Genomic DNA, 53,901 nt, shown 5'->3' with positions numbered 1-53,901 from the left:
CATCGAATACGCCATTCGCACCGCTTCGGGCGACGTGCATTGGGTGGAGGATTCTGGTCGCTGGTTCGCGTCGAGCGATGGCCGCCCGCTCCATGCCCACGGCGCGGTGCGCATCATCACCGAGAGCTACGAGACACGCCGCCGGCTGATCGAGGCGAGCGAGTTCGACCCGCTCACCGGCCAGCTGTCGCGTCATCGCTTCTGCGAGGTGCTGGAGGACGCGCTGCAGGACGCGGTGAAGGTGCGGGGCTCCATGGGCCTCATCATCGCCGCCATCGACAGTCTCGCCCACATCAACGAGGCCTATGGCTTCGACGTTGCCGACGAAATCATCGCGGCGGTGGGCAAGCGCATCCGCTCGCGCCTGCGCGGCGGCGACCTCCTCGGCCGCCTGTCGGGCAACAAGTTCGGCATTCTCATGCGGTCCTGCCAGCCGGAGGAGATGGAGACCGCCGCCGAGCGCATCCTCAACGCCGTGCGCGACGACGTCTTCCTCACCCGCGCCGGGCCGGTGGCGATCACGGTGACCCTTGGCGGCATCGTTGCCCCGCGCCATGCCGAGACGCTGGCCGCCATGATGGGCCGGGCACAGGAGGCGCTCGACGGGATCAAGGCGCGCCGCTGCGGCGCCTTCCAGATCTATGCCCCGAGCCTTGAGCGCGAGCGCGCCCGCCGCGAGAACCTGCGCATCACCGACGAGATCGTCTCGGCGCTGAACGACCGCCGGATCAGCCTCGCCTTCCAGCCGATCGTCACGGCGGGATCCGAGCGGCGCACCGCCTATTACGAGTGCCTGCTGCGCATCCGTCGGGCCGACGGCTCCCTGCTGCCGGCAAGCGCCGTGGTGCCGCTCGCCGAGAAACTCGGCCTCGTCCGCCTTGTCGATGCGCGGGTGCTGGAGCTCACGATGGCCGAGCTCATCGCAGCGCCCGACCTCCGGCTGTCGGTCAATGTCTCGCCGGCGACCACCATGGACCTCACCTGGCTGCGCGCGCTGGAGGCCTATCAGCGGACCCATCCGGGCGCGATCGAGCGGCTCATGGTGGAGATCACCGAGACCTCGGCCATCGCCGATGTCGAGGATACGCGCCGCTTCGTGGCGCGGGTGCAGAGCCTCGGCTGCCGTGTCGCCATCGACGATTTCGGTGCCGGCCACACCTCGTTCCGCAACCTCCGCAAGCTCGGCATCGATTGCGTGAAGATCGACGGCGCCTTCGTCGCAAGTTTCCAGTCGAGTGCCGACGATCGCCACTTCGTCCAGACGCTGCTGGATCTCGCGCGCCACATGCAGCTGACGACCATCGCCGAATGGGTGCCCAACGAGCAGGTCGCCCAGGTGCTGGCCGATCTCGGCTGCCACTATCTCCAGGGCGACCATACGGGCCCCGCCAGCGAGGATCGTCCCTGGGTCCCCGTGGCGCCGGCCCTGGCGAAGAGCGCCTGAGCCGGCTTCAGGCCGCGCTCACTTGCGCGAGAGGCTGTCGATCTTCTTCTGCATCGCCGCGAGCTGGCTCTTCAGCTCATCGAGATCGCCGGCGGCGGGCGCCGCTACCGGAGCCGGAACGGGATTCTCGCCGGCCGGCTTGGCATCGGTGACAGGCTCGCCATCCTCGCGCCGGGCGAAGGGCGAGAACATGGCGAAGGCCTTCTCGAACAGATCCATGTTGCGGCGGATATGCTGCTCGAAGGGGGCCACCAGCGGATTGACCCCGAGGGCCGAGGAGAGCTGATTGCGCAGCTTGTCCTGTTCGCGCGACAGCGTGTCGATGGACAGCTCCAGATAGCGCGGCACGAGCAGCTGCATGGAATCGCCATAGAAGCGGATCAGCTGGCGCAGGAACGAGACCGGCAGGAGGTTCTGCCCGTCCTTGTTCTCCTGCTCGAAGATGATCTGGGTCAGGACGGAACGGGTGATGTCGTCCCCCGTCTTGGCGTCATAGACGAGGAAGTCGTCGCCCGCCTTCACCATCGACGCGAGATCCTCCAGCGTCACGTAGGTGGAGGTCCCCGTGTTGTAGAGCCGGCGGTTCGCATATTTCTTGATGGTGACCGGATCTTTCTTGGCCATCGTTCCCCCTGGTCCCTTTCGGCGCCGTCTCCCCGCGACGCCATGAGACTGTCACGATAGGGGCATTTTGCAACTGCTGCCAAGCTTTTGTGCAATGCCGCTCCGCGTCTCGTCGCGGAAGCCTGCCGCATCAGCAAATGGGCGCGGTTGACAGGTGATCCCTGCCCCGCACAAGGTCAACCCCGACCCGGCCGGGCGAGGATCCGGCGCCATCCACCAGGAGGAATTCCATGTCCGAGGACGTCGTCATCGTCGGTGCCGCCCGTACGCCGGTCGGTTCGTTCAACGGGGCCCTGGCGTCTCTGCCGGCCCACGACCTCGGCGCCATCGCCATCAAGGAGGCGCTGTCGCGCGCCAAGGTCGATCCCGCTGACGTCGACGAGGTGGTGTTCGGCCAGATTCTCACGGCCGGTCAGGGCCAGAACGCCGCCCGCCAGGCAGCGATGAAGGCCGGCATCCCGGCCGAGAAGACCGCCTGGGCACTCAACCAGCTCTGCGGCTCGGGCCTGCGCACGGTGGCGGTCGGCATGCAGCAGATCGCCAATGGCGACGCCAAGATCATCGTCGCCGGCGGCCAGGAGAGCATGAGCCAGGCGCCGCACGTTGCACACCTGCGCAACGGTACCAAGATGGGCTCGCTCGAGATGGTCGACACCATGCTCAAGGACGGCCTGATCGACGCCTTCCACGGCTATCACATGGGCATCACCGCCGAGAACGTCGCGGAGAAGTGGCAGATCACCAAGGACGAGCAGGACCAGTTTGCCGTCGCCTCCCAGAACAAGGCCGAGGCCGCGAAGAAGGCCGGCCGGTTCAAGGACGAGATCGTCCCGGTGACGATCAGCACCCGCAAGGGCGACATCGTCGTGGACACCGACGAGTATATCCGCGATGGCGCGACCGTGGACGCCATGGGCAAGCTGAAGCCGGCCTTCAAGAAGGACGGCACGGTGACCGCCGGCAACGCCTCGGGCATCAATGACGGCGCCGCCGCCATCGTCCTGATGACGCGCTCGGAGGCGGAAAAGCGTGGCCTGAAGCCGCTCGCCACCATCCGCTCCTGGGCGACGGCCGGCGTCGATCCGGCGATCATGGGCACCGGCCCGATCCCGGCCTCGCGCAAGGCGCTGGAGAAGGCCGGCTGGTCGCCGAAGGACCTCGACCTGATCGAGGCCAACGAGGCCTTCGCCGCCCAGGCCATCGCGGTCAACAAGGACATGGGCTGGGATACGTCCAAGGTGAACGTCAATGGCGGCGCCATCGCCATCGGCCACCCGATCGGCGCCTCGGGCGCCCGCGTCCTCGTCACCCTGCTGCACGAAATGCAGAAGCGCGATGCCAAGAAGGGCCTCGCCACGCTCTGCATCGGTGGAGGCATGGGCGTCGCCATGTGCGTCGAGCGCTGAACGGACGTCCGGCCCATCTCTTGCCGGGCGCCGGGAACGGCGCATGGCGATACGCGCTTCGCCGGGAATGGCCGACATTCCCGGCGGGGGCTTCATCTCCCCCGCGATGAAGTGATGGTACAACCCGGCACACAAGATGCCGGGACACGAGAATCGTTTATCCAAGGGAACGCAGAGCGAGGAGTTTGAACATGGCGAGGGTGGCGTTGGTCACGGGAGGCACGCGCGGCATCGGTGCCGCCATTTCCCGGGCCCTGAAGGATGCCGGCTACAAGGTGGCGGCGAATTATGCCGGCAACGACGAGGCGGCGGCTAAGTTCAAGGGCGAGACGGGCATTCCGGTCTTCAAGTGGTCGGTCGCCGACCACGAGGCCTGCGCCGCCGGCATCCGCCAGGTCGAGGCCGAACTTGGGCCGGTGGACGTGCTTGTGAACAATGCGGGCATCACCCGCGACGGCATGTTCCACAAGATGACGCTGCAGCAGTGGCGCGAGGTCATCGACACCAATCTCACCGGCGTCTTCAACATGACCCATCCGGTCTGGAACGGCATGCGCGACCGCAAGTTCGGCCGCGTCATCACCATCTCCTCGATCAACGGGCAGAAGGGCCAGGCCGGGCAGGTGAACTACTCAGCGGCCAAGGCCGGCGACATCGGCTTCACCAAGGCTCTCGCCCAGGAAGGCGCGCGGGCCGGCATCACGGTCAACGTCATCTGCCCCGGCTATATCGGCACGGAAATGGTCGCGGCGATCGATCCCGAGGTGCTCAAGACCCGCATCCTGCCGCAGATCCCGGTCGGCCGCCTCGGCGAGCCGGAGGAGATCGCCCGCGCCGTGGTCTTTCTCGCCTCCGAGGAAGCCGGCTTCATCACGGGCTCGACCCTGACCGTCAACGGCGGCCAGTACTTCACCTGAGATGGCCCGGAAGCCGCCGTGCCAGGCGCGGCGGCTTCGCCTCAGTTAAAGGCGCTGGCGATCCTGGCGTAGAGGTTGTTCTGCACGCTGTCGCCCAGCGCGTAGACGATCAGGATAATGACACCGGCAATCCCGCTGGCCACCAGCGCATATTCGATGGCAGTGGCGCCGGAACGGTCCGACGCGAAACGGCGCGCCTGCTCGGTCATGCGGCGAAGGGTGCGAGCCATCCTGGCCTCTCCTGTCAGTCGCGTGCCTCACCCAAGAGTTCGGTGAGGAAGGGGATCAGCGGTTCGTCGGCCGCCGGCATCGGGTAGTCCCTGAGCCTGCCCGGCTTGACCCAGGCGAGCTGCTGGCCCTCAAGGCTCTGGACGGTCCCCTCCCAGCGCCGGCAGACCCACAGCGGCATGAACAGCTGGAAGGTCTCGTAGCGGTGGCTGGCGAAGGTCAGCGGCGCGAGGCAGGGTTCTTCGACACGGATGCCGAGCTCCTCGCGCAGCTCGCGGATCAGCGTCTCTTCCGGCCTCTCGCCCGGCTCGACCTTGCCGCCGGGAAATTCCCAGAGCCCTGCCATCGGCTTGCCTTCGGGCCTTTGCGCCAGCAGGACCCGGCCATCCGGATCGACGAGGGCGCAGGCGGCCACGAAGACGAGCTTCAACGACATGGCATTCCCGTTCTAACGGACAGAAGTTAACGCTTGCCGACGGCGATCCGTGAAACCGTGGGTCGCAATGCCACAGGTCAGGAGCGGTAATCGCCGTTGATGGCGACGTAGTCCTTGGTGAGATCACAGGTCATGACCCGCGCCGTGCCGCGGCCGAGGCCGAGATCGGCGGTGATGGTGATGACGTCCTTCTTCATCACCGCGCTCGCGGCGGCCTCGTCATAGGCCGGATCGCGCTCGCCGTCGCGAGCGACGCGAATGTCGCCGAAGAAGATCGACAGGCGATCGCGCTCGGCCGGTTCGCCGGCCTTGCCAACGGCCATGACCACGCGGCCCCAGTTGGCGTCCTCGCCGGCAACCGCCGTCTTCACCAGCGGCGAATCGGCGATGGATTTGGCGACGCGGAAGGCGGAGGCCGCCGAGACCGCGCCCTTCACGACGACATGGACCAGCTTGCGGGCGCCCTCGCCGTCGCGGGCGACCTGTTCGGCGAGATCGGCGAGCACGGCTTGAAGCGCCTTGCGGAAGGCGGCGAGGCGGCGGTCGCCCGCCTCGGTGATGCGGGGGGCGCCGCGCTTTTCGGCCGCGCCGGTGGCGAACAGCATCAGCGTGTCGGAGGTGGAGGTGTCGCTGTCGACGGTGACGGTGTTGAAGGTGGTCTTCACGCCCTTCGACAGCAGCGCCTGCAGGGCCGGGGCCGCGATGGGGGCGTCGGTGAAGACGAAGGACAACATGGTCGCCATGTCGGGGGCGATCATGCCGGCGCCCTTGGCCATGCCGTTGATGGTCACGGTCACACCACCGATCGTGGCGGTGGCGGTCGCCACCTTGGGGAAGGTGTCGGTGGTCATGATCGCCTTGGCGGCATCGAGCCAGCCCTCGGACTTGCCGGCGGCGAAGGTCTTGTCGAGAACAGCGTCATACTTGGTGGCGTCGAGGGGCTCGCCGATCACGCCGGTGGAGGCGAGGAAGACCTCGGACTGCTTGCAGCCAGCCGCCTTGGCGGCGATCTTCGCCGTCAGCGCCACGGCCTCGCGGCCCTTCTTGCCGGTGAAGGCATTGGCATTGCCGGAATTGACGACGAGAGCCCGGGCCTGGCCACCGGCCAGGTTCGCACGGCACCAGTCGACCGGTGCGGAGGGGCACTTGGACCGGGTGAAGACGCCGGCCACCGTCGTGCCCTTGGCGAGGCCCACGGCGAGGACATCGGTGCGCCCCTTGTAGCGGATACCGGCTTCGGCGGTGGCGAGGGTGACGCCGTCAATCGGCGGCAGGACCGGCACCGTCTTCGGCGCAAGGGGAGAGACGGGGGGCACGAACTTGGCCATGGCGGTTCCTCGGGGCTGCCGTTCTCTAGGCGTCGGCGGACGGCCAGCCCTTAGCCCAACGGCGCAACGGCGAAAAGACGCCATGCATGCATGGAGGTCCGGCCGATCAGGCGGCCGCGGAGTCCTCGCTGGGGAGCAGGGGCGGCGAGCCCTGCCGCAAACCGAAGCGGGCGAAAAGCGCCGGCAGGTCCTCCACCGGTGCCGGGCGTCCGAACAGATAACCCTGGGCCTGATCACAGCCCTCGGCCTGCAGAAGCGCGAGTTGCTCCTTGGTCTCCACGCCTTCGGCGGTGCTGGTGATGCCGAGACTGCCGCAGAGCCCCGTGACGGCCCGCACGATGGCGCCGCTCTCGCGGGCCGAAGCGAGGTCCTGGACGAACGAGCGATCGATCTTGACCTTGTCGAAGGGGAAGGTGCGCAGATAGCCGAGCGACGAATAGCCGGTGCCGAAATCGTCCATCGCGATGCAGCAGCCCAAGGACTTGAGGCGCAGCATCATGCTCATGGCCCCCTCGACGTCGGCCATCAGCGCGTTCTCGGTGATCTCCAGTTCAAGCAGGTTCGGCGCCAGGCCGGAAAGGCTTAGCGCCCGTTCCACGGCCAGCGGGAAATCACGGTCGGCAAGCTGCTTCGGCGAGACGTTGACGGCCACCTTGAGGCCATTTCCCCAGCGCGCCGCGTCCTCGCAGGCGCGCTCGAGCACCCAACGGCCGATCGGCACGATGAGACCGGTCTCCTCGGCCATCGGGATGAAATCCGCCGGCGAGACCATCCCACGTTCGGGGTGGCGCCAGCGCAGCAGGGCCTCGAAACCGACCAGCGCTCCCGAGGCGACGGCAACGATCGGCTGGTGGTTGAGCAGGAACTGCCCGTCTGCCAGGGCGCGGCGAAGGTCGCGCTCGAGGCGGTGACGCTCCTTCATCCGGGCGTCCATGGCCGGCTCGAAGAAGCAGAAGCGATCGCGGCCATCTTCCTTGGCGCGATCCAGTGCGAGGTCGGCATTCTTCAACGACTCCTCGGCTCCGGCCTCGTCGAGAAGCGCGATGCCGACACTGGCGGTCAAGGTCACGGTATGGGCGGCGGCCACCTCGATGGGTTCGGCCACGGCTGCCATGAGCCGCTCGGCGAGAAGGGAGGCGGCGAGCGGCTGGATACCGTCGGACTGAATGATCGCGAACTCATCGCCACCGAGACGGACCACGACATCGGCCTGCGCAACAGCCCCCTGGAGACGGCTGGCCACGGCCACAAGGACGGCGTCACCGGCGGAATGCCCGAGGGTGTCGTTCACCGCCTTGAAGCGGTCGAGCCCGATGCAAAGAACTGCAGCGCCCTTGCGCCCCTGGGCGCAGAGGGCCGCGAGGCGCTCGCGGAAGAAGGCGCGGTTGGCAAGACCGGTGAGGGCATCGTGGCTGGCCATGTGGACGACCTGCGCCTCAGCGGCCCGGAAGGCGTCGATGTCCTCAAGCAGACCGACCCACTCGAATCCCTCGCCGGTGGCGGCCGGGACTTTGGTCCCGCGGGCCCGGATCCACAGCCAGCTCCCGTTGGCGACACGGATCCGGTACTCGGCCTCATACGTGTCACCTTCGGTGATGGCCTGCCCCCAGACGCGCTTCACCATCGCCACGTCATCGGGGTGGACGCTGGCCAGCCAATTGTCCTTGGTGGGCGATTCGCTCCCGGTGAGTTCCTTCCAGCCGGTGATGGCAAACTGTCCATCGGCGCTGAGGCGCCAGAAGACGAGAGCGCCGGTGGTGGCAAGGAGATGCTGGCGACGTTCGCTCTCGGCGACGGAGCGTGCGGCCTCCGCCGCGGCCACGGCCCTGTCCCGCAGGGCAGCTTCAGACCGCTCCAGGGAGACGCGCAAGGCCTCGAATTCCGCGATATCAGAGCGCTCGGCGGTGCTGAGGGGCGGGCGCTCCTCCCCTGTCGCGATAAGGCGCGCGCGCGCCGCGATAGCCTTGACCGGCCGCAAGATCTTGCGGCCGAGCCAGGCCGCAGCCAGCAGCGCCATCGCGATGGCCGCAAGGGCAATCAGGCCCAGATTGATCAGGTGACCCGTTGCCCGCGCCTGGAAGGCGGCGAGCGGTTCGCCGACTGTCACGACCCACTCGGTCGTCTCCCGCAGCCGCTGGAACCCGAAGACATGGGGTACGCCTTCGATCGTCGTGGTGCGGAATGTGCCGCTGTCGAGACCCAGACGCCTACCCGCGCTCCAGCTGGGGGCCCTCACGCCGACGCTACCATCGGGGTCTATGCTCCGGGCGACGAACCGTCCCTGCGAATCCGTGACCGCGACCACGAGCGAGCTGGAAACTCCCTTGCCCCGTCGGATCAGCTGGACGAGCCGGCTGGGGGGCACCACGAGTGCGATGAGACGCGTCTCCTCGTCGGTTCGGGCGATGGCCACGGCGATGGCGATGTGCGGCGCGTTGGTGGACGGATCGACGAACAGGTCCGACACGGCGGGGCGTGCGCTCAGGACCGCCTGCCGCAGGACCGGAAGAGGCACACCCTGGGGGGAAAGGCCGTCACCTTCAGGCACGCGGCCGGTGGAGAAGACCTCCTCGATGAGCCGCCCACCGATCTGGCGTTCCGCCGCCAAAGCCCAGGGGTCGATGACGCCCGTCGCGGTGTGGTGTGGGACGACTGCGAGAGTATCGAGCAAGGTGATGCCACCCTTGAGCTCGGCCTCGACAACACGCGCCAGCGTCCGCGCGGTATCCACGAGACGAAGGGATTGCGCGGCCTCGAAGCCACGCGCCGCCTGAACGACGGCAATCGCGGCCGCGACCAGCGTCGGAACAAGTGCGAGAAGGACAAGACCGGCCAGATACCAGTTCAGGCCCCGTCCCGGCCTTGCCATTGCTTCGTCTTGAACACGGTGTCCTATCATCACGTCACAGCGATAACCTAGGGGAATGTTCGCACCTAGGCGTTACCAAAGCACAAACAATTTCACATGATTTCGCACATAAGGCACGTAAATTTGGACAGATTTTCGTGATCGCTGCGACGTTTCACGTTCTGGGGAACGGTCACGTCCCCGGCCTACCTTACGGAGCTTTCATGGGTGAGGTCTCCGGGATCGTGCTATGAGGCGGCATGAGCCTCATGGAAGCCATCCGCGAAGCCCTGTCCGCGCTGCGCGCCCACAAGCTGCGATCCGCCCTCACGATGCTGGGCATGGTGATTGGCGTCGCCGCTGTCATCGCCATGGTCGCCATCGGCGGCGGGGCACGGGAACGCGTGCTGTCCCAGGTGAAGTCGCTCGGCGCCAACCTGTTCATCGTGCTGCCGGGCAATGTCACCCAGGGCGGCGTCCGCCTCGGCCTCGGCGCCTCATCGTCGCTGACCGAGGATGATGCCCGCGCCATCGAGGCCGAGATTCCGGCGGTACAGGTCACGGCCCCCAACAGCCGCACCCGGACCCAGGTCGTCGCTGGCGGCAACAACTGGTTCACGGAAGTGGTCGGCGTCGACCTCGGCTGGTTCGAGGCGCGCGAATGGACGATTTCGTCGGGCCGCCTGTTCGAGCCGGAGGAGACAGCGCGCGGCGGACAGGTGGTGATCCTCGGCCAGACGGTCGCGCGCAACCTGTTCGGCGAGGGCGTCGATCCGATCGGCGAGACGGTGCGCATCCGCGCCGTGCCCTTCACCGTCATCGGCGTCATGGAGACCAAGGGCCAGTCGATGATGGGCCAGGACCAGGACGACACCAGCTTCGTGCCGCTGCCGACCCTGCGCCAGCGCCTCGTCGGCGTGAACCGCGCCAATGCCCGCGCCGTCGGCGTCATCCACGTCAAGGTGCGCGAGGGCGAGAGCATGACCCAGGCCGAGGACGACATGCGCCAACTCCTGCGCCAGCGTCATCGCCTCCAGCCCGGCCAGGAAGACGACTTCCAGATCCGCAACCTCACCGAGATCGCCAACACGGCGGCGGGGGCCGCCACGACCCTGTCGCTGCTGCTGGCCGCTGTCGCCGCCATCTCGCTGGCGGTCGGCGGCATCGGCATCATGAACATCATGCTGGTGAGCGTGACCGAACGGACCCGCGAGATCGGCCTGCGCCTCGCGGTCGGCGCCCGGCGGCGCGACGTCATGCGGCAGTTCCTCATCGAGGCGACGGCGCTCGCCGCCATCGGCGGCGTGGTCGGCATCATCGCCGGGCTCGGGGCGGCGCTCGGGGTCTCCGCCCGCTTCGGCTGGCCGCTGCTGGTCGAGCCGCAGTCGATCATTGGCGCGGTGCTGTTCTCCGGCCTCGTCGGCGTCTTCTTCGGCTGGTATCCGGCCCGGCGCGCGAGCCGGCTGGACCCGATCACAGCGCTGCGGACGGTCTGACGGACGATCAGAAGATGCGCCCGCGCGCCCGCCAGATGGCGGCGTTGAGTTCGCCGCCGAGGACGAAGATCGCCGCGGAGTAATAGAGGAAGACCAGCGCCACCATGACCGAGGCGAGGCCGGCATAGGTGTTGACGTAGTTCTGGGCGAAATGAGCGAGGTAGGAGCCGAAGATCGTGCCGCCGAGCAGCCAGAGCACGAGCGTCGCGACGATCCCGGGCAGGACATCGACAAAGCTACGGCGGCCCGCCGGCAACAGCAGGTGCACCACGGTGAGCGCGATGACGATGACCACCGAGGCGGCGGCGACGCGCAGGAACAACACCACCCAGCCGAAGGGCGCGAGCCAGGGGACGATGCGGACGGCCGTCGCCCAGATCAGCGGACCGAGCACGACCAGCACGGCGGTGACGAGCAGCGCGACCGCACCGATCAGCACATAGGCGATGGATTCGAGGCGGCAGAGATACCACCAGCGCGTCTCGCGCACCTCATAGGCGCGGTTGAGGCCCGCCCGCAGCGCCTCGACGCCGTTGGAGGCGAAGTAGACGGCGAGCAGGGCGCCGATGGTGAGGAGATCGGTGCGGGTCGTGGTCAGAACCGTCTCGATCTCGCGGGCGATGGGTCGGGCGACGACCTCGGGCCAGGCCTCGAGCAGGATGCGGGTCACCTCGTCGCTGTAGGGCCGCGCGCCGGCAAAGCTTGCCAGCGCCGTCACCAGGATCAGGAAGGGAAACAGCGACATCAGCCCGTTGAGGGCGATGTGGCTGGAAATGGCCCAGCCGTCATCCTCGAGGAAGTGCTCGAAGGCTTCCCACGCCACCCGGAATGGCATCAACATCGGTCATCCTTTCGTCGCGGGACATTTGGCACAGAATTGGCCGTGCACAAGAGCGCGCAATTGACGCTCGTTACCGCGGGTCCCATATGCCGGCGATGACACCGCAGCATTTCGACCAGCAACTCCTCGGGCGCCGCCGGGTTCGCGCCGCATCGGGGGAGCCGGCGGACTTTTTGTTGCGGCGCGTCGCGGAGGATCTCGCCGACCGCCTGACTCTGGTGCAGCGTCAGTTCTCCGCCATCGCTGATCTCGCCACGCCGACCGACGCGCTGCGGGAAGCGCTCGCCGCCCGCGGCCTTGCGCCTGTCGTCGCAACGGAAGCCGTGGAGACGCTGGCGCATCGCCGCGCGACGCCTGTCGTGGTCGCGGCGCCGGACATGCTGCCCTTTAGCGACGCGAGCCGCGACCTCGTCGTCTCCGCCCTCGGCCTGCAATTCGTCGACGACCTGCCGGGCGCCTTCGTGCAGGTGCGACGCGCCCTGAAGCCCGACGGACTGTTCCTTGCCGCGATGGCCGGAGGCGACACGCTCACCGAGCTGCGGCAGGCCTTCGCCGAGGCCGAGAGCGAGGTGGACGGGGGCCTGTCGCCCCGCGTCGCGCCTTTCGCCGACGTGCGCGACATCGGCGCGCTGTTGCAGCGGGCGGGCTTTGCGCTGCCCGTCACCGACACGGACCGCGTCGTCGTGCGCTACGGCGATGTCTTCGCGTTGATGCGCGACCTGCGGGCCATGGGGGCGACCAATCCGCTGCGCGATCGCCGCCGGGTGCCCTTGCGCCGCCGCACATTGCTGCGCATGGCGGAGATCTACCACGACCGCTTCGCCGATCCGGACGGGCGCATCCGCGCCACCTTCCAGATCATCACCCTGTCCGGCTGGGCGCCGCACGAGAGCCAGCAGAAGCCGCTGAAGCCCGGCTCGGCCAAGGCCCGCCTCGCCGACGCCTTGAAGGCCATCGAGATACCCGCCGGGGAGAAGCCGGGCGGCTGACCGTCCTGCGCAAGGCGGGCTCGACAGGCCCCGCGCCACCGCCCTAGTCTCCCGTTCCCTCTTCATTCCCGACCGAAGGCCCGCCTCCCATGGACATGACCGGCACGCAGCGCATCGAGGCCCCGCGCGAAGTGGTGTGGGCCGCGCTCAATGATCCCGACGTGCTGCGCCAGTGCATTCCCGGCTGCGAGAGCATGGAGCGCATCGGCGACAACGGCTTCTCGGCCAAGGCGGTGCTGAAGATCGGCCCGGTCAAGGCGAGCTTCACCGGACAGGTGACGCTCTCCGACATCGACCCGCCCAACGGCTATACCATTTCCGGCGAGGGCAATGGCGGCGTCGCCGGCATGGCCAAGGGCGGCGCGACAGTGAAGCTCACCGAGGAGAGCGAGGGCGTGACCCTGCTCACCTACGACGTGAAGAGCCAGATTTCCGGCAAGATTGCCCAGCTTGGCTCCCGCCTCATCGACGCCACGGCCAAGAAGCTCGCCGGCGAGTTCTTCGAGAGTTTCTCGAAGGTCGTGGCCCCGCCGGCCGAGGGCGAAGAGATGCCCGAGGCGAAGAAGAAGTGGTGGCAGTTCGGGAAGAAGTGAGGGAGCCCGTCGGGGTCGCGAGGTATCCCCTCGGGAACCTCTGACCGTCATTCCCGGGTAAGGCGGCGACGTTAGCGGCCCCCACCTCTCCCCGGCGGGGAGAGGTCGACGAGCGCAGCGAGGCGGGAGAGGGGAGAGACCTCTCTGGAACGCACCAGCCCCCTCTCCCGGCCTTCGGCCGACCTCTCCCCGCCGGGGAGAGGTGAGGTGGTGCCCTCGTCAATTACGCTCGCGAACCTCATCCGTCATGCCCGGGCTTGTCCCGGGCATCCACGAACTCTCTGCATCGTACGGTGTTCAAGTCGTGGATGGCCGGGACAAGCCCGGCCATGACGCGGAGAGGGTTGCGGGCGCCCGGTACAGGCAGGGCGCTCCCGCATGACAAGCGAAGACCCGCCGCCTCACTCCGCCCGCTTCTCGATCGCCTCCATGTCGGCATCCGACAGACCGAAATGGTGGCCGATCTCGTGGACGAGGACATGGGTGACGACGTCGCCCAGCGTTTCGTCATGCTCGGCCCAGTAGTCGAGGATGGGGCGGCGGTAGAGCCAGATCATGTTGGGCATGGCGCCGGAATGCTGCACCGACTGGAACGGCATGCCCGTGCCCTGGAACAGGCCGAGCAGGTCGAAGTCGGTCTCGGCTCCCATCTCCTGCAGAACCTCGTCGGTCGGGAAGTCCTCGACGCGGATGACGAGTCCCTTGCAGAGGGCGCGGAAATCCTCCGGCAGGCGCTCATAGGCCGCCGCGGCAATGGCCTCGAAGGCGTCGAGGTCGGGCGCCTTGAGCGCGCCAAGAGCTGCGTGATCCATCGTTCAGCGCCCGTAGGTGAGGTAGAGCCAGACAAGGCAGCCGATGGCGGCGACGACAGCGAGGATGCGACCGACGCGCTTGCCCCAGATCTCCGCGGGGTCATCGGATTCGCCCCTGGCCGTGAAGAAATCGCCGCTGCGCTGGAGCGCAGATTCCATCATCGGCGCGGAGTCGCGGTCGGCGCGATCGAGGATGCGGCGGGCTTCGTCCTGCCGGCGGGCATCCGGTGAACGGTCATCGGGCTGGCTCATGGGCCGGAGCCTAGCCCATCGCGGGGTGGCGGGTCATCCCGCCTCAAGGTCGCGGCGGTCGGCGCGCTCGCCGAAAGGGTTTGGTGACCATGATCGGCCATGATGCCGCCAAGACCGGATTTGTGCCTCGTCCCGGAGTTTGCGTGATGGTCCGCCGCCTTCCCCGCCTTTGTCTCGCCAGCCTTGCGATGGCGCTCTTGCTCCCCGCCGCTCCGGCCGCCGCCACGCCCTTCTGGGCCGGCTGGTTCGGCCAGGACCGCCCTGTCGTCTACCGGCCGATCGTGACGCCCAAGACCTATTACTTCGCGCCCGCCGGAACGGCCGAGGTACTGCCGCATCCCCACCATCGCCACAACCATCCGCACCGGCACGGGCACCCGCACCGGCCGCATCGCTGACCGGGCCTCAAGCTTCATCCAGCCCGACAATGGCGCGGGCGAAGTCGCGCGCCGCGAAGGGCTCGAGGTCATCAATGCCCTCGCCAACGCCGATGAAGTGAACGGGAAGGCCAGTCTTCGCCGCGACCGCGACGAGGATGCCGCCGCGGGCCGTGCCGTCGAGCTTGGTCATGACGATGCCGGTGACGCCGGCCGTGCGGCCAAAGGCCTCGACCTGGGTCAGGGCGTTCTGGCCGGTCGTCGCATCGAGGACGAGCAGCACGGCATGGGGCGCTGCGGCATCGACCTTGCGGATGACGCGCACCACCTTCTCCAGCTCGGCCATCAGCTCCGCCTTGTTCTGCAGGCGCCCGGCCGTGTCGAGGATGACCACGTCGGTCCCGGACTCCTGTGCCTGCTTCACCGTGTCGAAGGCGAGGCCGGCGGCATCAGACCCTTGCGGCCGCGTGACGACCGGGACGCCGGTCCGCTCGCCCCAGACCTTGAGCTGCTCGATGGCTGCGGCGCGGAACGTGTCGCCGGCGCCCAGCATGACCGATCGGCCCTCGGCGCGGAACTTGGCGGCGAGCTTGCCGATCGTGGTGGTCTTGCCGGCGCCGTTGACGCCGACGACCATGACGACGAAGGGTTTCGCGCCGTCGACCTCCAGCGGCTTGGCCACCGGCGCCAGAACGGCCTCGATCTCGGCGGCGAGCACGGCCCTCACCTCGTCCGGGGAAATGTCCTTGCCGAAGCGGCCCTTGGAAAGAGCGCCGGCGATGCGGCCCGCCGTCTCGACGCCGAGATCGGCCTGGATGAGCAGGTCCTCCAGTTCCTCCAGCGTGTCGCCGTCGAGCTTGCGCTTGGTGAAGAGGTCGGTGACCCCAGTGCCGAGCTTCGAGGAGGTGCGCGACAGGCCCTCGGTGAGGCGGCGCCACCAGCTCTTGCGCTCAGCCGGAGCGACAGTCTCCGGTACTGCCGGGGACGGCGCGCTCTCCTGACCGAACAGCCGCTGGAAGAAGCCGGGACGCTTCGGTTCGTCGGGCTTCGTCGGATCGGACATGATGGGGCGGCTTTCTGCAGGGCGGGCGGCGTGGCCCACCGCATTTAGGCCGCCGGGCGGGCGCTGGCTAGGGCTCGCACGACTGGCGGGCTGTGACATGGACCCCTATGGAAGGGACATGACGTCCGGAAGAGACATGAGTTCGGCCTCGCCCCATCCCGTGCCCGATGATCCGCTCGGGCTCATCCCGCGTCTGCTCCACCGCGACGCCAGCGTGCTGATCCTGAACAAGCCAGCTGGCCTGCCGGTCCACAAGGGTCCGGGCGGCGGGGTGACGCTATCGGACCAGCTCGACGTCCTTCGCTTCGGACTGCCGCGCGCGCCGGAACTGGCCCACAGGCTCGACAAGGATACGGCGGGCTGCCTCGTCCTCGGTCGCCACCGGCGGGCGCTTGAGCGGCTTGGGCAGATGTTCAAGCGCGGCGAGGTGACCAAGACCTACTGGGCCGTGGTCGAGGGCGGCCCCACGGAGGAGGCCGGCGAGATCGCCATGGCGATGAGCCCCCGCGATCCGAAGCGGGGGTGGTGGATGAAGGCCGATCCGAAGGGCCAGCCGGCGCTGACGCGGTTCCGGGTGCTCGGCCGTGGCGAGCGCCTGGCCTGGCTGGCGCTGGAGCCGGTGACCGGCCGCACCCACCAGCTGCGCCTGCATTGCGCCGAGAGCGGCTTCCCCATCCTCGGGGACACGATCTACGGCTCTGCCCCGCGCCACAACGGACCGGGCTTGCATCTTCTCGCCCGCTCGGTCGTACTGCCGTTTGATCCAAAGCGGCCCGCGATCACCGCCGAGGCCCCACCACCCCCCGCCATGACACAGGCGCTGGTCTGCTGCGGCTGGGCCGGATAGACGCATTTTTCAAAAAGTCCGGCCGCGCGCCTTTACGCTTGATTTCCGCTACGTCAACAGTGCATCGGACGAGCGGCGGGCTTGGCGCTAGATCGCTCAGCCGCGATAGTGGGGAAAAGGGGAGCACGCGATGGCAGCCCATTACGACAAGCGCGAAACGCGCGACGAGGCCGCTCGCGAGAAGGACCTGATGAAGCGGCTGCCGCAGGTCCTCACCGCCGTGGTGAAGATGCCGGCCTGGCGGCGCCACCTCGGCAAGATCGACCCCAGGTCGATCACCTCGCGCGCCGCGCTGGCGCACCTGCCCATTCAGCGGAAGTCGGAACTGCCGGGACTCCAGAAGGCAGCCCTGCCCTTCGGCGGCTTCGTGCCGGGGAAGCCCAGCGCCTTCGGCCGGCTGTTCATGTCGCCGGGACCCATCTTCGAGCCCGAGGCCATCGGCCAGGACGTCTGGCGCGTCGCGCGCGCCATGGCCGCCGCCGGCTTCAAGCGCGGCGACATCGTGCTCAACACGTTCTCCTATCACCTCACCCCCGGCGCCTGGTGTTTCGATTCCGGTGCGCGCGCCGTTGGCTGCGCCGTCATTCCGGCCGGCCCGGGCAACACGGATGCGCAGCTCGATCTGATCGAGGCCTATCGGCCGGGCGCCTATGCGGGCACGCCGGACTTCCTGAAGATCCTGCTGGACGCGGCCAAGGAGAAGGGGCGCGATGCCTCCTCCATCACGCGCGCGCTCGTGGGCGGCGCCGCCTTCCCGGCGAGCCTGCAGAAGGAGGTCGCGTCGCGCGGCGTCGATGCCTATCAGACCTATGCCATCGCTGAATGCGGCGTCATCGCCTACGAGACCGAGGCGCGCGAAGGCCTGGTGCTGAACGAGGACATCATCCTGGAAGTGGTGCGGCCCGGCACCGGCGATCCGGTCGCCCCAGGAGAGGTCGGCGAGGTGGTCATCACCGTGCTCGATCCGCACCATCCGCTCATCCGCTTCGCGGTCGGCGACCTGACTGCGATCCTGCCGGGCCAGTCGCCCTGCGGGCGCACCAATACCCGCATCAAGGGCTGGATGGGCCGCGCCGACCAGACCGCCAAGGTGAAGGGCATGTTCGTCCGGCCGGAACAGGTGGCCGAGGTGGTAAAGCGCCATTCCGAGATCGTTCGCGCCCGCCTCGTCATCAGCCGTGTCGACGAGACCGACGCCATGACGCTGAAGGTGGAGACGCGCACGCGGGCGGTGGAGTTCATCCATGCCGTGAGCGAAAGCGTCTCGGCGGTGATGAAGCTCAAGGGCGCGGTGGAGGCTGTGAAACCCGGCTCGCTGCCGAACGACGGCAAGGTCATCGAGGATACGCGGCCGGTCGGCTGAGGCGACCGCCCATCGCCGCCTCAGCGGAACATGGGGGCGTAGCGATCGCGATAGGCGATGACGAGCATCAGGCCGGTGACCACCAGGATCGCCGCCAGTGGCAGACCCTGCGGGTTCAGGAAGACGTGGAACAGCACGATCGTCGCCATGACGGGGGCGATGAGCGCGAGGCCGAAGGCCGGCGCGACGTTGAACAGCAGCGACAGGCCGCCGACGAGGTTCACCGTCTTGAGGAAGGGCCAGAAGAAGCCCGAGGCCTGCAGTCCCTGCTCGAACAGCATGCCGGCAGGCGAGACGGGCGGATGGATCAGGTGCTGGCCGGTGGCCATCGCCCAGAAGCCGTCGATGGCGCTGACGAGGAAGAGAAGCCCCAGAATGGTGCGGGGGGCATGGATGAAAAACAGGGCGGCCATCGAAACCTCGGATGCAATGCTGCGCGGTGCGCGGGAGGGGCGCTGTCTCTGCCCCCAAGGTTTCCCTTCCGCGTCACCACCGCCGCATCGGATGTTTCGTCAGGCCGCAGCCCTCAGACCCAGCCCTTCAGTTCGCGCTCGACGATGTCGGTGATGACGGTCATGCCGAGGTCGCTATCGTTGAGACAGGGGATGTAGGTGAACTTCTCGCCGCCATTCTCCTCGAAGATATGGCGGTTCTCGCCATCGAGTTCCTCGAGCGTCTCGAGGCAGTCGGCGGAGAAGGCCGGAGCGATGATGGCGAGCTTCTTCACGCCGCGCTTGGCAAGGTTCTCGACCGTCTCGTCGGTATAGGGCTTCAGCCACTCGTCCGGCCCGAAGCGCGACTGGAAGCTCATCACCATGCGCTCGGGCGAATAGCCGAGTTCCTCGCGCAGCAGGCGCCAGGTCTTGGCGCACTGGCAGTGATAGGGGTCGCCCTTCAGCAGATAGCTTTTCGGCATGCCGTGGAACGAGGTGACGATCACCTCCGGTTCGAAATCGAGGGTGGCAAGGTGGTTGCGCACCGACTGGGCCAGGGCCGCGATATAGGCCGGCTCGTCGTGATAGGGCGGGGCGATGCGGATGGTCGGCTGCCAGCGCATCTGCATCAGGGCGCGGAACAGGTGGTCATTGGCCGTCGCGGTCGTCGCGGCGGCGTATTGGGGATAGAGCGAGAAGGCGAGGATGCGGTCGCAGCCCTCGGCCATCAGCTTCTCCACGGCCGGCTTGATGGCGGGATTGCCGTAGCGCATGGCCCATTCGACATGGATATCCGGGCTGACCGAAGCGAGGTGGGCCGCGAGCTTCTCGGCCTGGTTCCGCGTGATGGTCTTGAGGAAGCTCTCGTCCTTCTCGGTGTTCCAGATCGTCGCGTAATCCTTGCCCTTCTTCTGGGGCCTCGTCTGCAGGATGATGAGGTTGAGGATCGGCCACCAGATGGCGCGCGGCGTCTCGATGACGCGACGGTCGGACAGGAACTCCTTCAGATAACGGCGCATCGACCAATAGTCGGTGCCGTCGGGCGTCCCGAGATTCATCAGGAGCACGCCGATCTTGCCGGCCTTTACGGGCACGTGGCCGGCGGGAAGTTTCATCTCGCGCATGGGATCTCGCGGCTGGGTGATCTCGCTGGGCGCGTGATACGCCCGAAACGGATGTGTGGGAAGCAGTTACGCCGCCGCGGGGCCGATGGATTTTGAAGTTTCAGGCACGGGCCCGGATGAGCGCCGTGCCGGCGAGGAGCAGGCCCGCCATGGCGCCGATCGTGCCGGCAGCGTTGAGGGCGAGAGCCGAGCCGACAGCGCGGGGCGCGAGAATGGCCGCGGCATAGCCGAACAGCACGGTGCCGAGCGCGATGGCGGCGGAGAGCGCCACCTGCGTCGACAGGCGCTGTGTCAGGAGCCGTGCGGTCGCCGCCGGGCAAACGATCATCGCGACCGCGAGAACGACGCCGACGGACTTGAAGGCGGCGGTGCAGGCGAGCGCCGTGGCGGTGAGGAGAGCGGCCTCCAGCAGGCCGACCGGCAGGCCGCTCGCGCGCGCGAAGACGGGATCGAAGGCGAGGAGGGCCAGTTCCTTGCGGAAGATCGCCAGGATGGCGACGACAAGCACCAGCACGAGCGCCAGTTCGAAGACCACCGGCGGCAGGGTCGCGACGGTCGCAAGCAGGCCACCATCGCCGCCCTCGGCCCCGACCCAGATCAGCCCTTCGAGATAGCCGGTGATGACGTGATGAACGTCAAAGCCGGTACGGGCGAGGCCCGACCATTCCAGCACCAGGACGCCGAAGGCGAAGAAGGTCGTAAAGACGACGCCGAGCGCGGTCCCCGGCTCGACCCGGCCGGCGCGCACGAGGAAGGCGACAAGGGCAGAAGCCGCAAAGGCGCTGGCGATGCCACCGATCAGCACGACGACGCTGCCGGCAACGCCCGCCAGCGCCACGGCGATGACCACACCGGGCACAATGGCATGGCTCAGCGCATCAGCCGCCATGGCGCGGCGGGTCAGCACCAGCAGGTTGCCAACCAGGGCGCAAGCCAGCGCCGACAGGCCGGCGGCAAGAAGCGGCACGAAATCGATGGTCCAGAACTCGCTCATGCCGCGCCCCCCGCGAGCAGACCGCGGGCGCGGCCAAAAAAGAGGCTGACGGTAAAGAACAGCGCCGCGACAAGGACGATGGCGGGACCGGTCGGCGTGTCGGTCAGGATGGCCGAGAGCGCCGCGCCGGCAAGCGCGGAGGCCGAGCCGATGGCGGCAGCGAGCACCACGACAACCCCGGCCCGGTCGCTCCAGAAGCGGGCGGCGGCCGGCGGGATGACGACGAGGGCGACGGCCAGGACGAAGCCGGCGATGGGCAGGGCCGCCACCACGACGCTGGCGCAGAGGAGCGCCACGAGCGCATCGAGCCGGGCGACGGGCAGACCGATGGTCGCGGCGAAATCCGGATCGAAGGCGACAGTGGAGAGCTCCTTGAGCACGAGCCCGATGACGGCGAGGACGAGGACGGCAAGGCCACCCATCAGCCAGGCTTCTCCGGGCAGCATGCCCGCCGCCGATCCGAAGAGAAGCTGCTCGAGGCCGGCCTGACTGCCGACGGAGAGCGTCTGAACCACCGACATGAGCGCCAGACCGAGGCCGAAACCACAGGCCAGCACAGCCGCCGTGGCGGTGTCGTGGCCGATGCGCGGGCGGCGTGCCAGCCACTCGATGGCGGCGAGGGAGAGGATGGCGGCAATCGCCGCGCCGCCCATGAGCCAGGCGGCCTCGCGCGGCGCGCGGCCGAGCAGGGCGGCGAGGAGAAAGGCTCCAGCAATGCCGGGCAAGGTGCCGTGGGCGACGGCATCGGAGACGAGCGCCTTGCGGCGGAGCATGGCGAAAGTGCCGGCGGCTCCCGCCGCGCAACCGAGCGCCGCGACGCCGACCATCACGACGACGGTGTTGAAGCCGAGGCCCGCCAGGAGATTCATGACCGGGCGGCCAGCGGCACGCCGTAGGCGCGCGCCAGGATCTCCGGGGTGAAAGCGCTCGCAACCGAACCGGCTGCGATGATCTTCCGGTTGAGCACGAGAACGTCGGAGAAGCGCTCCGCGACCGTGCCGAGGTCGTGGTGGACGCAGACGACGAGGCGGCCTTCGCGATCCAGCGCGTCGAAGACATCGAGGATGATGCTTTCGGACGCTGCGTCGACGCCGGCCAGCGGTTCGTCGAGGAAGAGGATGCGGGCGTCGCGAGCCAGGCCACGGGCGAGGAAGACGCGCTGCTGCTGGCCGCCCGACATCTGGCCGATCTGGCGGGAGGCGAGGTCGGCGAGGCCAACGCGGTCCAGCAGCGCCATGGCGCGGTCGCGGCGGGCGCGACCATAGCCGCGCAGCCAGCCAGCTTCGCGCACCATGCCCTGGAGAACGACATCGAGGGCGGTCGCTGGGAAATCCCAGTCCACCGAGGCGCGTTGCGGCACATAGGCCGTGGTTTCGCGCCGCTCCGCGACGGGGCGGCCGCCGATCGTGGCGCGGCCGGTGGAAGGGACGAGGCCCAGAATGGCCTTGAGCAGGGTCGACTTGCCGGCGCCGTTCGGCCCGACAATGGCGGTCAGGCCGCTCGCCGGTGCGGCCCAGGTGATGTCTTCCAGCGCCGGGACGCCGCGATAGGCGACGGACAGGCCCTCGACGGCGAGACGATCGTCGAGACCGGCGGCGGTGGCAGGAGGCGTGATGGCGAGCATGTCCAAGATCCCCCGAGCCTATCAGCCGGTGAGCCGGCCGGACATGCCCTTTTCGGGAGCGGTGCCGCCGAGCGCGCGGGCGATGGCGGTGACGTTGTGGTCGATCATGCCGAGATAGGTGCCCTCATAGGTGCCGGGCTTGCCCATGGCATCGGAGAACAGTTCGGCGCCGATGGTGACGCGGTGGCCGCGACGGGCCGCGCCCTCGATCACGGCGCGGATGTTGCGGTCGGAGACGGAGCTCTCGACAAAGACGGCGGGGATCCTGCGACTGACGATCAGGTCCACGGTCGCCTCGATGGCGCGCAGGCCCGCTTCGCTCTCGGTCGACAGTCCCTGGATGCCATGGACCTCGAGGCCATAGGCACGGGCGAGATAGCTGAACGCGTCATGGGCCGTGACCAGCATCCGCCGCTCCGGCGCGACCGACGCCAGGACCTGGCCGGCATAGGTGGCCAGCGCCTCGAGCTTCGCGACGGTCGGGGAAAGATCGGGCGTCACCTTGCGGCGCCCCTGGATATCGGCGGCGGCGAGGGCTTCGGAGACGGCGCGCACCACGGTGATCCAGAGCTTCGGGTCCATCCAGACATGCGGGTCGGGCTTGTCGGCGACCTCCTCGTCCTTCAGCAGCTGGTCCTTCGGGATGGACTCGGCGGCCATGACCGGGGCGCGGCGGCGGGCGATCTGGCGGAAGGTCTCGCGGAACTGCGCCTCCAGGCCGAGACCATGGGCGATCACCATGTCGGCCTGGGTCAGCTTGACGATGTCGGCGCGGGTCGGGCGGTAGAGATGCGGATCGACGCCCTCGCCCATCAGCGCCTCGACACGGACCTGGTCGCCGGCGAGCATCCGCACGGCATCGGCGAGCATCGCGGTGGTGGTGACGATGGACAGGCGCGTGGGCGCGGCCTGGGCCAGGGCGTCACGGGCGCTGATGCCGGGCGCCAGCGCCGCAAGGGCGGCGGAGGCGAAGAGGCTGCGACGGGTCAGGGACTGCATGGCATCACCTCGGCGGGGCGATCACGCACCGCTGTTGCAACTCATTTGCAAAGAGAGTGGGGCGGCGAGGGCCTTCTGTCAAGATTGCGAAGCATTCGCAAAAACACGGCGGTTCGAAACACCGCCGCGGCCGTGACGCAATCGCGAGGCAACATCCCGATGATGGAGTGCGAGGATCCCCCTGGCGCGCCAGCCTCTCTCCCTGACGGAGTCCCTCCTGATGTTCCCGTTCGTCGGCAGCGACATCGCCCTGATCGGCATCGTCGTCCTCGTCGTCCTGTTCCTCTTCGCCGGCATCAAGACGGTGCCGCAGGGCTACCAATGGACGGTCGAACGCTTCGGCCGCTACACGCGTACCCTGACCCCCGGCCTCCAACTCATCATCCCGTTCATCGACCGCATCGGCCAGAAGGTGAACGTGATGGAGCAGATGCTCGACGTGCAGAGCCAGGAGGTCATCACCAAGGACAATGCCAAGGTCACAGTGGACGGCATCATGTTCTTCCAGGTGCTCGACCCCGCCCGCGCCTCCTACGAGGTGACGCGGCTCGACGCCTCGCTGATGAACCTCGCCATGACGAATATCCGCACGGTGATGGGCTCGATGGACCTCGACGCCCTCTTGTCGAACCGCGACGCCATCAACGAGAGCCTCTTGCGGGTGGTGGACCAGGCCGCCTCGCCCTGGGGCGTGAAGGTCACCCGCATCGAGATCAAGGACATTGCCCCGCCGAACGACCTGGTCGCCGCCATGGGCCGGCAGATGAAGGCCGAGCGCGAGAAGCGCGCGGTGATCCTCGAGGCCGAGGGCCAGCGGCAGTCGGAGATCCTGCGTGCCGAGGGCGAGAAGCAGTCGCAGATCCTCGAGGCCGAAGGCCGGCGCGAAGCGGCCTTCCGCGACGCCGAGGCGCGCGAGCGCCTGGCGCAGGCCGAGGCCAAGGCAACGGAGATGCTGTCGGCGGCGATTGCCGGCGGCAACGCGCTGTCGGTGAACTACTTCATCGCAGAGAAATATCTGAAGGCGCTGGAATCGCTTGCCACCTCGCCCAACCAGAAGACGCTGATCCTGCCTGCCGAGACGACGCAGATCCTCGGCTCGCTGGCCGGCATCGGCGAGATCGCCAAGGCGGCCTTCGGCCCGGACGCCGTGGCCCGTCCGCCCGCCCGCGGCGGTTCAGTTCCGAGCACGGGGGGCTGAGATGATCGTCGCGACCCTCGCCTCCTGGGGCGCCTGGAGCTGGATCGTCGCCGCCGCCGTGCTCATGGCGGCGGAAATCCTCGTTCCGGGCTACGTGCTCATCTGGCTGGGCGGCGCCGCGGCGCTGACCGGCCTGCTGTTCCTCGTGGTTCCGGCGCCATGGCAGGTGCAGTTCGCCGTCTTCGCCGTGCTGGCGCTCTTCAGCCTCTATGGCTGGTTCAAGGTCGCGCGGGCGAGCAGCGAAGCGCCCAGCGACCGGCCGGACCTCAACCGCCGGTCGGAGGCTCTCGTCGGGCGTGAATTCGTGCTGGAGGAGCCGATCCAAGCTGGCCGCGGCCGCATCCGGCTCGCCGATTCCGTCTGGGTGGTGACCGGCCCGGATCTTGCGGCCGGACGCCGTGTCCGGGTGGCCGCGCTCGATGGCGCAACGCTGGTGGTCGAGGCGGCCTGAACCGCCTCGGACCCTGCGCATCAGGCCTGCGGCGGCCAGGGCGTCTCGGCGACGGGGGTCAGCGGCCCCTTGCCGTCGGCAAAGGCGACGAGATTGTCGACGACCAGTTGCGCCATGGCGTTGCGGGTGTGGACCGAGGCCGAGCCGACATGGGGGAAGAGCACCACGTGGTCCATGCCGATGAGCTCGGCCGGCACGCGCGGCTCGTCCTCGAAGACGTCGAGGCCTGCGGAGAGAATGGTCTTGGCCTTGAGCGCCTCGATCAGCGCCGGCTCGTCCACGACGGAGCCGCGGCCGACATTGATCAGGATGCCGTCGGGACCGAGCGCCTTGAGCACCTCGGCATTGACGATGCGATGGGTCGACGCACCGCCAGGCGCGACGATGAGCAGGACATTGACGTCCTTGGCCATGTCGACCAGCGAGGGATAGTAGCGATAGGCCACGTCCTTCTGCTCGGTGCGGCCATGGTAGACGACCGGCACGCCGAAGGCCTCGAGCCGCTTGGCGATGGCCTTGCCGATGCGGCCGAGGCCGAGGATGCCGACCTTGCGGTCGCGCAGCGTTCCGGTCAGCGGATAGGGCTTCTCGAGCCACTTGCCGGCGCGCAGATAACGGTCGGTCTGCGGGAACTGGCGCACCGTGCAGAGCAGCAGGCCGAGGGCGGTGTCGGCCACCTCCTCGTTGAGGACATCGGGCGTGTTGGTGACGACGATGCCATTCTTGCCAGCCCAGGCGGCGTCCACGTGGTCGTAGCCAACGCCGAAGGACGAGACGATCTTGAGGCCGGGGAAGCGGCCCATGAGGGCGGGGTCGCAGGGCACGTGGCTGCCGGAGGCGATGGCGGAGACGCTGGGGGCGAGCTGGCGCAGCATCGCCTCCTTGTCCTCGGCCAGCCACAGCTTGTGGACCGTGAAGCGCTGAGCCAGCTGGTCCTGGATCATCTGCATCATCGGACCGGTCATCAGCAGATCGGGCTTCGTCATCGTCGTCTCCTCGGGGGCGGCGCCGGTGAGACTGGCAATCACACGCCAGTTTTCAACCGATTGAATTTCAACCGTCCGCCCCTGTGATGTCACTTGATTTCGGTTTTTTCGACATGCCACACTGACTGCGAGAAACAGCCAGATGCCGCGCCGGCCCCACGGGACCGGATCGCAGAGCCCGGGTCAAGGGCCAGCGGCGCGAGGCAGGGGCCACGGCCCGGGGAGGAATGTGTATGGCATCCGTCGAGATCCGCGACGTGCGCAAGTCATTCGGCGCGACGGCGATCATCCATGGGGTGACGGTTCCCATCGCCGACGGTGAATTCGTGGTGCTGGTCGGCCCGTCCGGCTGCGGCAAGTCGACGCTTCTGCGCATGATCGCAGGCCTCGAGAATATCACGGGCGGCGAAATCGCCATCGGCAACCGCGTGGTGAACAATGTCCCGCCGAAGGAGCGGGACATCGCCATGGTGTTCCAGAACTACGCGCTCTATCCGCACATGACGGTGGCGGCGAATATGGGCTTCTCCCTGAAGCTCCGGAACGCGCCACAGGCCGAGATCGACGCCAAGGTGCAGCGTGCGGCCGAGATCCTCAACCTCACGGCCCTGCTCGACCGCTTCCCCCGTCAGCTCTCCGGCGGCCAGCGCCAGCGCGTCGCCATGGGCCGCGCCATCGTCCGCGACCCGCAGGTCTTCCTCTTCGACGAGCCGTTGTCGAACCTCGACGCCAAGCTGCGCGTCGCCATGCGCACGGAAATCAAGGAGCTGCATCAGCGGCTGAAGACGACGACCGTCTACGTGACGCACGACCAGATCGAGGCCATGACCATGGCCGACAAGATCGTGGTGATGCATGACGGCATCGTCGAGCAGATGGGCGCGCCGCTCGACCTCTATGACAATCCCGCCAACATGTTCGTGGCCGGCTTCATCGGCTCGCCGGCCATGAATTTCCTGCGCGGCACCATCGACGGCCAGAGCTTCGTGCTCGAAGGCGGCGCACGCCTGCCGCTCGGCAAGGCGCCGGCCGCCTCCTCCGGCCAGGCGGCGGTCTATGGCATCCGCCCCGAGCACTTCCTCATCGACAATGAAGCCGGTGCAGAGGCCGAGGTCGTGGTGGTGGAGCCAACGGGTTCGGAGATCCAGGTGGTCGCCAAGCTGAACGGCCAGGAGGTGATCGCGGTGTTCCGCGAGCGGCATGACTTCAAGCCCGGCGACCGCATCCGCCTCGGCACCGATCGCCGCGTGACGCATCTGTTCGACGCCCAGAGCGGCAAGACACTGCCGCGCCACTGAGCGCCGTCCCAGCATGACCAACAGCGGGGTGAACCCGCATCACAACAAGCCGGCAAAGCCCACGCACAAGAGGGGCTCCGGAATCCTGATCGGGAGGATCAATCCATGACTGTGTTCAATCGTCGTACGCTGATGAAGGGCGCGGCCGCAGCCGGCGTCCTCGGTGGCTCCGGCCTGACCGACTGGGCGAAGGCCTGGGCGCAGGCCTCGCCCTTCCGCCCCGAGCAGGGCGCGACCCTCAACCTGTTGCGCTGGCGCCGCTTCGTCGAGGCGGAAGACGCCCAGTTCAACCGCATGGTCGCGGCCTTCACCCAGGCGACGGGCGTCCGCGTCAACGTCTCCTCGGAGAGCTTCGACGACGTGCAGCCGAAGGCCTCCGTGGCCGCCAATACCGGCACCGGCCCGGACCTCATCTGGTCGCTCTATTCGGTGCCGCATCTCTTCCCGCAGAGGTGCATCGACGTCTCCGACGTCGCCGACTATCTCGGCAAGAAGTATGGCGGCTGGGTGCCGTTGGCCGAAGCCTATGGCAAGGCCGGTGGCAAGTGGATCTCGATCCCGGTCGCGGTCAATGGCGGCTACATCAACTACCGCATCTCGCAGGTGAAGGCCGCGGGCTTCAATGAGGTCCCGCAGGACACCAAGGGCTTCCTCGAGCTCTGCAAGGCGCTGAAGGCCAAGGGCACACCCTCGGGCTTCCCGCTCGGCCGTGCCACCGGCGACGGCAATGCCTTCGCCCACTGGCTGCTGTGGTCGCATGGCGCGGCTCAGGTGGACGAGCAGGAGCGCATCACCATCAACTCGGCCGAGACCCGCGCGGCGCTGCGTTACGCCAAGGAGCTGTGGGACACCTTCATCCCCGGCACGGCGGCGTGGAACGACTCCAACAACAACCGCGCCTTCCTCTCCGGCGAAATCTCGCTCACCGCGAACGGCATCTCCATCTACGCCGCCGCCAAGGCGTCGCAGGACCCCAAGCAGCGTGAGATCGCTGCGGACATGGACCATGCCTTCTGGCCGATCGGCCCGATCGGCAAGCCGGCGGAGATCCAGCTGGCCTTCCCGATGTTCGGCATGACCTATTCGCGCTTCCCGAACGCCTGCAAGGCCTTCATGGCCTTCATCCTCGAGGCGGAGAACTTCAATCCGTGGCTCGAGGCGGCACAGGGCTATCTGACGCACGTCCTCAATGCCTACGACTCGAACCCCGTCTGGACCGCGGACCCGAAGAACCGGGTGTTCCGCGAGTCCGCGAAGCGCTCCTTCCCGGCCGGCTACAAGGGCCCGATCAACGAGAAGGCGGCGACAGCCATCGCCGACTTCATCGTCGTCGACCTCTTCGCCAATTTCTGCACCGGCAAGGAGGATCTGGAAGGGTCGATCCGCGTCGCCGAGCGGCAGCTGCGCCGCATCTATCGCTGACGCCAACCGGCGGCTCTGCCGCCGGCTCCCTTCCGCCGGGGCCCCTCACGGGCTCCGGCGGCCCAGCTTCCGGAGTTCCCCATGGCCGATGCCGCCATTGCCCGCACCAACGCCGCCCCTGGCGAGCCTTCGACGTGGGAACGGCTCAAGGTGAACCGCAACTGGCTCGGCCTGTGGTTCATGCTGCCGGCCATGGCCTTCCTCGTGCTCTTCCTCGTCTATCCGCTGGGCAAGGGCCTGTGGATGAGCTTCACCGATGCGCGCATCGGCCGCGAGGGGCGCTTTGTCGGGCTTGAGAACTTCGAATGGCTGATCGAGGACCGCGACTTCGTCCGCGCCCTGATCTTCACCATCGTCTTCACCTTCGTCGCCTCCGTGGTGAAGTTTGCCATCGGGCTCTATCTCGCCCTGCTGCTCAACAACAACCTGCCGTTCAAGGCCTTCATCCGCTCGGTGGTGCTGATCCCCTTCATCGTGCCGACCGTGCTTTCGGCGGTCGCCTTCTGGTGGATCTTCGACACCCAGTTCTCGGTCATCACCTGGGGTCTGGTGAAGATGGGGCTGCTCGATCGCGGCTCGCCGATCAACTGGATGGGCGACCCCTTCATGGCGCAATGCGTCGTCATCTTCGCCAATATCTGGCGTGGCATTCCCTTCATCGCCATCACGCTGCTCGCCGGCCTGCAGACCGTGTCGCCCTCGCTCTACGAGGCCGCGACGCTCGACGGCGCCACCAAGTGGCAGAACTTCCGCTATGTGACCTATCCGCTGCTCACCCCGATCATCGCGGTGGTCATGACCTTCTCGGTGCTCTTCACCTTCACCGACTTCCAGCTGATCTGGGCCATGACACGCGGCGGACCGGTCAACGCCACGCACCTGATGGCGACGCTGTCCTACCAGCGCGGCATCCTCGGCGGGAACCTCGGCGAGGGCGCGGCCATCGCCATCTCCATGGTGCCGTTCCTGCTCGCCGCCATCCTGTTCTCGTGGTTCGGCCTGCAGCGCCGCAAGTGGCAGCAGGGAGAGAACAATGACTGATCACCGCCCTTCGACCGCCCCGACACACACCCCCGCCGCCGGAGCCGCGTCATGACCGCCACGACCTCCGCCCCGAAGGCCATGCCGGCCCCGTCCGTCGCCAAGGACGACCATTCCGAGGGCATGAGCTACCTCGAAAGCCTGCCGCGCAAGACGGTGACGGTCTACATCCCGCTCATCATCATCATGGTGGTGCTGCTGTTCCCGTTCTACTGGATGTTCATCACCGCCATCAAACCGGACCAGGACCTGCTCGACCTGCACGGCGGCAACCCCCTCTGGGTGGCCGAGCCGACGTTCCGGCACTTCTACAAGCTGCTGTTCGAGTCGAACTATCCGACCTGGCTGTGGAACACGATGCTGGTGGCGGTCTGCGCCACCTTCCTCTCGATCGTCGCCTCGGTGCTGGCCGCCTATGCGATCACCCGCATCCGCTACAAGGGGGCGCAGACGGTCGGCGGCCTGATCTTCCTCGCCTATCTCGTGCCGCCGTCGATCCTCTTCATCCCGCTGTCGACCATCATCCACGTCTACGGCCTGTTCGACACGCCCTTCGCGCTGATCCTGACCTATCCGACCATCCTCATCCCGTTCTGCACCTGGCTGCTGATGGGCTATTTCAAGACCATTCCCTATGAGCTGGAGGAGTGCGCCCTGATCGACGGCGCCAGCCGCTGGCAGATCATGGTCAAGATCATCATCCCGCTGGCGGTCCCGGGCTTGATCTCGGCCTTCATCTTCGCCTTCACGCTGTGCTGGAACGAGTTCATCTACGCGCTGACCTTCATCTCCTCGAACCCCAACAAGACGGTGCCGACCGCCATCGTCTCGGAGTTCGTGGACGGCGACGTGTTCCGCTGGGGCTCGCTGATGGCCGGCGCGCTGGTCGGCTCGCTGCCCCTCGTCATCCTCTACGCCTTCTTCGTCGAGCACTACGTCTCGGCCATGACCGGCGCCGTGAAGGAGTGATCCCGGCGCGGGCGGCAGCCTTGCCGGAAACGGACTGGATGTCCGGCGCCACGCCGGGCATCAGGCGGGAGTGATCCTCACCGCCACGCCACAGGACCCTCGCCCCATGACCACGATCTGTTTCGCCGGCCTCGGCGCCATGGGCCGCCCGATGGCGGCGAACCTCGTCAAGGCCGGCCATACCGTCCGCGGCACCGACGTGAACCCGGCGGCGCTGGACTGGCTGAAGCAGCATGGCGGCACGCCCTTCGCGTCCGCCAGGGAGGCCGCCGGCGGCGCCGAGATGCTGGTGCTGATGGTCGTCAATGCCGACCAGGCGGAAGCCGTGCTCTTCGAGGCTGGTGCGCTCGACGCCCTGTCTCCCAACGCCATTGTCGTACTCTGCGCCACCTGCGCCCCCGCTCGCGCCGCCGCGATCGGGGCAAAGGTGGAGGCCACCCAGCGCCGCTTCATCGACGCGCCGGTCTCCGGCGGCGTGGTGGGGGCGGAGGCCGGCACGCTGACCATCATGGCCTCCGGGCCGAAGGCCGTGCTGGACGCCGCCGAGCCTGTCCTGAAGGTCATGGGCTCGCGGCTCTTCCGGGTGGGCGAGAAGGCCGGTGACGGCGCCATGGTGAAAACCATCAACCAGCTGCTCTGCGGCGTGCACATCGCCGCGGCAGCCGAAGCCCTGGCGCTCGGCGAGCGCGCCGGGCTCGACACCAAGGTGCTGCTGGACATCTACGGCTCCAGCGCGGCGGGCAGCTGGATGCTCAACAATCGTGGGCCGCGAATGCTGATGGAGGACCCGCCGGTGACCTCCGCGGTCGACATCTTCGTCAAGGACCTCGGCATCGTGCTGGATGCCGGCCACCAGACGAAGGCGCCGCTCTTCCTCGCCGCGGCGGCGCACCAGCTGTTCCTCGCCGCCTCGGGCATGGGCCTTGGCAAGGCGGACGACGCGCTGGTGATCGAGGCCTATCGCGCCATGGCGCCCAAGAAGGAGGGATAGCCCGGGGGCTGATCTCAGACCTCCTCTGCCTCGTCCTCCTCGTCGGCCGCGTCCTCGGTATGGGGCCGCAGCGTCTTCTCGACACGGCGCAGCAGCTTGCGGAGACGGCGCGCCTCCTTGGCGTCCATGTCCGCCAGCATCTCGTCCTCGGCGGCGAACCAGAGGTCGTCGATGGCGGCGGCCTTGTCCCTGCCAGCCTCGGTCAGTCCGACCTGGACGAGCCGGCCATCGGCACCGCCGGCGGTGCGGCGCTCGACGAGCCCCTGTGCCGCGAGGCGGCCGATGGTCTTGGAGGCGGTGGGCGGGCGCACCTTCAGTGCCGCAGCGAGTTCACCCATCATCATGTCGCCGCTGTCGGCGAGGATCTTCAGCACCTGCTCCTGGCCGGGATAGAGGCCGAGGATGGTGAGCTTGCGGGCCACCAGCGCCCGGTGGAGGCGGGCGGCGTGCTGGAGATGCGCGCCGATCGTCTTGCGGTAGGGCTCGTGCCCGCCCTTGGGATCATCCTTCTGCCGGCTCATCGCGTCCCCCTCCCAGGACGACACGTCCCGGCCGGCCGCCGTTGCGCAGCCGGCGCATCATTTGCGGATATTGATGACAAGACCGTGACGGCCCCGAGCCGGCTCACCACCGTGAGAAACAATCGTAAACCCGTGTCCTGAAGGTTGCCCGTGATCCATCGGTTGAGCGGTTCATGTCGTAATGGGCGAGGTAATCGACGGGCGCCTTGAAACCGGTGACCGCCCGCAGCACGCGCGTGCAGAAACGGCGCGGCGGATCGCCCATGAGGAAGGCCCGCCAGCGGGTCGCGCCGTAACTGGTGACCACGCCGACGCGCCGGATGTTGGTGAGAATGCCGCGGGTGCGGCCATCGACCAGGCCGAAGGAGACCCCGGGGAGAAACACCCGGTCCAGATAGCCCTTGAGCAGGGCCGGGAAGCCGAAGTTCCAGACAGGGAAGACCAGCACCAGCGCCTCGGCCTCACGCAGCCGGCGAACGTCGTCCGCGACCGGCTCGGTGTTGTGCGCGAGGTCGTGGTAGCCGAGGCGCTCCTGCCGGCTCAGCACCGGCTGGAAATCTTCCGCGTAGAGATCGCAGTCATCGACCTCGTGGCCGGCCGCGCGCAGGCTGGCGACGACGGTCTCGTGCAGCGCTGCGCCGTAGCTCGCCGGACTGGGGTGGCAATAGAGGACGAGGATGCGCATCGGCCCGCGTCACTCGCCCGCAGCCGCCAGTCCCTTGAACAGGAAGGTGCCACCCGCCTTGTAGTCGTAGTTCGGGTCCTCCCAGGCGATCATCTTGCCGGGATTGAGCAGGCCCTGCGGGTCGGCCTCCTTCTTGAAGGCGAGTTGCACCTCGTCGGTCTGCTTCATGCCGCCTTCCTCCAGCGTGTAGCGATGGGGATTGAAGATCGGCGCACCCATGTCCTCGTGGATCCTCATGATTTCCTCCAGCCGCTCCTCCGTGGTGAAACGGATCATGGGCAGGCCGAAGCAGGTCACCTTGCCGTCGAAGCGGACGAATTCGAGGTGGCTGATGAGTTCGTCGCCAAAGCGTTCCTCCAGCTTGGCCGAGAGTTCCACCTGGTTGGGGAACGGGTAGAGCACCTGCAGATAGGTGATCGCCGGATCGACGCGCAAAGCCCGCAGCGTCGTGTGGTTCCAGGTCAGTTCGAAACCCGGGGGCAGCTTGCGGCGCTCGTCATCGGCGAGCGCGTCGGAGCGCAGGAGGAGCTCCGCCTTGTCCTTGGTGGCGAGGTTCAGCGCCGCATCGACAGCGAAATCGGCGATGACGGCGATGACCACATGCTTGCCCGCCGGCATGTAATCCTGATGGCGCAGGAAATAGGTCTGCGGCGCGGGAGCGGCGACCACCGCGATGTTCTTCTTGGCGATGCCGTCCGCCTCGCCGAGGAGGTTGGCGAAGGCAGCGGCGCGCTCGAAGGTGTCGAAGCCAAAGAAGAGGTCCACCCAGGGATAGGCAGGCCCCAGCGGCATCTCCACCTCGGTGATGACACCATTGGTGCCATAGGCATGGGCCACCTTGGCAAGGTCGTCGCCCGTCAGGTCCAGCACGCGCGGGCTCGCCTCCATGGTGACGACCTTGAGCCGGATCACATTGCCGGCGTCGCGCAATCCGCCCCAGGTGATGGAGCCGACGCCGCCCGAGCCACCGGCGATGAAGCCGCCCACCGACGCGGTCGCGTAGGTGGAGGGATGCATGCGGATTTCCTGCGCCTGCGGCCGGGCCACCTTGTCGATATCCGCGATGATGGCGCCGGCCTCGGCGACGAAACGGCCGGGCTGGATGGTCAGCACCTTGTTCAGGCCGGAGAGGTCGAGAACGATGCCCCCCGACAGCGGCATGGCCTGACCGTAATTGCCGGTGCCGGTGCCGCGCGGCGTCACGGGGATGCCGAGTTCGTGGGCGGCCGCCAGGACGCGCACCACCTCCTGCTCGCTCACCGGCGAGACGATGATGTCGCCGGTGACGTGATCGAGCTGGCGCTTCAGCGTCGGCGAATACCAGTAGAAGTCGCGGCTCTTCTGGCGAACGAGGTTGGCGTTGTCCTCGGTCTTGATGCCGGCGAGCTTCGCCTTGAGGCCGTCGATGTCGTAGCGCGGGCGGGCGGCGGCGTCGGTCATGAGAGATCAGCTCCAGAGCCTGTCGAGGTCGCGGTAGTCGGGCAATGTCGTATCGATGGCGCGGCCGTTCCGGATCACCGTGCGGTCCGATTGCGGTCGCGACAGCAGTTCCGTCCAGCTGCGGCCGCGGAAGACGACGAGATCGGCCGGGCTGCCCGGACCGATGCGGCCGCGGCCGGCGAAGCCGCAGACCTCGGCAGGCGTCGCCGTGGCGGCGCGCGGCCAGTCGCCGACGGGATGGTCGAAATGCAGGATGCGCGTCGCCTCGCGATAGGTCTCGAGCATGTCGAGGTCACCATAGGCGTAGAAGGGGTCGCGGGTATTGTCGCTCGCCACCATGACGGGGATGCCGAGGGCGCGCATCTCGTGCAGGAGGGTGACGCCGCGGCGACGCGGGGTGCGGCCGGCGACGCGGTCCTGGAGGTACATGTTGCACATGGGCAGCGACACCACGGCGAGGCCCGCCTCGGCCACGCGGTCGAGGGTGCGGCGTACCTCGTCGTCGTCCTGCGCCGAGAGCGAGCAGCAATGGCCGACGACAATGCGGCCGAGGCCGGCCTCGCTCCAGCGGTGGCGGATGGCGGCTTCGGCGATGAGGCGCAGCGAATGGGCGCCCGGATCCATGGTCTCATCGACATGGAAGTCGAGCGGCAGGCCGGCCTCGCGCGCGGCCCGGAAGATCGCCTCGAGACCGGGCGCGAGATTCGGCGACATGTAGGTGACGCAGCCGAGGCCGCCGCCATGGCGCTTCAGGGCCGCCACCATCTGGTCGAGGTAGCCGGCCTCGACCGCGACATCGATGCCGCAGAGCGAGGAGGCCTGCAGGTCGATGCGGCCGCGCCATTCCTCGCGCAGCTCCGCGAAGACCGGCCAGGAAATGTCGATCTGGGCGGGGATGGAATCGATATGGGTGCGGATCGCCGCCGTGCCGTGGGCATAGGCTGCCTTCAGCGCGAAACTCATGCGGGCGCGCACGTCCTCCGCCGTCCAATGGGCGGCGCGGTCAGCGCCGACCGCCGCCAGCGCGCCGGGAAAGGTACCGTCCGGGTTGGAGGCGCGGGGCCAGATATGGCCCTTGTCGAGATGGGTGTGGGCGTCGACGAAACAGGGGAAGACCATGGCGCCATCCAGCACGACCGGGATGACGCCCGGCTCGGCCGCCACGGTGCCGGCCGCATCGACCGCCGCCACGACGCCATCGACCACCAGCACGTCGGCACGCACGAGGTCATCCCGCTGCGGCAACGTCGCCGGCCCGTCGACCAGCGCTGCCGGCAGCGTCGCGCCCTGCAACCTGAACCGCCGCGCCTCGGGCAGCGCGAGAAAGCCGGACCCCATCGTGACCTCCTGCGGCCCGATCAGCGGGCCCGCAACGGGATTACCGAGACGGCCCGTCCCCGTCAAAGCGGCAGTGGCGCGGCCTGTTCCGGACGCCGATCAAAAAAGTCGGCAAAGGCCATTGCAATCATCAGCGTGGTTTGGCATAGAGCGGCCCTCCCCTGGCGCCCAGGCGCTGGTGGGTACCCGGATGCGGGAGTAGCTCAGGGGTAGAGCACAACCTTGCCAAGGTTGGGGTCGAGGGTTCGAATCCCTTCTCCCGCTCCAATTTTCTGCAAGACAGCGTCGTTTGTGGCGAGGAGTGTCGCATGACCTTCGGTTCGGTGAAATCGATCATGCGCGCCGTGGATGCCGACTTCGTCCGTGTCGATGGCGCCTCCGAGACCGCGCGCTTCTTCGTCCCCCAGGGCGAGCGCCGCATCGAGGTTTCCACCCGCGGCGTCACCGTGACGCGCCGCATCGCCAAGCCCCGCTCGCGCATCCGCCGCTTCGTGCGCGTGAGCTGAGGCGGGCGGCCGCGGCCGCCCCTCCCGTTCCCGACAATCCGCGTTTGCCAGCGAATGGCTGCTGCCATGCGGCCGCGCTTGCGCGTGTCGGCTGTGTGATGTGACAACCGCGCATCCACGCTTCACAGGCCCGCCGTGTCCACTGCTTCCGTCCTGATCCGCCCGGCCAGCGCCGGCGACATTCCCGCCATCACCGCGATCTATGCGCCCAATGTCGCCAACGGCGTGGCGTCGTTCGAATATGACCCGCCGGACGAGGCGGAGATGGCGAGGCGCCAGGCGGCCATCCTCGCCGGCGGCTATCCCTATCTCGTCGCCACCATCGACGGGGTTGTCGTCGCCTACGCCTATGCCAGCGCCTATCGGACACGGCCGGGTTACCGGTTCACGGTGGAGAACTCGGTCTATGTCTCGCCGGTCGCTCAGGGGAAAGGCGTCGGCAAGGCGCTGGTGAACCGCCTCGTCGACGACTGCGCCGCGCTCGGCTACCGGCAGATGATCGCCGTCATCGGCAATCTCGGCAATCACGGCTCGATCGCCCTGCACAGGGCCTGCGGTTTCACGGTGGCCGGCGTGCTGCCCTCCATCGGCTGGAAGCATGGCCGCTGGATCGACAGCGTGCTGATGCAGCGCGCGCTTGGCGACGGCGACGGTTCACCCGCCGCCTGAGCTCAGACCAGCGCCGCCACTGCCAGGGTCGCGGAAACGGCGCCGGAGAGGCCAAGCCGCAGGCGGCCGTACCATTCGGGCGCGACGGTGCGGCAGGCGAGGCCGTAATCGTAGAGGCCGAGCAGCACGAAGGCGCCGGTCAGCAACCACAGGGCCGCGCCCGGCGCGAAGATGAGCGCAGCCCAGCCGACGAGTGGCGGGACGACCGAGAGCACAAAATCGCGCAGGGCGATGGGCTGGTCGGCATAGTTCATGGCGATTCCCCAGCGAATGCCGCCGAGGAAGGAGAGGATGGCCAGGGCATAGAGGACGAGGGCCTGGCGGATGGCACCGGGACCACCGAGAACCGGCAGACTCGCGCCGAAGGCAAGGGCACCGGCCAGAACGACGAAAGGCACGAGCCCGGCGAGCCCCAGCCAGAGCGTCACCGGCGGCATGGTGTCCGGTCGTTCCATCAGTCATCCCCCTTGGGCGCGTGACGCGCGCGAATCCAGAGCAGACTATACGCGCCTCTTCGCCGTTCGGCTCACCGGGGGAGCGGCGAGATGGCGTGATGCCGGCGGCGCGGGTCTTGCTATGCTGGGTGCCCCACCAGCCGAGACCTCCCCATGCGCGCAGCCCGCCCCCTGATCGGCAGCCTCGACCACTGGCCCGACCTGTCGACCCTCGCTGCCGCGGTGCGGGGCGGTCGTTCCTCGGCGAAGACCGAGACGGCAAAGGCGCTCGACGCCATCGCACGGCTCAACCCGACGCTCAACGCCATGACCAGCGTCGACCCGTCCGATGCACTCGCCCGCGCCGCGGCGGTGGACCGCCGCATCGCCGATGGCGAGATCATGCCGCTGGCGGGCGTACCGGTGGCGATCAAGGACAATATCTGGGTCAAGGGGCGAAGGATCACCCAGGGTTCGAAACTGTTCCGCGACTTCGTGGCGCCGGAAGACGCCGTCGCGGTGCGCCGGCTCGAACAGGCGGGTGCCGTCATCGTCGGCATTGCCGCGACGTCCGAATTCGCTGCCAAGGGCCAGACCACGACTCCGCTCCACGGCGCCACGCGCAACCCCTGGAACCCCGCACTGACCCCCGGCGGCTCCTCCGGCGGCCCGGTTGCGGCCGTTGCGAGCGGCATGGTGCCGCTGGCGCTGGGCACCGATGCCGGTGGCTCCAGCCGGCGTCCACCAGCCCATACGGGGCTTGTCGGATTCAAGCCCTCCTTCGGCGCGATACCCTACGGACCCGGTTTCGAGGAACCCTTCTTCGGCATTTCCTGCCATTGCCCCATCGCCCGGACCGTATCCGACGCGGCGCTTGCCTTCGCCGTGCTGGCGGGGCCCGATCCGCTCGACCCCCATGCCGTGCCGGTGGACACCCGCGAGGACGCGCCGACGCGGCTGACCATCGCCGTCTCGCCGCGCTGGGGCCTCGATGTGCCGGTGGAGCCGGCCGTCGCCCACCGGATGGAGGAGGTCGTCCAGCGCCTGCGCAAGGCCGGGCTGACCATCGTCGAGCGCGACCCCGAATGGCCGCAGGGGGCCGCCGAGAGCGGGCTCGGCGCCATCCAGCAGGCCGGGCTTGCGGCCCTGCATGGCGCGGCCTGGAAGGCACATCCGGAGCTCATCGACCCTGACCTCGGCGCACAGATCGAGGCTGGCCTCGCGCTCCCGGCGACCGCCGTCGCCGGGGCGCTGCTGTTGTCGGAACAGGTGGCGGCGGCCGCGGCGCGCTTCTTCGCCGGCGGCATCGATGCGGCGATCGGGCCAACGACGCCCTGCGCGGCCTGGCCTGTCGAAAAGCTCGGCCCGGACACCATCGCCGGGGTACCCGTCGGTCCTCGCGGCCATGCGGTCTTCACGCCGCTGTTCAACCACGCGCGGCAGCCCGCCATCTCGGTGCCCTGCGGGGTCGACCCCGCGGGCCTGCCGCTCGGCCTGCAAATCGTCATGCCCCGCGGACAGGACCGCCGCCTCCTGGCGCTGGCCACTGAGGTTGAAGCCATCCTGGCCTCGCCCGGCTAGATGATTATTGCATACAAAATGAAGTCTTTGCCCATTATTTAGGCACTCTCACCGCACGGCGGCATTCCGTGGCAAGCCGACGCTGCGGCATGGGTCTTGCTGACCTCGCGCCGACAGCCGGGTGCGCTTCCCGGCCAACGCGAGGACCTGCGCATGACCCGCTTCACCAAGGACGGCATCGACCGCCGCATTCTCCTTGCCGGCCTTGGGGCCGGCGCCATCGGTACGCTCTCGGCTCCCTCGGTCCTGCGGGCGCAGACGCGTGAGATCGTTGTGGGCGGCGCGGCGAGCCACAAGCCCTGGGTCGATGCCCACGTCGCCCCGATCTTCGAGCGCAAGTACAACGCCAAGCTCACCTTCGAGGGCACCCGTTCGCTGGTGAACCTCGAGAAGATGCAGAAGAACAAGGACCGGCCCTATCTGTCGGTCGTGCAGATGGACGATCCGGTGATGATCCTCGCGGTGCGAGAGCAGCTGCTCGAGCCGATCACCGCGGCGAAGGCGCCCAACGTCGCCAAGCTGAAGCCGGGCACGATCCACATGGAGGGCCAGTGGGCGAACTACCTGCAGCCCTGGCAGGGCATCGCCTACAACACCAACGTGCTGAAGGAGCCGCCGGCCTCCTGGAACGATGCCTATGACCCGAAGTTCAAGGGCCGCATCATCATCCCCTCGCTGCAGAACACGGAGGGCTTGCCCAACCTGTTCATGGCCTCGCACCTCGCCACCGGCAAGCCGATGGCCGAGGCGGCCCGCGACACCGAGAACGGCTTCAAGAAGCTCGTCTCGCTGAAGCCCAACCTGCTCACCGTCTACAACCAGATGCCGCAGGCTTTCAGCCTTCTGGAGCAGGGCGAGGCGCACATGATCGTCGGCGCGCTCTCCTCCTTCGCCTTGCAGCGCCGGCTCGACGGCGCGCCCATCGGCCTCGCCGCCCCGAAGGAAGGCATCTTCCCGGTGCCGTCGGGCATCGCCGTGGTGAAGGGCGGCCCGAACCAGGACCTCGCCTTCGCCTATGTGAACGAGCTGCTCGGCGCCGAGATCCAGGCCAAGATCGCCCCGCCGACCTTCGCGCTGCCGACCAATGTCGACGTGCCGCCCCCGCCCGGCATGCCCACGGGCGTCGCCATCCACACGATCGACTGGGGTTTCGTCGCCGACAACCGCAACGACTGGGTGCGGCGCTGGGACCGCGAGATGTCGATGTGAGCATGACGGGGGCGGTGCGCCGCCCCCGGCCGCAGCCATGACCGAGACCGCATCCCCTGCCTTCCTCGACGTCCGCAAGGCCGCCAAGTCCTTCGGCCCCACGACCGTGCTCGACGGCGTCGACCTTGCCGTCGCGCGCGGCGAGTTCGTGTCGCTGCTCGGCCCTTCCGGCTGCGGCAAGACCACGCTGCTGCGCATCGTGGCAGGCCTGCTCTCATCCGATAGCGGCGCCGTCGTCCTCGACGGCGTCGATATCTCGAGCAAACCGCCGCACCATCGCGACGTCGGCGTGGTGTTCCAGAGCTACGCGCTCTTTCCCCACCTGACGGTGGCCGAGAACGTCGCCTTCGGCCTCGAGGCCCGCGGCGCGCCGAAAGACGAGATCCGCGCGACCGTCGCGCGCTTCCTGAACCTCATCCACATGGAGGCGCTCGCCGACCGCTCGGTGCGGGCGCTCTCGGGTGGCCAGCAGCAGCGCGTGGCGGTGGCGCGCGCTCTCGCCGTGAAGCCCAAGCTGATGCTTCTCGACGAGCCCTTCTCGGCGCTCGACCGCAAGCTGCGCGAGACCATGCAGATCGAGCTGAAGCGGCTGCTGCGCGAGGTCGGCACGACGGCGATCTTCGTCACCCACGACCAGGACGAGGCGCTGATGATGTCCGACCGGATCGCGGTGATGAACCGCGGCCGGATCGAGCAGCTCGCCGACCCCGCCACCATCTACAAGCGCCCGGCGACGCCCTTCGCCCTGGAATTCGTCGGCCTGTCGACACGGCTCGCCGGCACGGTGGTGGACAGTACGACTGAGGGCGAGGTTCTCATCGACACCGCCCATGGCCGCATCCGCGCTCCCGGCCGATTCGTCGCGGGTAGCCCGGTCCTGGCGGCGGTCCGGCCGGAGCTGATGGCTTTCGGCGAAAATGGCGCCGAGAACACCATTCGAGCGAGACTGTCGGACGTCGTGTTCCAGGGCTCGCGCATTCATGCGCATTTCGATGCGCCGGAGACGCTGCCGATCCAGATCGAGAGCGTCGAGGGGATTCCCGGTGGCGCCATACCGGGGGCGGAAATGGCGCTGTCCTGGCGCGTCGCCGACACGCTGCTCTATCCGGCGCCGGCGCCATGAGTGCATCCGCAGCCACACCCGCGCCGGCGGGCGGGCAGAAGGACCGCGTCGCCTGGCTCGCCGTTCCGGCGGTCGGCTACCTCGCCATCGTCTATGCCCTGCCGCTGGTCTTCCTGCTGGCGCGCAGCGTCACGGGACCGGAGGGCTTCACGCTCTCCCTCTTCATCCAGTTCTTCTCCGATCCCTATTCGTGGCGGGTCATCTGGAACACGCTGCGCATCGCGCTCCTGACGACGCTCGTCTGCCTCGTCATCGGCTTTCCCGTCGCCATCGCCATGGCGCGGGCCAAGGGCCTCATGCAGGTGGCGCTGCTGGTGGCGATCATCCTGCCGCTCTCGATCGGCGTGGTGGTGAAGGCCTTCGCCTGGCAGATCGTGCTGAGGCGCGACGGCGTCGTCTCGCAGTTCCTCGTCGGCACCGGCATCTGGAGCGAGCCGCAGCGGCTGCTCTTCACCGAATCCGGCCTCGTCCTCGGCGCGGCCAATGTCTTCCTCCCCTTCATGATCCTGCCGATCTATTCGGTGGTGAAGCTCATCGACCCGCGCCTGTCGGAAGCCGGCGCGACGCTGGGGGCGAGCCCGTTCTACCGCTTCCGCCGCATCTTCCTGCCGCTGACCATGCCGGGCCTCGTCTCCGGCATCGCCTTCGTCTTCTCGATGTCCGTGTCGATGTTCGTCATCCCGAGCCTGCTCATCGGCGACCGCTTCCAGATGCTGGCGACGCTCACCGGCCGGTCGTTCCTCCTGATGCGCAACGAGGCGCTGGGCTCCACGACGGCCGTCGTGCTGCTGGTCCTCGCCGTCTCCATCGTCGTCGCCTCGTCGTGGCTCGCGAAGCGCCTTGGAGGCTCACAATGACCGCCACCGAACGCATCGCCTCCGCTCTCGTCTGGGTCTTCGCGATCTTCGCCATCATCTTCCTGCTGACGCCGCTGGTGGTGACGGTGGCCGTGTCCTTCGGATCTTCGGCGGTCTTCACCCTGCCGCCACCGGCCTGGTCGATGCGCTGGTACAACCAGTTGCCGGGCACGCGCGGCCTGTGGCCGGCGCTCGCCACCTCCGTGCAGATCGCGGCGCTGTCGACGCTCATTTCGCTGGTGCTCGGCACGCTCTGCGCCATCGCTCTGGTGCGTGGCCGCTTCCCGGGGCGCGATTCCATCGCCACGTTCCTCGTGTCGCCGCTGATGCTGCCCGGCCTCGTGGTCGGCATCGCCATGCTGCAGGGCTTCAAGGCGGTGGGGCTGCGCGAGGCCTGGCCGAGCCTGCTCGTCGCCCACGTGGTCATCACCATGCCCTATGTGGTGCGCACCGTTCTCGCCGCGCTCAGCCTCTTCGATTTCACGCTGATCGACGCCGCGCGCACGCTCGGCTGTTCCTATGGCAAGGCGCTGCGCAAGGTGATGGTCCCGGCGCTGGCACCGGCCTTCCTGACCTCGGCCATGTTCGCCTTCCTCGCCTCAATGGACAATTATCCGATCTCCATCTTCTTCACCGATGCCTGGACCAAGACGCTGCCGATCCAGATGCTACAGTTCGTGGAGGAGCGCCCGGATCCGGTCATCGCCGCGATCTCGACGGGGCTCATCCTGCTGGCGGTGATCGCGCTCATCATCGGCGACAGGCTGGTGGGTCTGAGGCGCCTCGCGGATTTCTGACATGTCCCTCGCCGCCCCGCCCGTCACCGACCGCGACTTCCGCGGCTACGGCGCCTCGCCGCCCGCCATTCGCTGGCCGAACGAGGCGCGTCTCGCCGTCTCCATCGTCGTCAATATTGAGGAGGGCGCGGAGCTGTCGCTCGGTGCCGGGGACGAGGCCAACGAGTTCATCTACGAGGCCGTGGAGCGCATCGAGGGCTCGCGCGACCTCTGCATGGAGAGCCATTACGAATATGGCACCCGTCGCGGCTGGCCGCGCATCCGCAAGGCCCTCGCCGATCGCGGCATCGCCACGACGCTGAACGCCTGCGGCCGCGCCATTGCCCTCTCGCCCTGGCTGGCGCAGGAGGCCGTGGCGGACGGCCACGAGGTCTCCTGCCACGGCTGGCGCTGGGAGAAGCACGTCAACATGCCCGAGGCGACCGAGCGCGCGGCGATCGGCAAGAGCGTCGCCGCCATCGCGGCGGCCGCCGGCACGCCGCCGGTCGGCTGGCACACCCGCTCCGCGACCTCGGTGAACACGCGGCGGCTGCTCGTCGAGCAGGGCGGCTTCCTCTACGATTCCAATGCCTACAACGACGACATGCCGTTCATGCACGCCCAAGGCGACCGCGACCTCGTCATTCTGCCCTACGCCTTCGACACCAACGACATGCGTTTCCAGCCGGGGGGCGGCTTCATCCAGGCCGACGATTTCGCCCGCTACTGCATCGGCGCCTTCGACCGGCTGATGGCGGAGGGGGCCGACGAGCCACGCATGCTCTCGATCGGCCTGCACCTCCGCATCATCGGTCGGCCCGGCCGTATCGGCGGGCTCGAGCGGCTCCTCGACCACATGGCGGCAACGCCCGGCGTCTGGTTCGCGCGGCGCGATGCCATCGCCCATCACTGGCGGGCAGGCCTTGGCCTCGAGCCCTGGCAGCCCCGCCCCGCCCTCTCCGCCTTCGGGGCCTGACCCATGCGCATCCTCGTCGCCAATCCCAACACGACCGAGGCCGTCACCGCGCGACTCATGGCGGCTGCGGCTGCGGTGAAGGCGCCGGCGACGGAGCTGGTGCCGATGACCGCGCCGCGCGGCGTGCCCTACATCGCTACCCGCGCCGATGCGGTGATCGGCTCGGCCGTCGCGCTGGAAATGCTGGCCGAACGCCACCGCGACGTGGACGCGGCGATCATCGCCGCCTTCGGCGATCCCGGCCTTGGCGGCGCGCGCGAACTCTTCGACATTCCCGTCGTCGGCATGGCCGAGGCGGCGATGCTCACCGCCTGCATGCTCGGCCGCACGTTCGCCATCGTCACCTTCTCCGGCGGGCTCGTGCCCTGGTACAACGAGTGCCTCGACTGGAACGGCTTGCGCGGCCGCTGCGCCGGCATCTTCGCGCTCCAGGGCGCCTTCGCCTCCATCGCCGACGTGCAGGAGGAGAAGGAGGAGGCGCTGGTGGCGCTCGCCAACCGAGTGGTGGCGGAGGCCGGCGCCGATGTGGTCATCCTCGCCGGTGCGCCGCTCTCGGGCCTTGCCCAGAGCGTCCGCGACCGCGTGCCGGTGCCGCTGGTCGATGGCATCCAGGCGGCGGTGAAACAGGTCGAGGCGCTGGTGGCGCTCCGGCCCGCCAAGGCGACCGAGGGCACGTTCCGCCGGCCTGCCGCCAAGACCTGCACCGGCATACCCGAGGCCTTGCGGGCGCGCTTCGAGCGGCGTGACGGGTGAAGCGGCGATCCGGCTCCGGCGTGGTGGCGTAGCTCCTTTTAAAGGAGCATCCCATGGCCGCGCGAGCGATCGACCGCAGGATATTTGCCGGCTTGCTGGCCGCGGCCCTCGTGTCGCCCGCTGTCCCGGCCATGGCCGACGAGGCGCGCGCCTGGGCCGTGCTGGCCTCAGGCGGCATCGTCCTGTTCCGCCATGCCAATGCGCCGGGCGGTGGCGATCCGCCGGGCATGCGGATCGGCGACTGCGCCAGCCAGCGCAATCTCGACGCCGCGGGACGGGAGCAGGCTCGCCGCATCGGCCTCGCCTTCACGACACGCGGCATCTCGGTGGGCAGCGTGCTCACCTCGCAATGGTGCCGGACGCGGGACACCGCGGCGCTGGCCTTTCCCGGTCGGGCGACCGACGCACCGGCCTTCAACTCGTTCTTCTCGGACCGGGGACGGGGCGACGCCCAGACGGCGGCGGCACGGGAGATTCTTGCCGGTTGGAGTGGCCCTGGCGCACTGGTCGCGGTCACCCATCAGGTGAACATCACCGCGTTGACCGGCATCTTTCCCGCCTCGGGCGAGGGCATCGTGCTGGAGCGGCGCGGCGGTAGCTTCGCGGTGGCGGGGCGGATCAGGCCCTGACGCGGCGGCGCTGCCAACGGGCGACAGCCCGGGAGAGGAACGGACGCACGGGCAGGAAGCCGCGATAGGCGAGTTCGAGCAGGGGCGTCACGCCGGGAAGGCGACCGAGCCTGGCGACCCAGCGCCAGGCCGGCACCGCGCCCCAGAGCGTGACGAAGGCCGCCGCGCCGGAGCGCAGCGTGCCGTCCGCCTCGCGGACATGGAAGCGGGCCATGGCGGCCTCGGGCGTCAGCCGCGGGTCGAGCGGCGCATCGGGCGAGGCCACGTCGACGAAGCACAGCCGGCCCTCGCCGTCCTGGCGACGGTAGAGATCGATCTCGGCCCGGCAGAGGGGGCAGGAGCCGTCGTAGAAGACGGTCGGCCCGGGCTCGGCAGGCCGGTCGCTGGATATCCTGTCGTCCGGCATCGGGAACCTCATGGCACTGTTCTGATTACGCGGATTGCGGCTCGCCGGTTCTCATGGACTGCGGCTGCCGGTCGCGACACCATTGGCGCCATGGTCCATCGGGGCCATCGAGCCGTATCCGAGCCACACCCCAGCGGCCGCAAGGCCTGACCCCGGACCCTCATCCCATGATCCAACGTCTCGTCGTAGCCTACTTTGTCACCCTCCTCGCCTTCATCCTCATCGACGTGCCCTATCTCATGGCCTTCGGCGTGCCGATGTTCCGCGCCGTGCTCGGCGACGTACTGCTGCAGGATGCCCGGCTGCTGCCGGCCGCGCTGTTCTACCTGCTCTTCCCCGCCGGCATCGTGCATTTCGCCATCCGTCCGGCGCTGGCCGACGGTTCGCTGGCCACTGCTGCCGGCAATGGCGCGGCTTTCGGCTTCTTCGCCTACATAACCTATGAATTGACCAACCACGCGACGATGCGGCTTTGGAGCTGGGGCCTGGTCATCACCGACACCGCCTGGGGCACGGTGCTGACCGGCGCTTCCGCCGTCATCGGCCTGCTGGCGGCGCGACGCTTGTCGGCCCGGGCGCCGGGCTGAGGGCGGGTCCCCGCAGCCGTCGGGCGAGGAAAGCCATCACGCACGTCAGGCCGGTGACGCTGAAGGCGTTGATGCGCTGAAGCGTCGCCGTCTCTTCTGCGCTGATGGCAACGAGCCCCTCGAAGCCCACCAGCCGCACCAGCGCCATCAACAGGACGATGGCCGCCACTGTCGCGCCGAGACCGACGAGACGCTCGCGCCCCGCCAGCGTCAGCAGCGGCAGGACGAGGCAGGGCAGGTAGAAGAGTTCGACACCGGAGGCCGGGCCGAGCGCGGCCGTGCAGAGCGCGGTGTTGCCGATGCCGGCGACCATGAGCGCCGCGGCCCCGCGGGCCTCACCCTGGCGCAGGAGGTAGGGCACGGCGGCGAAGATCGGCCCGGACAGCCAGGACAGCAGCGACGGCCAGGCCCGCCCGCCGAGCAGCAGGTAGAGATAGAGCGGATAGAAGGGCTGGTTCGACACGATGATGAAGGACACCGAGGCGGCGATGGAGCCGCGCGGGGTCGGCGCGTCGAAATAGGCCCAGAGGCGGCGAAGGGCGTCCATCGTGGCGGCCAGCATCGGCGTGATCTCCCGCACGAAACGGAGTGTCTACGCGCAATGGGCGCCGGGAGATCTCTCGAGATGGGATTCGCGCTGTTCCGACGCTACATCATGCCGGCGGACAGCATCTTCGCGGCGCGAATGATCGCATCGACCAGCGCGTCGGGATCGATTCCCAGATCGCCTGCCGGCTCGATCAGCGTTGGCAGCCCTTCCAGCATCGAGACAACAAGGGTTGCCGTGAGGAGCGCCTTGGCAGGTGGCAGCCCGGGAGAGTCGGCCATCAAGGCGTCGCGCATGATGTCGAGATAGGATCGAAAGAACAGCAGAATGGCGTTTCTCGCCGCGTCATCATGGCTGGCGCGGCCCTCGATCATCGCCATCACGCCGTGGTTATCCCAGTGTGCCGTTTCCATCGCTGCGAACCGGACAAGGCTGGCGAAGTGCTCGCCCTCGGCGCTCACGGCGAGGACAGTTTCGATCCGCTCGCGATATGAGGCGACCGTCTGACGCACGAAGGCCTCTAGCAGCGCGGCCTTGTTGGGATAGTGATACTGGAGCGCCGCGAGGGACAGTCCCAGACGCTTGGCGACATCGCGCATCGAGACATCATCGAGCCCCTTCTCCTGCGCCAGGCTCTTGAGGGCCTCCAGGGCACGCTGCGCCGTCGGCTTTGCCGCCACCGACGTTCCGGTCGCGTCCTCGTCTCGGATCGTCATCAACCATCCCTCTACCTGTCACTTGACAGGTGCAAATCGCCGCTTACCTGTCAAGCGACAGGCGAGCCTCTCGTCCGTCGTTTCGGACCAACAGTCGGGACCTGTAAGGAGCAAGTATGTCGAGCGTGGACGTCGTCGTGGTTGGCGCGGGCCTGGCGGGACTGTCGGCAGCCTGGCGGCTGAAGGAGAGTGGCGCCTCGGTGCGCTTGCTTGAGGCCCGTTCGCGCGTCGGCGGCCGCGTTCTGTCCGAAGGCCTTGCGCCAGACCACTCCCAGTGCCGGGGTCAGGTCATCGATCTCGGGGCGCAGTTCATCGGCGATGCCCATACACGGATGTCCTCTCTCGTTGCGGAAGTCGGCCTGACACGCATTCGGCGGAGCCGCATCGGCAAGAGCATCCATCTGGCCTCGCACCATGCGAAGCCCGTCCTTGCCAATAACGACGGCCTGCCGCTGTCGACCTTGGGCAAACTCGACGCGATGCAGATCGACTGGCGGATCGGCCGCCATCTGCGGGACTTGCGTCGCACCGGCGCGGCGGCTCTCGATGACCTGACGGCGGCGCGATACCTGCACCAGATCGCCTTCACGGACGAGGCGCGCCGTTTCATGACGGGCTACATCGAAGCGGAGTTCTGCGCGCCTGCCGATGGCGTCTCGGCGCGCGAGCTTCTGGAGCAGCTCGCCTCCCTTGGCGGGCGCGCGGCGGAGGCGGATTCCGCGGGATGGTTCCTTGCAGAAGGGACTGGTCCCATCGCGGATCATCTGGCGGCCCGGCTTGGATCGTCGGTCGTTCTCAACGCGCCGGTGCGGCGCGTGCAGCAGGAGGCAGACCTCGTCATTGTCGAGACGGAGACGGAGGCTCACCGTGCGCGGAACCTGATCGTCGCGACGCCCCCGCAGCTCTACGGGGCCATGGGGCTTCTTCCCCTCCTGCCGGACCATCGCCGGGCGGTGATTGCGGGCTACCGGCCAGGCTCGGTGGTCAAGACAGTGCTGGTCTTCGAGACGCGGTGGTGGCGTGACCAGGGGCTTTCGGGGTCGCTGCTCGCGCCCGGCGCCCTGTGCAACGCCGCCATGGACGCGTCCTCGCCGGAGGCAGCCACCGGCGTGCTGGTGCTGTTCTCGACAGCGGCCAGCGGGCAGGAGCTCGGTCGAACGACCGTTGAGGCCGACCGGATCACGCGCATCATGCACTGGCTGCGCTCCGTGACCAACCAAGGCATTCCGGAGCCGATCGCCGGGCGCTCCACGGACTGGAGCGCGGAGCCTTGGTCGCTGGGCGGCTATGCCAGCCGTCGGAGCCCCGGCGGCTGGGCGGCGGCCCCGGACCTTTTTGCGCGGATCGGCCGCATCCATTTCGCCGGAACCGAAACGGCGACGGTCTGGCGCTCGTTCATGGAAGGCGCGCTTCAATCGGCCGAGCGCGCGGCCGAGGCGGTTCGAACGACAGCGTAATCGCCAGCGCCGCGTGGCGCTTGTCCGAAGGGCGTAGATCTGGGGATGGCGGACAGGGCGGGATTCGAACCCGCGATACGGTTGCCCGTATACACACTTTCCAGGCGTGCGCCTTCAACCACTCGGCCACCTGTCCACGAAGGGCGCTGCATAAAGGCGCGGCCGCCGAATTGCAAGCGCATGACACCCCGCCGTCCGGCCGCGGCCGGACGCTCCGGATCGAACCGGCGCGGACCGGCTCAGCGGCGCAGATACCACTCGGTGAAGTAGCGGCTGTCGGAGGCGCCCGCCGGCGCCATGACGCGGGGCGCCGGGCGGGCGGCGACGCGCTGGGCGGCCGGAATGGCGCCACCCTGAACGGTCCGCGGCACCGCCGTGCGGACAGCCGCCTGGCGCTGCGTCGGCTGGGCGAGGCGCATCTGCGCGGTGCGGGTGGCGCGGCTCGCAACGGCAGCCGGCGGCGCCTGGCGGGGCGAGGCGCCCTCGATGACGATGCGGGTCGACCCACGCTGGCGCGCCACCATCTCGAAGAGGGTGCGGGCATTGCCGGGGGCGAGGCGGATGCAGCCGTGGCTGTCCACCCGGCCGAGGCGGCCCACCATGGTAGTGCCGTGGATGGCATAGCCGCCGCGGAAGAAGACGTCGCTTAGGAGCGGTCTGCAGTGTTCCCTTATTCAGGCGCCGACCGAAACACAAAGCCCCGGCGGAGCTGGTCGGGGTTGCTCAGCCGGGGCTTTGTGTGATTCCAGACGAAGAATCATGTTGAAGCGCTGGTCGAGCCTGAGGCCGTGACCGAGCCGGATGCGCGGGAACGGCTACCAGCGAAAGTAGGTTCAAAACTCTCAGCCGTCCCTGAGCAATTCACTCGGTGCGACGCCTAAGGCCCGCGCGAGCGCGGCAAGCGTGTCGAGCCCGACTGACACTTTCCCCGCTTCTACCCGCGACACGTAGGACCGGTCGACCCTTGCTTTCTCGGCTAAAGCCTCCTGCGACAGGCCAACGGCTCGCCGAGTTCGCCGGAGATTGCGCGCAACCACTTTCCGAATGTCCATGCGGCGACGGAATGGGATTGTCGACGCGCACGCCACGGACTATCGTCCACAAAATACGTCTTGGCATTTTGCTTACTTGCCGCAGGTCCTTGGGACGAACCCGCTGGAGCGCTTTCGGGAAGTCGGCTCATTGCCGATGCAGTTATCATCGCGGGATCGGCCAGGATGCGGTTTGACTTTTCACCTGCGAGGTTCCCCGGTCTGAGGTTCAGGCTTTCCCTGTCCGAGGGAAGCCACGACTTGGGGCTGCGGGTCCGAGCTCGAGTTTTTGGTTCCGCCGTTGGTTCGCTGTTCATGTTTGAGGAACTTGGCGCTTGGGCCTTTGAGCGCGGGGTGAAGTGTCAGATTTTGCAAGCTTCGTCTCGCGAAGAGTATCGCTTCACGCTTTGGCTCGAGGACGATGTGGTAGCGGCTGAGTTCCTCCTTGTTTGGGTGTTTGACGATGCGGCGTCAGCTAGCGACCAAGTGATCGAGTGGCGCCGCAAATTCGCTGCGCTTCGTAAAAGAACTTCGCGGCTCGTCCACGACGCAACCGAATTGAAGCGGACTCTTATGCTTGCTGTCACCCCTTCGAGATCTTCAGTAGGAGAAGTTCCTTTCTTGCAGCAGTCAATCTGATGACCCGAACCTATAGCGTTGGCGATCTAGTTCGCCTCAAATCGGGAGGTCCAACGATGACAGTCGAGCGGGTCGATGACGACGGAATGGTGCAATGCCTTTGGTTCCCCACCCCGGGTAAACCGCCTTCAAGCAGATCGTTCTCGTTCGGCGTTTTAGAGCCAGCAACAGGTAAGGGCGTCAGGCCGAACGCTATCCGATTTCGTTAGCGCTGGTCCGAAGTGGGCAGAAATACCGAACATTTGGTTTCAGGCGACGATTTAGGAGCGGAGCTTAACGGGCAGTTGGATTTCGCCACTGCGCTCAATTCGGGATGGTCACTGCCGATGTCTTGTCGACGGCAGCGGATTGGATCGATAACACCGCTCTGCCATTCTCCTTGCTGCCCCGATGTTGAGCATGTGCATTGCCGATCAGTCGGGCCAACGGGATTGTCTCATCCGATTGATTGTGCCGGTTACGGCCCGGTGGCGCCGTCGACGTCATTGCCCGTCTGCTGCCGACCCATTTGGGCGCAGCTTGGTCAATCGATCGTAGTTCAAACCCGGAGCGGTTCACTCAGGTCCGCCTGGCGCCAACGCGAAAGCTTGTTTATGCGGACAGGCGACGTTGTATCAGGCCATTTGACCGGGGGCCACGTGTGCGTGTGACCGGTCGAGATGATTGGCAGGGTCACGCAAGAGCTGCATCTATTTGGTGTCGACTTTCGCCACTATCGCCAGCGGCGGCCCAGAAGGCCCTTCCGTGGGGCGCGTTGTGGGCGATGATTGCCACCAAGGTCGGTTATCAGAGTTGGCCGGATCATATTCGGCCCGCTGCTTCCCCGAGGCGGCGGTTTTTGCCAAACGTTGATCCTACCGGTCAGCTAGCGTGTTCTGTCAAAGACAGAGCGGGAAGATAGTTTAGCACCTTCCACTTGCGATGTCAGCCACGCCTTCTCTGCCTCACTTCCTTTCGCTGTCAACCTATAGGCTGGAACGCCCGGCCAACCGCTGTCGCCCTTGGTAAGGATCCCAGCCTGGACCATTTCATCGACGAGCCGGTGATCGAACTTGAACTTCAGGGGTAATTTGACCAACTGGCCGTGGCCCCGAGCAACGAGCTTCAGGACGCGAACATGATGGATCGACAGCACGAAGGGCTTGTCTGGCGGCGCGTCGCTGAGGAATAGGTCATCCACCACCGGCCCCCATCGCGGCGACTGCCGAAAGCTCGAAAGGGGAAAGCGCTGGCTGGGGCGCTCTCCCCTCACTTGCCGGCGAAAACTACGCTGCCTGAAAATTACCCTACGGCATATGCCTTAAGGGACGGTGAAGACAATCACTTCATCGCTGTGTTTAGACCGGTGAATTTGGTGTTCACCTTCGAGCCGAGGGCGTAGACCGCCGTGATGACAACCGCTGCGATGCCGGCGGCGATGAGGCCGTACTCGATAGCTGTGGCGCCGCGAGTGTCGGCGATGAAGGCTCGCATGGTACGCATGATGAACTCCTGTTTCGTCGGATGTACCATGAGGTCATTAACCTCTGCCTAACGTTCTGCTGGAACTTCAAAGGCAGCCGTTGGGTTTATCCGTACTAGCCTCCGTGAGCAGCCTCGCGAGGCAAGGCCCGTTGTCGCTTGAGCGGAGCTGTCAACGGCGAGAAGAGCAGGAGGTGCGGGCTTCACTCCCCCGCCCCCGGCCCGCCGTCGAACGCGTCCTTCGGCGGCGGGCCGTTTTGTCTCGGAACTCCAAAGGTATCCAGCCGACTTTGGCTGACAGCGCGGGGATGGCTTAAACTCGCGCAAGGTCTCCGATGATCGTCCTAATGCGGGCGCGAACATCGTCCATCACGTCGCCTTCTTTGGCGATGATCAGATAAAGGAAATAGCCTTGGGACACGATGCTCTTGGCGATCTGCAACACTTCCAATTTGTCGCGTTCGGACAAGGCGCTGACGTTCGCTGCTTCGCTGACGTTGCCGGCGCACTTGATGAGATCTGAGGTCGCTGTCACGAGATCCCCACTCGGCAGCGCTCGCCCGTCACTCAGCGGCCCGGAAACAGGAGTATCTTGGGATCGTTCGACATTTTCGGTCCAGCTCCAAAACATAGACACGCCTTCGATCGGCGTCTCGCGATCGACGGCGCTGGTTTTTCATCGCTATTGAAATGTCATCGCGGCGCCGTCTGATCTGCTTGTGAGGCAGGAGCCGTCGGAGGCGGCGCTTGGCCTGGCTGAATAGGCGGGGCTTCATGCAGAGGCAGGTCGTTGCCGACGCAATTTCGACCGTCGGATTTGGCGCGGTAAAGCGTCTCATCCGCTTGAGCGATCAGGCCCTTAAGAGATGGCCAGCCTGCCTGCGATCCGGCCGTCGCAATTCCGATGCTGATCGTTACGACTGGTGCTGCCGAGTTCCCGACATGGGGTATCGAAAGCTCTTGGACTGCCGAGCGAATCCGCTCGGCAACCACCCTCGCGCCGGCCAGGTTGGTTTCGGCAAGCAGCAATGCGAACTCCTCGCCACCATAGCGAGCCGCAAGGTCGCTCGGCCGTGTGGCGTGGCTCTGGATCACCGCCGCGATCTGTTGAAGGCAATTGTCGCCGGCTAGATGGCCGTAATGATCGTTGAAGGCTTTGAAGTGATCAGCGTCGATCAGCAGAAGGCTAACATCGCTTCGGCTCTGTCGAGCTATCGCCAGCTCGCGTTCCGCCCGGTCATCGAGAAAGCGACGGTTGGCAAGGCCGGTCAAGCTGTCCAGCGTCGCGAGACGTGAGAGGTGGCCCTCCAGTTGCTTGTGCTCCGTTACGTCGCGCGAGATAGCCACGACACCATCGACACGGCCGGTCTTTGGGTCGCGCGTTACGGAAAGGGAGGATTCAAGCCATACGGTCCCGGTGTTGCGGTGCCGAGTGCGGTAGGCGATCATCGCCTCCTCTCGCTCTCCGGTCTTTAGCGCTGCAACGACACCTTCGACCGCAGCCCTATCCTCCGGGTTGAGCCCGGCGAGAGCGTTTCCTCCGACCAAACTCTCCGGGGGCCACCCGAGCACGCGCAGGGAGGCTGGAGAAACGTATGTCAGGGTTCCATCGAAGGCGATCCGGGAGACCATGTCATTCGAAGCCTCGGCCAATAGGCGAAATTCGGCCTCACGGGATGAAACGATCGCGAGCAGGCGTTGGCGGAGGGTCAGTTCACGCAACATGAGCGAACCGAGCAGACCAATCAGGACAGTAAGCCCGATCACCATCCCCATGCGCCATGCCGCTTCAATGCGCCAGGGCGCAAGCACCTCATGTTGGCCCCTGGCGACGAGAACCAGCAGCGGGAGTTTTTCGCTGCGGTGATATGCGCTGATCCTCGTAACCCCGTCGAGCACGCTCCTGAAATGAACAATGCCTGAGGTCGCGGACGAGACGTGGCGATAGAACGGCGAGCCCGTAAAGTTGCGGCCGATGGCATTCTCGTCCGCCGGGAAACGCGCCAACAGAGTACCGTCTGTTTTCAGTAGTCCGATGGATCCCTCATTGCCTACGCTGAACTGTCTAAATGTGGGTTCTGAGGAGGTTGTTCATCGCCCGTGAGGGCCTGATGGTGGTCGTCGCGACACGAAGCACCACAGGGCACGAGGATGAACAACCCGCA

58 protein-coding genes, 2 tRNA genes and 1 pseudogene (1 of these 61 only partly in view) are annotated in these 53,901 nt (G+C 67.6%); 30 read left to right on the top strand and 31 right to left on the bottom strand.

What is annotated here, in order from left to right:
• Window positions 1-1,444: the 3' portion of an EAL domain-containing protein gene (locus C8P69_RS18230; protein WP_245902122.1), read on the top strand. Its footprint begins 287 nt before the window's first position; only the last 1,444 of its 1,731 coding nucleotides appear in the window; its start codon lies off the left edge, out of view; it ends in the stop codon at window positions 1,442-1,444.
• Window positions 1,445-1,462: 18 nt separating this feature from the next.
• On the opposite strand, the gene phaR is transcribed toward C8P69_RS18230, so the two are convergent.
• Entirely contained in the window at window positions 1,463-2,068 is a 606-nt protein-coding gene (gene phaR / locus C8P69_RS18225) for a polyhydroxyalkanoate synthesis repressor PhaR (protein ID WP_108178878.1), read from the bottom strand.
• A gap of 230 nt (window positions 2,069-2,298) precedes the next feature.
• On the opposite strand from phaR, the gene C8P69_RS18220 reads away from it, so the two are divergent.
• On the top strand, window positions 2,299-3,474 hold the full coding sequence (locus C8P69_RS18220; protein WP_108178877.1) for an acetyl-CoA C-acetyltransferase: 1,176 nt from the start codon (window positions 2,299-2,301) through the stop codon (window positions 3,472-3,474).
• Window positions 3,475-3,665: 191 nt separating this feature from the next.
• Window positions 3,666-4,391 (top strand): beta-ketoacyl-ACP reductase, encoded by a 726-nt coding sequence (gene phbB, locus C8P69_RS18215; protein ID WP_108178876.1) that lies wholly within the window; start codon window positions 3,666-3,668, stop codon window positions 4,389-4,391.
• Window positions 4,392-4,432: 41 nt separating this feature from the next.
• On the opposite strand, the gene C8P69_RS18210 is transcribed toward phbB, so the two are convergent.
• The 4 genes from C8P69_RS18210 to C8P69_RS18195 form a co-directional block, all read right to left on the bottom strand.
• Window positions 4,433-4,621 (bottom strand): Flp family type IVb pilin, encoded by a 189-nt coding sequence (locus C8P69_RS18210; protein ID WP_245902121.1) that lies wholly within the window; start codon window positions 4,619-4,621, stop codon window positions 4,433-4,435.
• 14 nt (window positions 4,622-4,635) lie between these two features.
• Entirely contained in the window at window positions 4,636-5,055 is a 420-nt protein-coding gene (locus tag C8P69_RS18205; protein ID WP_108178875.1) for a (deoxy)nucleoside triphosphate pyrophosphohydrolase, read from the bottom strand.
• A gap of 77 nt (window positions 5,056-5,132) precedes the next feature.
• A complete protein-coding gene (argJ, locus tag C8P69_RS18200) occupies window positions 5,133-6,383 on the bottom strand; it encodes a bifunctional glutamate N-acetyltransferase/amino-acid acetyltransferase ArgJ (RefSeq protein ID WP_108178874.1) in 1,251 nt (416 codons plus the stop codon).
• Window positions 6,384-6,489: 106 nt separating this feature from the next.
• Window positions 6,490-9,252: a bifunctional diguanylate cyclase/phosphodiesterase gene (locus C8P69_RS18195; protein WP_170118293.1), complete on the bottom strand. Its 2,763-nt coding sequence runs from the start codon at window positions 9,250-9,252 to the stop codon at window positions 6,490-6,492.
• Between the two features lie 239 nt (window positions 9,253-9,491).
• Here C8P69_RS18195 and C8P69_RS18190 point away from each other — a divergent pair, with 239 nt between their 5' ends.
• The gene (locus tag C8P69_RS18190) at window positions 9,492-10,727 is read left to right on the top strand and encodes an ABC transporter permease (protein ID WP_108178872.1); all 1,236 of its coding nucleotides are present in this window, start codon (window positions 9,492-9,494) and stop codon (window positions 10,725-10,727) included.
• A gap of 7 nt (window positions 10,728-10,734) precedes the next feature.
• On the opposite strand, the gene C8P69_RS18185 is transcribed toward C8P69_RS18190, so the two are convergent.
• On the bottom strand, window positions 10,735-11,568 hold the full coding sequence (locus C8P69_RS18185) for a YihY/virulence factor BrkB family protein (protein ID WP_108178871.1): 834 nt from the start codon (window positions 11,566-11,568) through the stop codon (window positions 10,735-10,737).
• Window positions 11,569-11,654: 86 nt separating this feature from the next.
• Here C8P69_RS18185 and C8P69_RS18180 point away from each other — a divergent pair, with 86 nt between their 5' ends.
• Together C8P69_RS18180 and C8P69_RS18175 are read left to right on the top strand one after the other, a co-directional pair.
• Entirely contained in the window at window positions 11,655-12,557 is a 903-nt protein-coding gene (locus tag C8P69_RS18180; protein WP_245902120.1) for a methyltransferase domain-containing protein, read from the top strand.
• Between the two features lie 89 nt (window positions 12,558-12,646).
• Complete coding sequence (locus C8P69_RS18175) at window positions 12,647-13,150, top strand: SRPBCC family protein (protein ID WP_108178870.1); 504 nt, start codon at window positions 12,647-12,649, stop codon at window positions 13,148-13,150.
• A 401-nt stretch (window positions 13,151-13,551) separates the two neighbouring features.
• Here the strand turns inward: C8P69_RS18175 and C8P69_RS18170 are convergent, their stop codons facing one another.
• Window positions 13,552-13,962 (bottom strand): metallopeptidase family protein, encoded by a 411-nt coding sequence (locus tag C8P69_RS18170; RefSeq protein ID WP_108178869.1) that lies wholly within the window; start codon window positions 13,960-13,962, stop codon window positions 13,552-13,554.
• Window positions 13,963-13,965: 3 nt separating this feature from the next.
• On the bottom strand, window positions 13,966-14,214 hold the full coding sequence (locus C8P69_RS18165; RefSeq protein WP_108178868.1) for a hypothetical protein: 249 nt from the start codon (window positions 14,212-14,214) through the stop codon (window positions 13,966-13,968).
• Window positions 14,215-14,360: 146 nt separating this feature from the next.
• On the opposite strand from C8P69_RS18165, the gene C8P69_RS18160 reads away from it, so the two are divergent.
• On the top strand, window positions 14,361-14,612 hold the full coding sequence (locus C8P69_RS18160; RefSeq protein ID WP_108178867.1) for a hypothetical protein: 252 nt from the start codon (window positions 14,361-14,363) through the stop codon (window positions 14,610-14,612).
• Window positions 14,613-14,619: 7 nt separating this feature from the next.
• Here the strand turns inward: C8P69_RS18160 and ftsY are convergent, their stop codons facing one another.
• The gene (ftsY, locus tag C8P69_RS18155; RefSeq protein ID WP_108178866.1) at window positions 14,620-15,753 is read right to left on the bottom strand and encodes a signal recognition particle-docking protein FtsY; all 1,134 of its coding nucleotides are present in this window, start codon (window positions 15,751-15,753) and stop codon (window positions 14,620-14,622) included.
• A 37-nt stretch (window positions 15,754-15,790) separates the two neighbouring features.
• Here ftsY and C8P69_RS18150 point away from each other — a divergent pair, with 37 nt between their 5' ends.
• Window positions 15,791-16,501 carry an RluA family pseudouridine synthase gene (locus C8P69_RS18150; RefSeq protein ID WP_108178865.1) on the top strand — a complete coding sequence of 237 codons (711 nt, stop codon included), beginning with the start codon at window positions 15,791-15,793 and terminating at the stop codon, window positions 16,499-16,501.
• A gap of 130 nt (window positions 16,502-16,631) precedes the next feature.
• Window positions 16,632-17,864, top strand: a complete 1,233-nt coding sequence (locus C8P69_RS18145) for a phenylacetate--CoA ligase family protein (RefSeq protein WP_108178864.1) — start codon at window positions 16,632-16,634, stop codon at window positions 17,862-17,864.
• Between the two features lie 20 nt (window positions 17,865-17,884).
• Here C8P69_RS18145 and C8P69_RS18140 read toward each other — a convergent pair whose 3' ends face one another.
• The 6 genes from C8P69_RS18140 to C8P69_RS18115 all read right to left on the bottom strand — a co-directional run bounded on the left by C8P69_RS18140 (window position 17,885) and on the right by C8P69_RS18115 (window position 23,039).
• The gene (locus tag C8P69_RS18140; RefSeq protein WP_108178863.1) at window positions 17,885-18,277 is read right to left on the bottom strand and encodes a hypothetical protein; all 393 of its coding nucleotides are present in this window, start codon (window positions 18,275-18,277) and stop codon (window positions 17,885-17,887) included.
• A 113-nt stretch (window positions 18,278-18,390) separates the two neighbouring features.
• Window positions 18,391-19,422, bottom strand: a complete 1,032-nt coding sequence (hemH, locus tag C8P69_RS18135; protein WP_108178862.1) for a ferrochelatase — start codon at window positions 19,420-19,422, stop codon at window positions 18,391-18,393.
• Window positions 19,423-19,522: 100 nt separating this feature from the next.
• Window positions 19,523-20,416 (bottom strand): metal ABC transporter permease, encoded by an 894-nt coding sequence (locus C8P69_RS18130; protein WP_108178861.1) that lies wholly within the window; start codon window positions 20,414-20,416, stop codon window positions 19,523-19,525.
• Window positions 20,413-21,285 (bottom strand): metal ABC transporter permease, encoded by an 873-nt coding sequence (locus tag C8P69_RS18125; protein WP_108178860.1) that lies wholly within the window; start codon window positions 21,283-21,285, stop codon window positions 20,413-20,415. The genes C8P69_RS18130 and C8P69_RS18125 overlap by 4 nt, the downstream gene beginning before the upstream one ends.
• Window positions 21,282-22,040, bottom strand: coding sequence for a metal ABC transporter ATP-binding protein (locus C8P69_RS18120; RefSeq protein ID WP_108178859.1), 759 nt, complete (start codon window positions 22,038-22,040; stop codon window positions 21,282-21,284). Before C8P69_RS18120 ends, C8P69_RS18125 begins: the two co-directional genes overlap by 4 nt.
• A gap of 21 nt (window positions 22,041-22,061) precedes the next feature.
• Window positions 22,062-23,039: a metal ABC transporter solute-binding protein, Zn/Mn family gene (locus tag C8P69_RS18115; RefSeq protein WP_108178858.1), complete on the bottom strand. Its 978-nt coding sequence runs from the start codon at window positions 23,037-23,039 to the stop codon at window positions 22,062-22,064.
• 220 nt (window positions 23,040-23,259) lie between these two features.
• Between C8P69_RS18115 and C8P69_RS18110 the strand changes: the two genes are divergently transcribed.
• On the top strand, window positions 23,260-24,237 hold the full coding sequence (locus tag C8P69_RS18110; protein ID WP_108178857.1) for an SPFH domain-containing protein: 978 nt from the start codon (window positions 23,260-23,262) through the stop codon (window positions 24,235-24,237).
• A 1-nt stretch (window position 24,238) separates the two neighbouring features.
• On the top strand, window positions 24,239-24,688 hold the full coding sequence (locus C8P69_RS18105; RefSeq protein WP_108178856.1) for an NfeD family protein: 450 nt from the start codon (window positions 24,239-24,241) through the stop codon (window positions 24,686-24,688).
• 20 nt (window positions 24,689-24,708) lie between these two features.
• Here the strand turns inward: C8P69_RS18105 and C8P69_RS18100 are convergent, their stop codons facing one another.
• Window positions 24,709-25,674 (bottom strand): 2-hydroxyacid dehydrogenase, encoded by a 966-nt coding sequence (locus C8P69_RS18100; RefSeq protein ID WP_108178855.1) that lies wholly within the window; start codon window positions 25,672-25,674, stop codon window positions 24,709-24,711.
• A gap of 233 nt (window positions 25,675-25,907) precedes the next feature.
• Between C8P69_RS18100 and C8P69_RS18095 the strand changes: the two genes are divergently transcribed.
• The 5 genes from C8P69_RS18095 (at window position 25,908) to C8P69_RS18075 (ending at window position 31,395) form a co-directional block, all read left to right on the top strand.
• A complete protein-coding gene (locus C8P69_RS18095) occupies window positions 25,908-26,972 on the top strand; it encodes an ABC transporter ATP-binding protein (protein ID WP_108178854.1) in 1,065 nt (354 codons plus the stop codon).
• 105 nt (window positions 26,973-27,077) lie between these two features.
• Window positions 27,078-28,394, top strand: a complete 1,317-nt coding sequence (locus C8P69_RS18090) for an ABC transporter substrate-binding protein (protein WP_108178853.1) — start codon at window positions 27,078-27,080, stop codon at window positions 28,392-28,394.
• An 81-nt stretch (window positions 28,395-28,475) separates the two neighbouring features.
• Window positions 28,476-29,435, top strand: a complete 960-nt coding sequence (locus C8P69_RS18085) for a carbohydrate ABC transporter permease (protein ID WP_108178852.1) — start codon at window positions 28,476-28,478, stop codon at window positions 29,433-29,435.
• A 51-nt stretch (window positions 29,436-29,486) separates the two neighbouring features.
• Window positions 29,487-30,404, top strand: a complete 918-nt coding sequence (locus C8P69_RS18080; RefSeq protein WP_108178851.1) for a carbohydrate ABC transporter permease — start codon at window positions 29,487-29,489, stop codon at window positions 30,402-30,404.
• Between the two features lie 106 nt (window positions 30,405-30,510).
• Window positions 30,511-31,395, top strand: a complete 885-nt coding sequence (locus C8P69_RS18075; protein WP_108178850.1) for an NAD(P)-dependent oxidoreductase — start codon at window positions 30,511-30,513, stop codon at window positions 31,393-31,395.
• Window positions 31,396-31,409: 14 nt separating this feature from the next.
• On the opposite strand, the gene C8P69_RS18070 is transcribed toward C8P69_RS18075, so the two are convergent.
• The 4 genes from C8P69_RS18070 to C8P69_RS18055 form a co-directional block, all read right to left on the bottom strand.
• On the bottom strand, window positions 31,410-31,916 hold the full coding sequence (locus C8P69_RS18070; RefSeq protein WP_108178849.1) for a MarR family winged helix-turn-helix transcriptional regulator: 507 nt from the start codon (window positions 31,914-31,916) through the stop codon (window positions 31,410-31,412).
• A gap of 103 nt (window positions 31,917-32,019) precedes the next feature.
• A complete protein-coding gene (locus C8P69_RS18065) occupies window positions 32,020-32,601 on the bottom strand; it encodes an NAD(P)H-dependent oxidoreductase (RefSeq protein ID WP_108178848.1) in 582 nt (193 codons plus the stop codon).
• A 9-nt stretch (window positions 32,602-32,610) separates the two neighbouring features.
• A complete protein-coding gene (locus tag C8P69_RS18060; RefSeq protein WP_108178847.1) occupies window positions 32,611-34,041 on the bottom strand; it encodes an FAD-binding oxidoreductase in 1,431 nt (476 codons plus the stop codon).
• Window positions 34,042-34,047: 6 nt separating this feature from the next.
• Window positions 34,048-35,379: a cytosine deaminase gene (locus tag C8P69_RS18055; RefSeq protein WP_108178846.1), complete on the bottom strand. Its 1,332-nt coding sequence runs from the start codon at window positions 35,377-35,379 to the stop codon at window positions 34,048-34,050.
• 192 nt (window positions 35,380-35,571) lie between these two features.
• Here C8P69_RS18055 and C8P69_RS18050 point away from each other — a divergent pair.
• The 3 genes from C8P69_RS18050 to C8P69_RS18040 all read left to right on the top strand — a co-directional run bounded on the left by C8P69_RS18050 (window position 35,572) and on the right by C8P69_RS18040 (window position 36,554).
• A tRNA-Gly gene (locus C8P69_RS18050) sits at window positions 35,572-35,646 on the top strand.
• A gap of 41 nt (window positions 35,647-35,687) precedes the next feature.
• Window positions 35,688-35,885, top strand: coding sequence for a hypothetical protein (locus tag C8P69_RS18045; RefSeq protein WP_108178845.1), 198 nt, complete (start codon window positions 35,688-35,690; stop codon window positions 35,883-35,885).
• 135 nt (window positions 35,886-36,020) lie between these two features.
• On the top strand, window positions 36,021-36,554 hold the full coding sequence (locus C8P69_RS18040) for a GNAT family N-acetyltransferase (RefSeq protein ID WP_108178844.1): 534 nt from the start codon (window positions 36,021-36,023) through the stop codon (window positions 36,552-36,554).
• Between the two features lie 2 nt (window positions 36,555-36,556).
• On the opposite strand, the gene C8P69_RS18035 is transcribed toward C8P69_RS18040, so the two are convergent.
• Window positions 36,557-37,009 carry a DUF3429 domain-containing protein gene (locus tag C8P69_RS18035; RefSeq protein WP_108178843.1) on the bottom strand — a complete coding sequence of 151 codons (453 nt, stop codon included), beginning with the start codon at window positions 37,007-37,009 and terminating at the stop codon, window positions 36,557-36,559.
• A 153-nt stretch (window positions 37,010-37,162) separates the two neighbouring features.
• Here C8P69_RS18035 and C8P69_RS18030 point away from each other — a divergent pair, with 153 nt between their 5' ends.
• The 8 genes from C8P69_RS18030 (at window position 37,163) to C8P69_RS17995 (ending at window position 44,892) form a co-directional block, all read left to right on the top strand.
• Window positions 37,163-38,569 carry an amidase gene (locus C8P69_RS18030; protein WP_108178842.1) on the top strand — a complete coding sequence of 469 codons (1,407 nt, stop codon included), beginning with the start codon at window positions 37,163-37,165 and terminating at the stop codon, window positions 38,567-38,569.
• Between the two features lie 153 nt (window positions 38,570-38,722).
• Complete coding sequence (locus C8P69_RS18025) at window positions 38,723-39,778, top strand: ABC transporter substrate-binding protein (protein WP_108178841.1); 1,056 nt, start codon at window positions 38,723-38,725, stop codon at window positions 39,776-39,778.
• A gap of 37 nt (window positions 39,779-39,815) precedes the next feature.
• On the top strand, window positions 39,816-40,901 hold the full coding sequence (locus C8P69_RS18020; protein WP_108178840.1) for an ABC transporter ATP-binding protein: 1,086 nt from the start codon (window positions 39,816-39,818) through the stop codon (window positions 40,899-40,901).
• A complete protein-coding gene (locus C8P69_RS18015) occupies window positions 40,898-41,758 on the top strand; it encodes an ABC transporter permease (RefSeq protein WP_108178839.1) in 861 nt (286 codons plus the stop codon). The genes C8P69_RS18020 and C8P69_RS18015 overlap by 4 nt, the downstream gene beginning before the upstream one ends.
• A complete protein-coding gene (locus tag C8P69_RS18010) occupies window positions 41,755-42,555 on the top strand; it encodes an ABC transporter permease (protein WP_108178838.1) in 801 nt (266 codons plus the stop codon). Before C8P69_RS18015 ends, C8P69_RS18010 begins: the two co-directional genes overlap by 4 nt.
• A 1-nt stretch (window position 42,556) precedes the next feature.
• Complete coding sequence (locus C8P69_RS18005; protein ID WP_108178837.1) at window positions 42,557-43,510, top strand: polysaccharide deacetylase family protein; 954 nt, start codon at window positions 42,557-42,559, stop codon at window positions 43,508-43,510.
• A 3-nt stretch (window positions 43,511-43,513) separates the two neighbouring features.
• Window positions 43,514-44,263 carry an aspartate/glutamate racemase family protein gene (locus C8P69_RS18000; RefSeq protein ID WP_108178836.1) on the top strand — a complete coding sequence of 250 codons (750 nt, stop codon included), beginning with the start codon at window positions 43,514-43,516 and terminating at the stop codon, window positions 44,261-44,263.
• Between the two features lie 53 nt (window positions 44,264-44,316).
• On the top strand, window positions 44,317-44,892 hold the full coding sequence (locus C8P69_RS17995; RefSeq protein ID WP_108178835.1) for a histidine phosphatase family protein: 576 nt from the start codon (window positions 44,317-44,319) through the stop codon (window positions 44,890-44,892).
• On the opposite strand, the gene C8P69_RS17990 is transcribed toward C8P69_RS17995, so the two are convergent.
• On the bottom strand, window positions 44,882-45,310 hold the full coding sequence (locus C8P69_RS17990; protein ID WP_245902118.1) for a thiol-disulfide oxidoreductase DCC family protein: 429 nt from the start codon (window positions 45,308-45,310) through the stop codon (window positions 44,882-44,884). The two genes, C8P69_RS17995 and C8P69_RS17990, sit on opposite strands and share 11 nt — an antisense overlap.
• A 155-nt stretch (window positions 45,311-45,465) precedes the next feature.
• Here C8P69_RS17990 and C8P69_RS17985 point away from each other — a divergent pair, with 155 nt between their 5' ends.
• Window positions 45,466-45,885 (top strand): DUF2177 family protein, encoded by a 420-nt coding sequence (locus C8P69_RS17985; RefSeq protein WP_170118292.1) that lies wholly within the window; start codon window positions 45,466-45,468, stop codon window positions 45,883-45,885.
• Here the strand turns inward: C8P69_RS17985 and C8P69_RS17980 are convergent.
• Entirely contained in the window at window positions 45,836-46,447 is a 612-nt protein-coding gene (locus C8P69_RS17980; protein WP_108178832.1) for a hypothetical protein, read from the bottom strand. The two genes, C8P69_RS17985 and C8P69_RS17980, sit on opposite strands and share 50 nt — an antisense overlap.
• A gap of 86 nt (window positions 46,448-46,533) precedes the next feature.
• On the bottom strand, window positions 46,534-47,148 hold the full coding sequence (locus C8P69_RS17975) for a TetR/AcrR family transcriptional regulator (RefSeq protein ID WP_108178831.1): 615 nt from the start codon (window positions 47,146-47,148) through the stop codon (window positions 46,534-46,536).
• 125 nt (window positions 47,149-47,273) lie between these two features.
• Between C8P69_RS17975 and C8P69_RS17970 the strand changes: the two genes are divergently transcribed.
• A complete protein-coding gene (locus C8P69_RS17970) occupies window positions 47,274-48,605 on the top strand; it encodes a flavin monoamine oxidase family protein (RefSeq protein ID WP_170118291.1) in 1,332 nt (443 codons plus the stop codon).
• A 46-nt stretch (window positions 48,606-48,651) separates the two neighbouring features.
• On the opposite strand, the gene C8P69_RS17965 is transcribed toward C8P69_RS17970, so the two are convergent.
• The 3 genes from C8P69_RS17965 to C8P69_RS17955 form a co-directional block, all read right to left on the bottom strand.
• Window positions 48,652-48,741: transfer RNA gene (locus tag C8P69_RS17965), tRNA-Ser, on the bottom strand.
• 103 nt (window positions 48,742-48,844) lie between these two features.
• Window positions 48,845-49,279 carry a L,D-transpeptidase family protein gene (locus C8P69_RS17960; protein ID WP_281260073.1) on the bottom strand — a complete coding sequence of 145 codons (435 nt, stop codon included), beginning with the start codon at window positions 49,277-49,279 and terminating at the stop codon, window positions 48,845-48,847.
• A 168-nt stretch (window positions 49,280-49,447) separates the two neighbouring features.
• Window positions 49,448-49,657: a helix-turn-helix domain-containing protein gene (locus tag C8P69_RS17955; protein WP_108178828.1), complete on the bottom strand. Its 210-nt coding sequence runs from the start codon at window positions 49,655-49,657 to the stop codon at window positions 49,448-49,450.
• A gap of 617 nt (window positions 49,658-50,274) precedes the next feature.
• Here C8P69_RS17955 and C8P69_RS24580 point away from each other — a divergent pair.
• Window positions 50,275-50,484, top strand: a complete 210-nt coding sequence (locus tag C8P69_RS24580) for a YodC family protein (RefSeq protein ID WP_108178826.1) — start codon at window positions 50,275-50,277, stop codon at window positions 50,482-50,484.
• A 1,111-nt stretch (window positions 50,485-51,595) separates the two neighbouring features.
• Here the strand turns inward: C8P69_RS24580 and C8P69_RS17940 are convergent.
• The 4 genes and pseudogenes from C8P69_RS17940 to C8P69_RS24575 all read right to left on the bottom strand — a co-directional run.
• Window positions 51,596-51,757 carry a Flp family type IVb pilin gene (locus C8P69_RS17940; RefSeq protein ID WP_108179010.1) on the bottom strand — a complete coding sequence of 54 codons (162 nt, stop codon included), beginning with the start codon at window positions 51,755-51,757 and terminating at the stop codon, window positions 51,596-51,598.
• Window positions 51,758-52,049: 292 nt separating this feature from the next.
• Window positions 52,050-52,367 (bottom strand): hypothetical protein, encoded by a 318-nt coding sequence (locus C8P69_RS17935; RefSeq protein WP_146167373.1) that lies wholly within the window; start codon window positions 52,365-52,367, stop codon window positions 52,050-52,052.
• Window positions 52,368-52,429: 62 nt separating this feature from the next.
• Window positions 52,430-53,461: a GGDEF domain-containing protein gene (locus tag C8P69_RS17930; RefSeq protein WP_425440769.1), complete on the bottom strand. Its 1,032-nt coding sequence runs from the start codon at window positions 53,459-53,461 to the stop codon at window positions 52,430-52,432.
• A gap of 117 nt (window positions 53,462-53,578) precedes the next feature.
• A pseudogene (locus C8P69_RS24575) lies at window positions 53,579-53,788 on the bottom strand (hypothetical protein); the annotation flags it as partial.
• Between the last annotated feature and the right edge of the window lie 113 nt (window positions 53,789-53,901).

The sequence above is a fragment of the Phreatobacter oligotrophus genome, assembly GCF_003046185.1.
GTDB lineage: Bacteria > Pseudomonadota > Alphaproteobacteria > Rhizobiales > Phreatobacteraceae > Phreatobacter > Phreatobacter oligotrophus.
The sequence above is the reverse complement of the archived record's forward strand: the minus strand, read 5'-3'. Positions and strand labels throughout refer to the sequence as shown.

Coding starts and splice junctions, on each gene's coding strand:
- phaR (WP_108178878.1), bottom strand. CDS start 2,068: ATGGCCAAGAAAGATCCGGTCACCATCAAGAAATATGCGAACCGCCGG.
- C8P69_RS18220 (WP_108178877.1), top strand. CDS start 2,299: ATGTCCGAGGACGTCGTCATCGTCGGTGCCGCCCGTACGCCGGTCGGT.
- phbB (WP_108178876.1), top strand. CDS start 3,666: ATGGCGAGGGTGGCGTTGGTCACGGGAGGCACGCGCGGCATCGGTGCC.
- C8P69_RS18210 (WP_245902121.1), bottom strand. CDS start 4,621: ATGGCTCGCACCCTTCGCCGCATGACCGAGCAGGCGCGCCGTTTCGCG.
- C8P69_RS18205 (WP_108178875.1), bottom strand. CDS start 5,055: ATGTCGTTGAAGCTCGTCTTCGTGGCCGCCTGCGCCCTCGTCGATCCG.
- argJ (WP_108178874.1), bottom strand. CDS start 6,383: ATGGCCAAGTTCGTGCCCCCCGTCTCTCCCCTTGCGCCGAAGACGGTG.
- C8P69_RS18195 (WP_170118293.1), bottom strand. CDS start 9,252: ATGGCAAGGCCGGGACGGGGCCTGAACTGGTATCTGGCCGGTCTTGTC.
- C8P69_RS18190 (WP_108178872.1), top strand. CDS start 9,492: ATGAGCCTCATGGAAGCCATCCGCGAAGCCCTGTCCGCGCTGCGCGCC.
- C8P69_RS18185 (WP_108178871.1), bottom strand. CDS start 11,568: ATGTTGATGCCATTCCGGGTGGCGTGGGAAGCCTTCGAGCACTTCCTC.
- C8P69_RS18180 (WP_245902120.1), top strand. CDS start 11,655: ATGCCGGCGATGACACCGCAGCATTTCGACCAGCAACTCCTCGGGCGC.
- C8P69_RS18175 (WP_108178870.1), top strand. CDS start 12,647: ATGGACATGACCGGCACGCAGCGCATCGAGGCCCCGCGCGAAGTGGTG.
- C8P69_RS18170 (WP_108178869.1), bottom strand. CDS start 13,962: ATGGATCACGCAGCTCTTGGCGCGCTCAAGGCGCCCGACCTCGACGCC.
- C8P69_RS18165 (WP_108178868.1), bottom strand. CDS start 14,214: ATGAGCCAGCCCGATGACCGTTCACCGGATGCCCGCCGGCAGGACGAA.
- C8P69_RS18160 (WP_108178867.1), top strand. CDS start 14,361: ATGGTCCGCCGCCTTCCCCGCCTTTGTCTCGCCAGCCTTGCGATGGCG.
- ftsY (WP_108178866.1), bottom strand. CDS start 15,753: ATGTCACAGCCCGCCAGTCGTGCGAGCCCTAGCCAGCGCCCGCCCGGC.
- C8P69_RS18150 (WP_108178865.1), top strand. CDS start 15,791: ATGAGTTCGGCCTCGCCCCATCCCGTGCCCGATGATCCGCTCGGGCTC.
- C8P69_RS18145 (WP_108178864.1), top strand. CDS start 16,632: ATGGCAGCCCATTACGACAAGCGCGAAACGCGCGACGAGGCCGCTCGC.
- C8P69_RS18140 (WP_108178863.1), bottom strand. CDS start 18,277: ATGGCCGCCCTGTTTTTCATCCATGCCCCCCGCACCATTCTGGGGCTT.
- hemH (WP_108178862.1), bottom strand. CDS start 19,422: ATGCGCGAGATGAAACTTCCCGCCGGCCACGTGCCCGTAAAGGCCGGC.
- C8P69_RS18130 (WP_108178861.1), bottom strand. CDS start 20,416: ATGAGCGAGTTCTGGACCATCGATTTCGTGCCGCTTCTTGCCGCCGGC.
- C8P69_RS18125 (WP_108178860.1), bottom strand. CDS start 21,285: ATGAATCTCCTGGCGGGCCTCGGCTTCAACACCGTCGTCGTGATGGTC.
- C8P69_RS18120 (WP_108178859.1), bottom strand. CDS start 22,040: ATGCTCGCCATCACGCCTCCTGCCACCGCCGCCGGTCTCGACGATCGT.
- C8P69_RS18115 (WP_108178858.1), bottom strand. CDS start 23,039: ATGCAGTCCCTGACCCGTCGCAGCCTCTTCGCCTCCGCCGCCCTTGCG.
- C8P69_RS18110 (WP_108178857.1), top strand. CDS start 23,260: ATGTTCCCGTTCGTCGGCAGCGACATCGCCCTGATCGGCATCGTCGTC.
- C8P69_RS18105 (WP_108178856.1), top strand. CDS start 24,239: ATGATCGTCGCGACCCTCGCCTCCTGGGGCGCCTGGAGCTGGATCGTC.
- C8P69_RS18100 (WP_108178855.1), bottom strand. CDS start 25,674: ATGACGAAGCCCGATCTGCTGATGACCGGTCCGATGATGCAGATGATC.
- C8P69_RS18095 (WP_108178854.1), top strand. CDS start 25,908: ATGGCATCCGTCGAGATCCGCGACGTGCGCAAGTCATTCGGCGCGACG.
- C8P69_RS18090 (WP_108178853.1), top strand. CDS start 27,078: ATGACTGTGTTCAATCGTCGTACGCTGATGAAGGGCGCGGCCGCAGCC.
- C8P69_RS18085 (WP_108178852.1), top strand. CDS start 28,476: ATGGCCGATGCCGCCATTGCCCGCACCAACGCCGCCCCTGGCGAGCCT.
- C8P69_RS18080 (WP_108178851.1), top strand. CDS start 29,487: ATGACCGCCACGACCTCCGCCCCGAAGGCCATGCCGGCCCCGTCCGTC.
- C8P69_RS18075 (WP_108178850.1), top strand. CDS start 30,511: ATGACCACGATCTGTTTCGCCGGCCTCGGCGCCATGGGCCGCCCGATG.
- C8P69_RS18070 (WP_108178849.1), bottom strand. CDS start 31,916: ATGAGCCGGCAGAAGGATGATCCCAAGGGCGGGCACGAGCCCTACCGC.
- C8P69_RS18065 (WP_108178848.1), bottom strand. CDS start 32,601: ATGCGCATCCTCGTCCTCTATTGCCACCCCAGTCCGGCGAGCTACGGC.
- C8P69_RS18060 (WP_108178847.1), bottom strand. CDS start 34,041: ATGACCGACGCCGCCGCCCGCCCGCGCTACGACATCGACGGCCTCAAG.
- C8P69_RS18055 (WP_108178846.1), bottom strand. CDS start 35,379: ATGGGGTCCGGCTTTCTCGCGCTGCCCGAGGCGCGGCGGTTCAGGTTG.
- C8P69_RS18045 (WP_108178845.1), top strand. CDS start 35,688: ATGACCTTCGGTTCGGTGAAATCGATCATGCGCGCCGTGGATGCCGAC.
- C8P69_RS18035 (WP_108178843.1), bottom strand. CDS start 37,009: ATGGAACGACCGGACACCATGCCGCCGGTGACGCTCTGGCTGGGGCTC.
- C8P69_RS18030 (WP_108178842.1), top strand. CDS start 37,163: ATGCGCGCAGCCCGCCCCCTGATCGGCAGCCTCGACCACTGGCCCGAC.
- C8P69_RS18025 (WP_108178841.1), top strand. CDS start 38,723: ATGACCCGCTTCACCAAGGACGGCATCGACCGCCGCATTCTCCTTGCC.
- C8P69_RS18020 (WP_108178840.1), top strand. CDS start 39,816: ATGACCGAGACCGCATCCCCTGCCTTCCTCGACGTCCGCAAGGCCGCC.
- C8P69_RS18015 (WP_108178839.1), top strand. CDS start 40,898: ATGAGTGCATCCGCAGCCACACCCGCGCCGGCGGGCGGGCAGAAGGAC.
- C8P69_RS18010 (WP_108178838.1), top strand. CDS start 41,755: ATGACCGCCACCGAACGCATCGCCTCCGCTCTCGTCTGGGTCTTCGCG.
- C8P69_RS18005 (WP_108178837.1), top strand. CDS start 42,557: ATGTCCCTCGCCGCCCCGCCCGTCACCGACCGCGACTTCCGCGGCTAC.
- C8P69_RS18000 (WP_108178836.1), top strand. CDS start 43,514: ATGCGCATCCTCGTCGCCAATCCCAACACGACCGAGGCCGTCACCGCG.
- C8P69_RS17995 (WP_108178835.1), top strand. CDS start 44,317: ATGGCCGCGCGAGCGATCGACCGCAGGATATTTGCCGGCTTGCTGGCC.
- C8P69_RS17990 (WP_245902118.1), bottom strand. CDS start 45,310: ATGAGGTTCCCGATGCCGGACGACAGGATATCCAGCGACCGGCCTGCC.
- C8P69_RS17985 (WP_170118292.1), top strand. CDS start 45,466: ATGATCCAACGTCTCGTCGTAGCCTACTTTGTCACCCTCCTCGCCTTC.
- C8P69_RS17980 (WP_108178832.1), bottom strand. CDS start 46,447: ATGCTGGCCGCCACGATGGACGCCCTTCGCCGCCTCTGGGCCTATTTC.
- C8P69_RS17975 (WP_108178831.1), bottom strand. CDS start 47,148: ATGACGATCCGAGACGAGGACGCGACCGGAACGTCGGTGGCGGCAAAG.
- C8P69_RS17955 (WP_108178828.1), bottom strand. CDS start 49,657: ATGGACATTCGGAAAGTGGTTGCGCGCAATCTCCGGCGAACTCGGCGA.
- C8P69_RS24580 (WP_108178826.1), top strand. CDS start 50,275: ATGACCCGAACCTATAGCGTTGGCGATCTAGTTCGCCTCAAATCGGGA.
- C8P69_RS17940 (WP_108179010.1), bottom strand. CDS start 51,757: ATGCGTACCATGCGAGCCTTCATCGCCGACACTCGCGGCGCCACAGCT.
- C8P69_RS17935 (WP_146167373.1), bottom strand. CDS start 52,367: ATGTTTTGGAGCTGGACCGAAAATGTCGAACGATCCCAAGATACTCCT.
- C8P69_RS17930 (WP_425440769.1), bottom strand. CDS start 53,461: ATGTTGCGTGAACTGACCCTCCGCCAACGCCTGCTCGCGATCGTTTCA.